This is a genomic window from Neobacillus sp. NRS-1170, from assembly GCF_050468025.1.
In genome coordinates, this window is record NZ_JBITPF010000083.1 from 1 (window position 1) to 42,902 (window position 42,902).

The following is a 42,902-nucleotide window of genomic DNA, read 5'->3' on the forward strand; positions in this document are numbered from 1 at the left end:
CAAAATCTAGGACTTGACTTTATGAACCGTTCTTATCGACCGTCATGGCACTTTTTCGGGTCTGAAGGGCTTTATAAAACGCCCTTATCGACCGTAGAGACACTTTTTCTGGCATAACGGGCTTTATAAAGTCTGATTTGACTTAAAACCTTTAATGAACAAGTAGATTTATAGGTTGGCTTCCCTTAGTATAAGAAAAACCGCCTTATCATAGATAGGCGGTTTATTGCAACAAACTTAATATTTAGGATTTTCACCAAATCGATTGTCGCCCTGGCTGTCTTGGCACAAGAATACAAGCATAATAATCCAGCCGACTAACGGAATGAGCCCAATCAACTGCATCCAGCCGCTTCTTCCGGTATCATGAAGCCGGCGGGCTGTAACAGCTAGCGATGGTAACAATAAAGCCAAACCAAAGAGTCCCGTTAAAACATTTTCAAGGCCTAGGACATTTTCTATCACCATAAGTATAATGTCAAAGATGACATAGAAAAGAATAAACATCCAATATTCCTTACGGCGTGCTCTTCCTTCGAAGCCAGCATAATTCTTTACTACTTTTAAAAACCATTCCATTCCAATTAACCCCCTTGGAAGTATTTCACAGAAATATTAATAATTACAATATTAAGTATATCAGCTTATTAGATTAATATGATAGAGGATTTTGTTATTTTATGAGAGTTATTGTCTAAAGATGGCGAAGGCAAGTTACCTGGGCCAGGCTCACCGCCTTGCTTTTTAAGACGTTACCGATAAATTTTTATCAAGCCGCAGGTTTGGTTAGAATTCCGCGATCTTGGACAGGAATTCCGCAAACTTGAGCCGGAATTCCGCGAAATTTTAATTTTATTCCGCCAATCTGAACCATAATTCCGCGGATTACTCTATAATTTCCGCAATGTGTATTTGTCTCCCCCCAAATTTGTGCGCCTAACTAAAAAAAGAACAAATCAAAATGAATTTGTTCTCTTAAGGATGTTAATTATTGATTAAAACGTCCGCGCTGACGAAGTAATTCGCGGTTCAGGTTAGGATCTACCTCAAAGGCTGCACGCCCATGTAACCAGAATATATTGTTAACAACTACTAAATCCCCGACTGGGAGTTCGAGTTCTGTAACACTCTCATCGGTTTCAAATGAATGTGAAAGGTCACGAAGATATTTAGCTTCTTCAATGGTTTCAGGACAAACAAATTGGTCGATGAAACATGCACCAGGCTTATTATTGTAATTGAAGAAGGTTAAGCGCTGGATTTCTTGATCTACATTTTTACTAGATGGTGCTTTGTAAGTAAACTTATGGTTAGCTAATGGATGATTTACAAACTTATCAAGGTCTTTCCAATCATCAAGGTGTAATAATCGGGATTCACCGCCCCGCGCATTTTCCTCTACTATTTTCATCATTAACAGCCAATCTGTTGGTTCATCTACGAATGTCCCATCTGTATGAAGAGTGAATAAGCGATATGCTTGACGAAGGTAGGAGTCACTGTTATCGGTATGTTTGACAGAAAAGCGTGCGTAATATTTACCTGACATCGAATCAAAATTCGATGAACCTAACAAATAAGAAATGGCAGTGGAGAAAATAACGTATTCATCTGTATCCTTCGTAACACCATCCAATCCAATAGTAAACCCGCCTGATTCACGGTCATGAACGATGCTTCGAAGTAACTCGCCGAATTCTTCACCAACCTGTTCTAATAGCATGGAAGAGACAATAAGACGAGCATATGGTGTATATTCTAAATGCTGGACAGAATAATTTTCTGCTTTGACAGCATTTAAAAACCCTTGAATTGCCTCTTTCGAAAGTTGAATGTGGTATAGACGGTCTGTTTGTGGATGAACGTTCACTTCATACATTTTTGTTTTTGTTTCAAATTTTCCTCTTTGTTTTTCTGCGATTGCCATTTTTCATTCCTCCAGTTTTGTGTAAGATAGGTAAAAATATGGAAGCCAGGAAATATAAAAAGCCAGCTGCACAAAGTTCCCTAAAATAGCAGAGACTCAATGTACAACTGGCTTATATTCACTTCACAGCTCTATTTGTAAATAGAGTCACAATGAATTAGCAGTTAATTGTTATTTATATTTCCTGTTTCCAAGTATTTATAATCTATCCACGGTTCTGAAAGGGTGTTATATCAGAAGGCGGAAGTATTAGAAATATTTACTATTATTAGTATAATTTGTATATGCTAGATTGTCAATTAGTTATTTTATAAGAATTATTATACCTTTTGTTTTTCTTCTGTTTTTATTTGATCGAAATGAAGGCCCAGATCCTTTAATGCCGCAACAATAGCATTTGTCGCCTTGCCTCGGTAATAGGTTTCAATTTCTTCGATTGCATCTTCTACTCCATCTTTTAAACTAATGCCCCTTAATATACGGCCAATAAAGTCGCGCCCCTGTTCGGTTGCTAGAGTACATGAGGCCTCTAATATCACACCATATTTAATATCTATTTCAGCCGTAATCGTTAACGTATCGAAGACACTTTTTGCTGCCATTCCTTGCGGCAGACGCGCGTGGCCTGCAATAAAAATTGTTTTTCCATTTAGCATATTGGGTCTTCCTCTCGAAAGAATTATTTAAACGAATATAGCTTCTTTTAAGTTTGTTTGTTCTGGTATTCTATTCACAACTTCTTTTCCGATTTCGATGGAAGCCGTTGCAGCAGGAGATGGCGCATTGCATACATGGATCGTTCGTTTCCCTTGAATAATATGGAAGTCATCCACCATATTCCCATCGCTCCTTAACGCTTGAGCACGGACTCCAGCAGGTGCAGGGATTAAATCATCTTCTTGGATTTCAGGAATGAGTTCTTGAAGGCTCTTCGTAAATTGTTTCTTGCTGAAGGAGCGAATATATTCATCCAGCCCCTCCTTCGCAAACTTCCCTGCCATTTTCCATAATCCAGGAAAGCTTAATGATTCTATTAAATCCTTTGCATTAAAATCTGTCTTTCTGTATCCTTCCCGTTTAAAGCTAAGCACAGCATTTGGTCCCGCATCGACTTCACCGCTGATCATTCGGGTAAAATGGACCCCCAGAAACGGGAACTTTGGATTTGGCACCGGATAAATTAAATTTTTTACTAAATAGCGCTTTTCAGGTTTTAATTTGTAATACTCGCCTCTAAAAGGCAAAATCTTCATATCTGTTTTATATCCTGCTGCTAAAGCTACACGATCACTGTGAAGCCCAGCACAGTTAATGACCATTCCTGCTTTTAATGTTCCACGATTCGTTTCAATGATTACTTGATCCGATTCCTCATGCATTTTCTCCACTTTTGTATTTAGACGAATTTCTCCGCCACTCTCTCGGATAAGTTCGGCAAACTTTTCACTAACTTGCCTGTAATTTACGATGCCGGCCATCGGAACACGGATTGCGCCTAATCCATTAACATGTGGTTCAATTTCCTTTAATTCATCTGAACCGATTCTATGAATAGCTAATTCATTTTCCAGCCCTCGTTTATATAAATTTTCAAGAAGCGGTAATTCCTCTTGTTTCGTTGCAACGATTACTTTTCCGCAAATATCATGGTCTATTCCATGTGTTTGGCAGAAGACGATCATCGATTTACTTCCTTGGCGGGCAAAACGAGCTTTGAAACTACCGGGCTTATAATAAATGCCTGAATGAATCACACCGCTATTATGGCCTGTTTGATGTTCCGCAACAACGGATTCCTTCTCAATGACGACTACCTTTGCATTAGGAAAACGCTCATAAATGGCCATCCCTGTTGATAAACCAACAATTCCTCCGCCCACTATTGCAAAATCATACATTTTCAATAGGACCCCTCTCCGATTTAATAGTAAGAATTACATTGGATCCATATAAACAGTCTTCACTTCTGTATAAAACTCAATAGCAGCTTTTCCCTGCTCACGACTGCCGGAACTAGAATTCTTACATCCGCCAAAAGGCATTTGTGGTTCTGCTCCCGAAGTTTCCGAGTTAACATGTACAAGTCCTACTTCCGCATCTTCAACAAAGCGGCGGGCCAATGTCAGGTTATTTGTGCAGATGGCTGCGCTAAGACCAAATTCCGTATCATTTGCCATCTCCACTGCTTCTTCGTAATCTTTGACTTTAAATAATGCAAGAACTGGACCAAAAATTTCTTCACGGGCAATTCGCGCGTCACGTGGCACATTTTCAAAGATTGTTGGTTTTACATAAAAACCATTTTTTAATCCTTCCTCTTCCGGAATCTCACCACCGCAAAGCAGTGTTGCTTCTGATTTCCCCGCTTCGATCATTTCGAGCACCCCATCAAGCTGTGCTTTTGATACGGCGGGTCCGATAACTGTTCCCTCGTGAAGCGGATTACCAATGGTTAATTCCTTCGTCCGCTTTACGAGCAGGTCACGAAATGACTCGTAGATCTCTTCTTGGACAATCACACGACTAGTTGCTGTACATTTTTGGCCGGTAGATTTAAATGCTCCGCCTACAGCTATTTCAACTGCTCTATCCAGATCTGCATCATTTAGAACAACAAGCGGATTCTTCCCTCCCATTTCCATCTGTACCTTTTTCCCGTTTTCTACAGCCTGTTTTTGAATCTGCCGCCCTACTTGGTTCGAACCGGTGAAGGAAATGGCTTTTATATCTGGATGTTTCACCAATTCATTCCCAATAACAGATCCTCTTCCGAATACACAATTAAGGACACCTGCTGGCAGACCTGCTTCATCAAAAGCTTTCATGACGTAATAGACAGATTTCGGCGTTAAATCAGCAGGCTTAATCACCACTGTATTTCCATAGATAAGTGCTGGTGCCATCTTCCATACTGGGATGGCAATAGGAAAATTCCACGGTGTAATTAAACCGACAGGACCTGAGGGTGTACGAGTCGTATACAAAAATGTTTTTTCATTAGCGGACGGTATTACGTCTCCAAGCGGCTGCCGTGCTTCAGCTGCAAAATACTCGAGGATGCTTACTGCGCGATTAGCCTCCCCCATCCCTTCCGAAAATGCTTTTCCCTCTTCCTTAATTAGATCCCGTCCTATTTCCTCTATGTTATCTTTCAAAAAAGCCGCTGCCCTTTGTAAATAAGCTGCCCTTTGTTGAATGGAGAGTTTTTTCCAAGCTGGAAAGGCATTTTTTGCAGCGGCTGCCGCGTCGTGTACATCAGCTGCGGCACTGGATGGGAATTCCCCTAAGCTTTCACTGTTATGCGGACTTAGGTTTTCTTTATATTCCTTTGTAGACGGCTCTTTCCATTGTCCGTTAATGTAATTTAAATAACGCATCCATAAATCCTCCTAAAATCATCTATTATTCTCTTTTTCACCTTTTCATTTATGCTGGATTACTAATATCAGCATCATCGTTCACACTAGCAACTGTTTTCCTTGTCACCACACTTACACCTAACGTTACAGCAATATCCATAAAACGATATGTTTTATGGATATTTTTGTTATTTGAACATTCTGATAATTTAAACTATAAAAATCTATTGCACTAGCTTTTCGGGCTGATCATTAGATAGGACCGTTGCATCGATTTTCTTTCTAGTAAATTTAAAATAGTAAAAAACATAACATGCGGCAACAAAGCCAAATCCTATATATAGTGATGTCCGCTGGGCTGGGTCGAATGCGGTAAACACAACGATTCCTGCACACATGATGAGGCACAGAATTGGAAGGAGAGGAAAGAAAGGTACTTTAAATTTTAAATCCTTCAAGCTTCCGCCATCCGCAATATACTGTTTGCGGAATTTATACTGTGCAAGAGCGATCGCCATCCATGTAACTACCCCTCCAACCCCGCTGATAGCCAGCAGCACCACAAATAATGTTTCCTCTGCTATGACACTAGTAAGCAAAGATAGTAAGGCAAAGACGAGTGTAACGAGCAAGGCATTCATGGGCACACCACGTTTATTTATCTTTCCGAACATACGGGGAGCTTGCCCGCTTTGGGAAAGAGAAAAAAGAATTCTCGTACATGCAAATAAACCTGTGTTCCCAACCGAAAGAATAGCCGTTAAAATAACGAAGTTCATAATATCCGCCGCATAAGGAATACCAATCATATCGAATACTGTTACAAACGGGCTTTCAAGTACACCTGCTTTTTTCCATGGAACAATGGCTGATAAGACAAAAGTTGCCAGCACATAGAAAAGTAAAATACGGACGATGATACTCCGGATTGCTTTTGGGATACTCTTTTCGGGCTCCTCTGTCTCACCTGCTGCAACCCCCATGATTTCCGAACCCATAAAAGAATAGACGACTGTCATGATTGATATAAATATACCGATGAATCCCTTTGGAAATAATCCATCACCAATAAAATTTGAAAGGAATGGAGCAGATTGCCCCTTGATCGAAACCAATCCGAATATCGCAGCCCCTCCAACCACGATAAAAAAGAGAACAGCCAATATTTTTATGGCAGAGAACCAATATTCCATCTCGGCAAAGCTTCTTGTTGTCAACGCGTTTATACCGAATAATATCAAGGTGAAAACGGCACACCACACCCATACTGGTACATCAGGAAACCATCTGGCCATCAGCAAACCGGCCGCTATAAATTCTAAACCTACATAAATAGCCCAGCTTAACCAGTAAGTCCAGCCGATCATAAACCCAGAAGCAGGGCCGATAAAGCGCTCTGCATGGGCCTGAAAAGAACCGGAGACTGGCATCACTACCGATAGCTCTCCAAGACAAACCATGACCATGTACATAAGTAAACCGCCGAATAAATAGGCTGTGATCGCCCCCATAGGTCCAGCCTGACCAATCGCATACCCGGACCCTAGGAAAAGACCTGTACCAATGACTCCACCTATCGAAAGCATAAATAAATGTCTGCTTTTCATCGAACGTTTTAATTCTTTTGGTTGATTTCCCTGTTCTGGTTTCATCTAATTCCCCCTTTATTTTCTCTATTCATATGAATTAACCGCTTATCTGACTGCTGCTTTTTCAGACGGATCAGCAAACTCTAATAAATCACTGACTTCCGGTTTAAAGATTTCATACGCAACATCTCGCTGATATCTGTTTTGTTTCTTCGCTTCTGAAAATAGTTGAATCGTATTTTTTCGGCATAGCTTTTCAATATCATCCATTACAGCCTGCGGGTCTGGTTTGACCAGTCCGAAAATCACTGCGTCATAAAATCTTATGGCCCCTAGGTTCGCAACAAAATCATTGACGATGTCAATTCCTCTTTGTTTGATGATTTCATCTCCTTCTGAAGAAATTGGGATATTAGCTGCTTCAACAATCAGGCTGGCTTTTACCGTATCTGCATTAGACTGGTTAATAACGTCCTCTAACGCACACGGGATGAGAACATCGCAATCTACATCAAGCCAGTCAGAGTTTGGCCTTACTGTATAGTTCGGGTCAAAATAATTGATATCCATTTCGCCATATACATTCTTATGGTCAATAAGGGTTTGAATATCCAATCCTTCTTCACATGTGACTAACAAGTTCGCATCTGAAATTCCGACGATTTTATAACCTAATTGAGATAGTTTTAATGCGCAGCTTGCTCCTACACAGCCAAAGCCTTGGATGACAACCTTCGCTCCGTCCTTGCCATTTTTAAACTTCCAAGCTTCATCGGCCGAAAAGGCAACACCATATCCTGTAACAGCATCATTTAAAAGCAATCCATCCATTCTTGTTTTCATCAGTCCATCAAAGTCCTTTATCCCTTGAAGAATCGCAGGATCTTGTTTCATGGATTTTGTCAGCGGGATATCAATGCCGAATTCGTTAAAGATTTGGAGGACATCTTCATACTTCGTACCTAGATCACTTCCTAAGGATACGCCGTTATCAATATAAGGCATCACGGCAATTAAAAATCTTCTTAAGACGGCATAAGCATCTGGAGCTTTGTAATCATACTTAATTCCCGCTTTACATCCACCGGTCGTTCCGCTGTCACTGGCTACATACTTATATGCCATTGCATGGGCTAATCTTTCAACCTCTTCTTTTGTTACTGACGGATGCATTCTCGTACCGCCGCCTGTATATCCCTTCACGAAATTATGAACAACAAGCCACCCCTGTGCATCCGTTTCCGTATCATTCCACTCGACAACTAAATATGGTTTAGTCAATCCAATCCCTCCCAAAGATTTCCTCTTTCATGCAGTTACTATTAAAAAATTTCTATAAACACTGTGGTTATGTTGTTGTTAAAAAATAAGCTGCTATTCAAACCAGCGAATAGGCTTCGGTTCCAAATTAATGTTAATCTGTTTCGTTTCCTGATATTCGTCCAATCCGTACGTACTAAGGCTTCTGCCGATGCCGCTTTGTTTATAGCCCCCCCACGGTGCTTGAATATTCGTGAGGTGGTAAGCGTTCACCCATGTAATACCGGCACGGACCTTTTTGATGACTCGCATTGCCTTGTTATGATCGGTAGAGAAAACGGCCCCTGCAAGTCCAAAGTCTGTGTCGTTCGCGATCTTGACAGCTTCTTCTTCATCTTTGAATTTCTGAATAGCAACAACGGGACCAAAGATTTCTTCTCTGACAATCCGCATATCGCTTGTCACATGAGTAAAGACGGTAGGTTCGATGAAAAATCCCTTTTCCAGACCATCTGTCTCTATTCGATTACCACCTAGAGTAAGTTTCGCTCCTTCTTCTTTCCCAATCCGAATGTAGTCTAGTATACTTTCAAAATGCTTTTCGCTGACAATGGCACCCATTTGGGAATGTTCATCATTTCCGGGGCCAACCCTAATCCCTTTTGCCTTTTCTACATATTTCTCCACAAATGTATCGTAGATCCCCTCTTGGACAAGAAGACGGCTCCCCGAAGAACAAACTTGCCCTGAGCCCATAAAAATGCCAAATAGGGCATAATCAACGGCTGTTTCCAAATCCGCATCATCAAAGATAATGTTCGGAGATTTCCCTCCTAACTCAAGGGACACTTTTTTTAAATTACCTGTTGCAGCCTGCATGATCCGGCGGCCGACCTCTGTACTTCCCGTAAAGGAAACAATATCTACATCATTACTTTCGGCAATCGTCTGACCCACAACTGATCCGATTCCCAAAATGAGATTAGCTGTTCCTTTTGGCAAATCGGTCTCATCCATCAGTTCAAACAATTTTACCGCTGTCATCGGAGTAATTTCCGCCGGCTTTAGAAGAATGCTATTACCTGCTGCTAGTGCCGGTGCAATCTTCCAAACACTCATCAATAAAGGAAAATTCCATGGAACAATCAATCCGGCAACACCCATTGGTTCTTTCACGATTAATGTCTGCATATCCCCGGAAGCTTCATATGATTGGCCATTAGGCATCGTAAGCAGACCTGCATAATAACGGAATGTATGAGCGGCTTCCTCTACATCTGACTGTGCTTCTCTTCTCGTTTTTCCATTATTCTGTACTTCTAAATCGGTTAACACATCCATGTTTTCCTGCAATTTATCAGCAATCTGGACTAAAACTGCCGCCCGCTCTTTTGGGGATTGGCCAGACCACTCAGCGCTTTCAAATGTTTTCTTTGCTATTTTAATAGCTTCGTTCGTTTCTTCTTTTGTTCCTTTCGGAGCCCTGGCAATGACTTCCTGTGTGGCAGGATTAATAATATCCATTTTTTCCGGATTACTAGATTCAATCCAATTCCCGTTCATATAATGTTTTAATTCTATTACCAAAACTTTGTCCCCCCTATCAGTAGGCTTATGGTCTAACAATGGCTGAAGTTAGGAAATTATCCGTGTTTTGGACGGAAAGATGCAATATATTCATCCGAATCTTTGTATTCCAATACTCCTACTGCATCTACATCTACTACAACCATATAAGGCTGTTTGCTTACGATTGCATTCGCTAATGCTTCTTTAAATTCATTGACCGAGCGTACTTTCTCAGATTCGAAGCCCATTGATTTAGCCATCATGACGAAATCCGGGTTTTTCAAGTCAACGGATGTGCGTCTGCCATAGGCTGCTTCTTGGTAGTATCTTAAGATCCCATAACCGCCATCATCGAATAATAGGACAATAATCGGCGTATCTTCCTGTGATGCGGTGATCATCTCATTAGCATTCACCATGAACCCACCGTCACCTGCAATTAGAACGACTTTCTTATCCGGCTGACCGATTTGAGCGCCAATTGCCATTGGCAAGCCTTGTCCGATTCCACCACCGGTCATGTAGAGGTAATTCCTTGGTTCGTAAATGTCGAACAATTTATTTCCCCAAGTGTATCCAGGGATGGTCACGTCCGTCACCAAGACCGTATTCTCAGGCAGCTGTTCACGCATGATATCCGCAACTTCACCATATGGCCCGATTTGGCTGCGGAGGTCATCACGAACACCTTGACGGGCAGACTTCACTTCATCCACATAAGCTGGATCAGGATTGATCTCCTTAGTTGCCAAAATACTGTTGATCTCTTGTAAAACTGCCTTAGCATCTCCGACCAGTGTATACAATGTATCAAAGTTACGGTTAAATGCATCTGGATTCAAATCGATATTGATATGATTTTCAGGTACCGGAAGTGTCCAGTTAAATGTTTCCCCGCCACGGAACCGGACCCCAATACTAATGAGAAGATCCGACTTTTCCAGTAGTTCCTTCACTTGTGATGTAGCAGCAAAGTTGCCGATGCAAAGCGGATGATTTTCAGGGATAGCCCCTTTACCGGACTCGCTTGTAATGACAGCAGGCTGGATGTTATCTACTAACGTTTGAAGTTCCTCTGATGCCCCTGAAGCGATTACTCCATGTCCTGCCCAGATGACCGGTCTTTTTGCAGCGGCGATTTTTTCCCCAACATCAGCCGGAATGTTGATTTTCACTTTTGGATCTTGAACCGTTTCCACTTCAATCAATTGATTATCAGGAATAATCTGAGCCTGGAAATTCGTTGGAATGGAAATCGTTACCGGACCTGTAGGAACAGTCAGCGCCTCTTTGATCGCTTTGCGAATAAATGGTGTGATTAGCTTTGGCCGCTTCAACAAATAGGCTGATTTGTTTGCACCGTCCATCATTTTCAGCTGATCCTTCGCTTCGTGAATATAACGTTGATCTGTTCCAATATAATTGGAATCAGCTTCCCCGGTAATGTGCAATAATGGCGTTCCTGAGTTCCATGTTTCCGTCAATGCACCTGTACCGTTCCCTGCTCCAGCACCAGTACTTGTTAATACAACGCCCAATTTCCCTGTAGCACGTGCATAGGCATCGGCCATGTTGACTGCTCCACTTTCACCGCGGGAAGTGACCATACGGATACTTCCTTCACGCAGCATCGCATCATAAATCGGCATATTGTGAATACTGACGATGCCGTAAACTACTTCCACCTCTGCTTGTACAAGCTCTCTTACAATTGCATCTGCAACCGTGAATTCTGTTTGATTGTTCATTGTAGTGTCCTCCCATATCTAATCATATTTCTTAGAAGCTTATCTTCTTTATTTAAAGGAGAACCATCCAGTCCAGTCTGGTTCCCTCTGCCTGAATTCCCTTTATCTTTCTTTCACTGACCATTGATGGCGCTTTCATAAAGATTGTGGAAATATTTGAGCGCATACTCAGTCGGAGAATAAACTCCGTACTTGAAGGCATTCGTGTGGAAACCCTTCTGCAATAACTCCACCAGGTCGAAATCCTCTTCTCTTACCTGATCCACGAAACGAATCAGTTCTTCCTGCTCTTCACTAATTTCATCTGATTTAAAGTAGTAGCTATAGATAGCCAGGGTTTTATCCGCGGACAGCGGTATAATTTGGCTTGTCGTCATATTCCCCTCTTTTCCAGGATAGATGCTCACCATCAAGTTTGGCCACACCCAATAAAAATTGGCGTGATCTCCTTGATCTTCTTTTGATTTGTTAGTTAATTCTGAATATTGACACGAGAAATTGTCATGTAAATCGATATGGTAATTTTTCATGTCAAAGGTTTTTGAAAACTCAGGGTGTGCAATCTTACAGTGGTCACACTCCAAATAGTTATCAACAACCGCTTTCCAGTTAGCATCTATGACTCTTTGTGTGACACGAATCTTTTTCAATGAATCTAGGAATGTGTATTTTTCCAAACTGGCCATGAAATCTCCATAGGTTTCTGCCATTGGTCCTGCATCCGGATTCAAATTGATAAAGATCATGGACTGTAGTACTTCAATCTTTACTTGCGTCATACAGCTATGGTTTCCTAATTCATTCGTAGTAAAGTTTGGCGCTTTATTCAATTTTCCGTTTAAATGGAAGGTCCAGCCGTGATACGTACACGTGAAAACCTTTTTATTTCCGCACTCACTTTTTTCCACTATCGTCCCTCTATGTGGACAAATGTTATAAAAGGCATTTAATTCATTGTTTTTATCCTTGCTAATGATTATCGGCTGATCGGCTATCTCAAAAGTGAAGAAATCACCTGCCTTCTCCACTTGGCTCGTATGTCCTGCAAAAATCCAGCTAGATTTGAAGATATTCTTCTTTTCCTCTTCAAATATTTGCGGACTCACATAATGATCGTACGGAATAGTATGCTCCAAGGCATAATTGGTTTGTAACTCTTTCATTTTGCCATTCCCCCATTCTAACATTTAAATCCCTTAAAATGTTTTCATAAAATATATATTGCAAATTTCATGCCAACTGTCTTTTTTCATAATTGCATGGTTTTACAGGATTTCAAAAGTTGAAATTGAGTTTATATGCGTTCAAGGCTTCTATCTAAGCGTCTTGCCCCCCTCATTTACAGTTCAAAATATTTAGACTATTATAAGGTGTAAAGTGACAAAAATCACACTTACAAGGGTTATAGCTCCTTAGTTTGTTAGAATCACCTGTTAGTTTGTTTTTCTGAACACAATTGTGCTCAGGTTGAGTTCACTCACACTCACATGATGTTTTCGGGAGGTCAATCATGACATTATCCAATATTTCAACCGATTTAGATTTAAATTTGGAAACGCTAATTAAAATTTTGGATTATTCTTCTGATGAAATTTTTGTACTGAATAAGGATAAGAAAATTATTTATGTAAATGATGCCTGTAAGAAGCATTATGGTTTAAATAAGGAAAACGTTTTAGGAAAAGTAAGCTTGGAATTAGTGAACGAAGGCTATTGGTATCCCTCCATTTTCCCCGATATATTGGAAAGAAAAGAGCCGATTTTAATGAAACAAACAACAATCCTCGGTGCGGAGCTTCTTACTTCCGCCGTCCCTATTTTAAATGATAATAAGGAAGTAGAATTGATTGTAACAACCGCAAGGGAACTACAGAGCTACAACATGCTGAAGGTAAGAGAAAAGGATTCAAATCACAGAAAAGAAATGGATGATCCATTCGGCACCATCATGACAAATAATGAAAAGATGAAAGATGTACTGAAATTTGCCAAGAAGGTGGCGGCTGCACACTCTACTGTATTGATTCTTGGAGAATCCGGAACAGGTAAAAGCATTTTGGCCCAATATATACACGAAAACGGCAGCAGAAAGAGCGGACCCTTTTTAACCGTCAATTGTGCTGCCATCCCTGCTGATTTAATAGAATCCGAGCTATTTGGCTATACTCCAGGATCTTTCACCAATGCAAGCCGTTCCGGAAAAAAAGGGATACTTGAAAGTGTCGATGGGGGTACACTGTTTCTTGATGAAATAGGAGACTTGCCTTTGCCTCTTCAGGCCAAAATACTGCAAGTCATTCAGGAGAAAAAATTCATTCCTATTGGCGGGAATAAAGAAAAGAAAGTGGATATCCGAATCATTGCCGCAACCAATAAAGATTTAAATAAAATGGTAGAAAATAAAATGTATAGAGAAGATTTATATTATAGGCTGAACGTAGTTGATATCAAAATGCCTCCGCTTCGCGAAAGGCAGGAAGATATAGTCCCGCTCATCTATAAATTCATTTACAAATTTAATCGAATCCATGAAATGAACAAATTCATTTCTAAAGATTGCCTCGAATGGCTTACCCATTATTCTTGGCCCGGAAACATAAGGCAATTAGAAAACCTGATTGAAAAGCTTGTTATTGTTAGCGATGAAGTCATCGGTATCGATGACCTGCCCGAAGGCATTTATAACCAAGGACTGCAGCAAATTGAAAACAGTACCCCCGCTTCCCTTCATGAAGCAATTGAATTGGCAAAAAAAGAGATGGTTCGTAAATCTTATAAGCTGAATAAAAGCTCTAGACGTGTAGCCAAGGATCTGCAAATCAGCCAAACGTATGCAGCCAAATTGATTAGAGAGTATTGTCAGGGCTTGCCTGTGGATTGAGCATCCAATTTAACCATGTGTCAGAAAGCCTACAGGCTTTTAGAGTGCCAGTCAGAACACTTTAAGCAAGAACTAGCAAAATATATTGACTACTATAATCACAAACGAATTAAGGCAAAATTAAAGGGCATGAGTTCAATACCGAACTCATGCCCCACAAGTTGCCTAATGTAATAAACGTGTCTAACTTTTTGGGGTCACTTCATAGTAATTGGCGAGTTTCTTTATTAGGAATACCAAAACCTTATTTAACTAAAGCCCCCTCTAGTTTAAGTGCATTTCTTCACAAGTTTTACTGTTTCATACTTTGTTTTGTCTTGAAGAAATCCCCACCCTTTTGTTTTTCATCGTCAGTTCCCCAATATATTTTTTTGTTCATTTGTTGTAGTCTTGGGATATGTTTTGAACAGTGAATATACGCTTCATCAACTTCCACCATAACCCAACGTTCAGGTTTGTTTCCTTCTTTTTCTTCAATATCATTTATTATCTCTTCAGGAATATTAAATGAGCTTAAATGGTTATTTTCTATAATAGCTGCCTTACCATTAACATGGTAACCCTATGTTATTCTCAAAAAAATCTATAAACATTAGTCCTATATGGGCATTTTCTATGATGTTACCTAAACTTGCCATAACACCATTCCCTTTATATTCGGGATAAATTATTGTTTTATCATCAATAACACGTACAAAACCTGTTGAGCCAGCCCTAATCATTTTTGAATATTGAACTATTTATTTATGCCGCCTCATGCGTAATCCATCCCTTTATCATATTTTGAAATTGTTCGTGATCAATTTCAATTTACTTTAACGCATCACCTTGTTAACATATTATTTTACTAATATAGTAAAATATGGAAAAATATTATTGACAAGCCTAATTTATCCCCGTAGAATCACATTTAAGTCGCTTTTTTATTTTGAATATTCCAAATATTATTGACAGAAATTAGGGTCAGAGGAAGGAGGATTTCTTGAGAATGTGAACAGCTGAAGAAACTTTTTTACGAAGGAATGAGCATTAACAAATCAACAACGGCTTTAGAATGATCGGAGATAATTAATTTGAAATAAAACAAGGGGTGTGATGAAAATATGTCAAAAGCATTAAGTCTATACCAATTTAGTAGAAAAGCACATAAATGGTCTGGATTAATTTTATCTGTTGTTTTTATGTTCGTAGCAGTCACTGGCCTATTGCTTGTTTATATGATACCACTCGGAGTTGCGGATGATTTAAAAACAGGGAAGGAGGCGAGTCCAAGTCAATCGATACCTATGGATAAGGTCGTGTCCATAGCCACATCTCAGGGGCTTCCAGGTGTAACATCGGTTAAAGATATCTTTAGAATAGAATATAGACCAAGTCTAAATGTTTACCAGGTTCGCTTTAATAACAGTCAAGATGTTCAGATCGATGCGAGTACGGGAAAAGTTTTATCTACAAACCCAGATTACTCAACTTTCATCATTACTTTGCATGATGGATCCTTTTTTGGCAATTGGTATCGATACAGTGCTCTTACATTCGCAGGTTTATCTCTTATTCTACTGTCATTTTCCGGGTATTATATGGTGGGCTATCCACTTTACAAGCGTTTAAAAGTGCGAAAAAAAGCGAAAGACTTGAAAAATATTGCTACATAGCAGTAAAAATACAAATGTTAGCCTCCCATTTTTTCATTCGTAACCTAAAACTAGTAATAATGATAAAGTTTTCTCTATTGATAGAAGCTTTTGCACTCGTTTAGCAAAGGTTGTTTTAAATGTTATCAAGACCTAATTCGTAAAAGGTCATATAAAATAGAGGTTGATTCATATTAGTCATGTTATATATGGATCAACCTCTTGCTTCTTTTTCAATAATCGCACCCGATCGCCGAAGATCATGGTCTTCGGAGCTATCTTCACTTATTGAACTTTAGCACCCATTTTCCTACACGTTCAAAGTATGGATAAAAGGTGTTAGGATTAATGCCCAGATGACTGTAAGGATGGCAGTCAGAATGTAGCATACACTGGAGGTTGTTCCCTCTTTTTCCCCGATTTGAAACGCTTTTGCCGTCCCAAGTGCCTGTGCACCCAAACCATACATCATGCCGATGGACAATGGATGCTTAATGGAAAAGTGCTTCATTATTAGCACAAAAAGAAAAAGGCTGCCGAAGCAACCAAATCCTAAAAGAAATCCTTGTTCAAATAGGTTTACCATTCTCTCCATTCTTCAGTTATGTCTTCTTCGGACTCAAAGCCAGCTATTCGTGCTGCTTCAGTAATAAACTCATATAGTTCTTCTCTCTCCATTGTCTCAATAAAGTAATCATAATTTTCATTTAGTTCATTTAAACTGATAACTACATTTTTAACACATTCTAATACTTCTTCCTCAGTGGGATTATCTCTAAGCTCTTTTAGGCTATTGATGTATGAATGAAGAACCTCATTAGTTGCATTTATATTTTCGTCAGTAAATAGGTCATCATCTTCCATTCTTTGTTTCCATTCTAGCGTTGGTTTGTTTTTAGTTAACTCTTCAAAAGTCATAATATCCTCCAAATTTTTTACTTCTTGTTTGGGAGCTTCTTCACCCTCAACTGTTTCCTTGTTTTCGTTACAAGCCCCTAAAAATAAAACTGATGATAAAATAGAAAAGAATAAAAGCCTTTTCATAGTTGTAAAACCCCTATTATGTCTTGTACAAAACAATTATAAGGGGTTTTTTAGAAAATACTACAAACTATTTTATTGAATTTTATTATAATTTTTCTTCAGCTAAACTGCCCCATTAGCACAAAAAAAGCCGCCTACGATGTCAGCTTGGATCTTCAACTCTTGCACCCGTTAGCCATCCATGAAGCGCAAAAAACATCGCTTCACCACAGAGAATGAAAATGGATCAGGCAGTCTATACTGTTTTAATGCTGGCGAAGAAGGTCTTTGAACTATTGTGCCTTTGAGCCCATCCGTTAGTCTGACTCCAACGACCACGGTGTACCACCGACTGTCGCACCCATTTAGGGGTAGCACTTATGGGAGATTAATCCTTTTTCTGGTTGTTGCGCTAGCTTTGCCTTATTTAATACTAATTAGAAAGAATCCATTTACCTGTTCAACCATTATATGATCTTTCAAGAGGCTCAGCCTTTTTTTTAAAACTGGTTTTTCTGGGTCTATTTTTGTATGCTCTTTTTCAGTTTTTATTTTCATGGGAGTTCAACAAGAAACTTCTCAACTATTATCATCTAAAGGTTTAAGTCCAAAGAAACGCATATCTATTTCTGTGTCAGTAAAAAATACGGAAGAGGTGAGAACAAATGGAAAATGATAATTTTAAACTTACATCTTCCGAAATAGGAACACTATGGGGGGAATATGTTAACGGAACTATGACCGAGATAGTAAATAGGTATATGATTTCTATTTTGGAAGACGAATCAATAAAAAAAGTTTTTGAAATTGCCATTAAGACATGGGAAAAGCAAAAGAAGCATCTTGTTTCCTTCATTGAGAAAGAGGGATTTCCAGTTCCTATTGGATTTACTGAGTCCGACCTTAATAAAGGTGCAAAGAGATTGTTTACTGACACATTCTGCTTAAATTATTTACATATTATGACTTTACATGGTTTGTTGGGTCATACAACTGCTTTAAGTGTTTCTGTAAGAAAGGACCTTCGGGAATTTTACAATTCATGTGATAATGATGCAAAAAGTATGTACGATTTAACCATTGAGTTATTGCTTAAAAAAGGAAAATTCCAACGAGACCCCTATTTTTATCCTAACGAAAGCCCTGAATTTATATCTAACAAAGATTTTATTGATGGATTCTTCGGAAAAGGGAGACTTTTATCTGCTACAGAAATAATCAGTATTTCTCTTAACATTAAAAAGAGCATTATGGCAAAAACTCTTTCAATCGGATTCAGTCAAGTCACTAAATCTGAAGAAATAAGAAAGTTTTTTGAGGAATTAGAAAAAAAGGCAGATGAAAACATACAAGCCCTTTCTAAAATTATGCACAAGGATAATTTACCAGTACCAATGTCGTGGGAATCAGAGGTTACAACGTCAAAAGACTCTCCTTTTTCAGATAAATTAATGTTGTATCATATGGGTTTCTTGGCTCAAACTGCACAAGTATATTACGGGACAGGTCTAGCAGGAGCCATGCGAACAGACCTAGCTGTAGTTTATGAAAAAACAATTCTAAAAACATTAGCAATGACAAAAAACTGGTTCGATATTATGGTGAAAAACAAGTGGTTAGAACAGCCACCACTTGCTCCCAATAGAAAAGAACTTGCACAAGATAAATAAGATATACCCCTCATTAGTGAGGGGTATATTTTTAATTAACTTTTTAATTTAAGGGATAATTTCTACATAAAGTAGTTATTTCCTTCTTAAACTAACCTGCATCCTATAGTTGAATAAAGAAAAAAAGCCGCCAATATAGCAGCTTGATCTTCAACTCTTGCACCCATCACTTTAAGTGTAATTCTTCACAATGACTTTTTACTTAAGTTCTCTTATTTTGTTTAGCTCTAAAAATACTAATACCAGATACTACACACAGCAATAACAGTAATAATAATCTTAACCAATCCATTGCAAGCCAAACGTCTCCGCCATTGACAATATCAGGGCTTAAACCATACTCATCAACAAAAATACCTAAATTCCAAAATAAGTTAAGCGAAATAAGTAATGAAAAAAGACTTAATAAAAATACTATAATTGATAATTTCCTTTTTCCCATTGTAAAACCACCTTTTTGAACAAAATTTTTTACTGAATCTCCATCTGATTTTACCATAAAAACCCATAATCCTTATTGAATTATTCTGCTTACGTTAGTGGAACAAGAATGAGTCAGTATTTTTGTTAAGCAAGGTGGTATATTCCTGTAAAACCAAAATCATTTAATACAATTTCCTCGTCTTCCTCGATTAGCTTATATGTTCCGTCTTTAAGGCGTTTTATAATTTCGCTGAACCAGGCTTCCAAGCTGTTTGATATGACCTTACGTTCTTCCCAATCGTGCCAAAAGGTGATAATTTGACCAACTGTTCCTCCTTTGTCTGGGTCTAAATCAATACAAATATCTTCTCCAGCACCATTAGTTGCTATGGGAATCCAACAAGGGTTCCACCAGAACTCCTTTTTTACTGCTCCGACTGCTTCCACTTCTTCAAAATCCTTAAACACATTATTATCCACGAGTTTCTTCATTGTTTGCCACGAATCAACAATTTCATCTAGGGACAATAAAACATAGTTGCCAAGAGCTCTTTTATATTCATCTCGTTGTCCATTATGTATAAGCAATAATTCTTTAAAACTTTTAGGAAAGTGGAGCCCCATTTTTTGTTCAGCCTCAGCAATTTCTGCTTCAGTAGCTGCCTCATTGAAAGTCTCTAATATCTCTGGACAATTTAATTCTAACCATTGTGCAAATTTTCCCCAAAGCTGCTTCACACCAATACTAGAATTCCGCGAATTTTTCTATTATTTCCGCAAAACTTCATACACAGTGTCATTTTTTAGCAATTTTTTCCCAAAATACTAGAAAACTATGGTAAAATATTAAGAAAAATAGGGAAATAGAGGTGATTTTTACAAGATGAAGAAAACCATTGTTCGTACGCTGTCGACAGCCGCGCTTTTTTCGACGCTTTTTGCTGGTTCCGCCCTCGCCGATACATACAAAGTTCAAAAAGGTGACACCTTATCAAAAATTGCCTCAAAGTATAATACGAGTGTTCAAGATATCAAGACTCGGAACAGCCTGAAATCCGATATTATCTATGAAAATCAAAATCTCATTATTTCCGCTGAGCCCCAGGCACCGCAGACGACCACTTATACCGTAAACAAAGGCGACGCACTCATTAAAATTGCCAACCGTTATAACGTAACGGTCGGCGAGCTGATGCAATGGAACAATCTGGATAGCAATATTATTTATGTCGGACAAGTCCTGAAGGTTTCAGCTCCGAAACAAACAACGACTGCACCAAAGCCAGTCACACCGACACCGGCACCTGCGCCGTCGACGTCCACAACAACAACTAGCGAATATACCGTTAAGAGCGGCGACAGCTTGAGTAAAATCGGCGTGCAATTTGGCATGACGGTTGAACAGTTAAAAACATTGAATAACTTGAAATCTGACATGATTTATGTCGGGCAAAAACTGAAGGTCACAGCGGCACAGACGACGACACCAGCACCGACACCAACACCAACGGCACCTGCTCCATCAACGGTCTCCGACTATACTGTTAAAAGCGGTGATACGCTTGGAAAAATTGCCGGGCAGTTTAACATGACGGTTCAGAATTTGAAGTCGTTAAACGGGTTAACCTCCGACATGATTTATGTCGGGCAGAAGCTGAAGGTATCGGGCCAGCAGCCTAGTACCCCTTCACAGCCATCCGATTTTGCGTCGAAGATGATTTCGACTGCTAAAAGTTTGATGGGCACGCCTTACGTGTGGGGCGGCAGCTCTCTTTCCGGCTTTGACTGCAGCGGGTTCATCTATTATGTGGCGAACCAGGCAGGCATGAAGATCGGCCGTTATTCCGCGGATGGATATTACAGCCGCGCTTACTATGTGGCGCAGCCGAAGGCAGGCGATCTCGTCTTTTTCGAAAATACATATAAGCCAGGAATCTCCCACATGGGAATCTACCTTGGCGACAACCAATTTATCCATGCAAGCGAATCTGGCGTTGCCATTAGTAATTTAAGCAATTCTTATTGGAAACAACATTTTGATGGATTTAAGAGGTTTTACTAAAATGAAAAACGCTTGGAAGAGATAAACATCCAGGCGTTTTCTTTACAAAAAAGCGCTAAAAATAAAAAGTTGCCCATTAATAGGCAGCTTTATTTTTCAGATATAAGAGAAACAACTTTCTCAAAAACATCTAGTTGGTCTGAAACAAGGAAAGCAGGGAGAAGCATCATAGCAAGAAGAACCACAAGATTCGAACCAATCCCTATTTTTAAAAACTTCATAATAGTCCCTTCTTAGTTTTAGTCATAGTACATACTATGCCGATATATCGAATGGGATTGGATGAGTTACTCATAAATTATCGTAAATTCCACTTACTAATGAATAGGATTCGAATTTATACTGGAGTTTGACCCAAGGTACCGATGATAAAATGCAATCCAGCAGCTTTGAACTAACAGATAAATTGGAAATAAGTAAAACAGCTTGTATCCGTGCCTGTAATGAAAAACACCAAAATAAACAGCAAGCCCTTCCATTCCAAGGCTAAATAAAGACCAACTAAGAATGTATATAGGAGTAGATCCTGGTCTTAGGCGATCATACAAGTAAAAAAATAAGTAACTTATTGGACCATAAGAAAGGTAAGAGAGAAAATCAATTAATTGATAAGAAGAATTGTCATTTACATCATAAAAACTAACAGGCTGAACACTTAGGGAATGATCGAAAAAGAAGCCGCTATAAATACCACAAGTAAAAAATACAATAGCCGTTTTTTTAGGAAACCTTTTTGGAAGGCACAACACCGTGATGATTCCTACGCATAATCCAACCAGAATAAACCATTCATTTGAATTGAAATGGTTGTCATAAACAATCATACTTTCTTCACTTCTTTCCGACCCGCATTGATTATAACCCAAGCCATCAATCTCGAAAAAACAGTATAACTGCTAAACAGTAATAAGGTATATATAACATTCCAATGATGGGCTGTGATAATGTCCAACTTTCCTAATAACTTCTGCATCAAAAGAAAACTAAAAATTAGTAGAAGAAACAATTGAAAAAAAGCTGCCAATGGCAGCTTTATCTTTACCCCAGAAGCGGACAACCGCTGCTTTTCTACACTATTGCACCCCGGTAGTTCAAGAAGAAGGTACACTTAGTTTCTACAAGCTGACTGTTTTTAGTTCTCTCGAATTTTTATCAAAAAGTTCCAGAGCTGCGGAAGATATCTTTTTATAATCTTTTTCTAACCATACATTTATATTAGGCTCATAATCTTTTTTTAAAATGATAGAAGACAAATTCTTAATTATGTTAAAAGAAGCATACGGATGGGGAAAATCAGGGTCATTTTTTGCATCGTTCAGGAATTTCTCTAGAATTAAGTGGTTTTTGGAATAGATAAGTTCTACTAGTTTAGCCCGATATTCTAATTCATAGGACTTTAAACCAGGAAAGTATTTGTAATCATATAAATGCTGAGCTTCGTGTTTTAAATAGGATACCTGAAAATGGTCGTCTTCTAAATCTTTGTAACGGTTTAAATTACAATACAAACCATCTTCGTTTGCCCATCCACCAACAGATCTATTGTTAAACGTTGCGTAACCCATCCAGCCTTCAAGAATAAAATCTGACATCATATGTACAGATACTGGAATTGATTGGTGAGGTATTTCAACATTAAAATTAACTGTTTCCGTACGTTTCCAAATATATGCTCCTCTAAATGGAGGAGTAACTCCACCTAAGAAATAATAACCTTTTTCAGTAAAAATATTAGCCAACTCATTTTCAGTTTCATCGATGTTTAAAGGTGACTCAATTTTTAAATGCATTCTTAAACTTTTATTCAGATTTAACTCAGCATCATTCATCAAGTCTGCATTAGTTAATACTGTTCGAAAATAATTATGATAAGCTGATACTACATCTCTAATCCAACTATCTTCCGTTAAAATATTTTCATCTGGTTTTTGAGAAAAAAATCTTTCTATATACCTCTGCTGTAATTTTTCAATTTCTTTTGTTTTTGGCTGAATGGAACTTAGGTATTCCATTGCTGAATTTATATCTCCTTGAAGACACAGTGAAAAAAATCTATCCATTTATTCCTCCCCTTTTAATTTATTTTATTTTATAGAATTTCAAGATACCTCAGGCATTTCCCTGCTTAATTAAGCTATGCTGCCCGGCAGCAGAATAAGAACAAGGCTGCATTTTTGGCAGCCTGTTTTTTAATTGATTCCGGTCATAAATAAATGGTTCTTAATTCTATAAATTTTTAGATGTTAAATCAGCGGGTTTGCTGATTGGAGTGCGTTATCCGCTGATTGGAGCTCACTATCCGCCGATTAAAGTGTGTTATCCGCTAATTGGAGCTCGCCATCCGCCAATTGTTTTGCTTTTCGCTGATTGGAGTGCGCCATCCGCCGATTAAAGTGTGTTATCCGCTAATTGGAGCTCGCCATCCGCCAATTGTTTTGCTTTTCGCTGATTGAAGTGCGTTATCCGCTAATTGGAGATCGCTTTCCGCCAATTGATTTGCTATCCGCTGATTGGGGCTCGCCATCCGCCGATTAAAGTGTGTTATCCGCTAATTGGAGCTCACCATCCAACGTCGGAGGACCGTATTTTATGTATACAATTGCATTCATTTTTCGTCCTCCAATTCGTTATATTCCTTATATCATACGAAAAATACGAATAAATAGAACGATTGTACATTCTTCAATAGTATACTTCATAGTTAATACCATAAAATAATCTCAGTTAGCTGAGAGCCATATAAATTATTTCAAAGGAGCCATATTAATGGAATCTGAACACATTACTAAATTGACCGCTGCTGAAGTTGCACAAATTTGGTCCGCTTATATGAACGTCAGCATGAGTAAATGTTTGTTTACATACTTCTTAGAAATAGTTGAAGACAGTGAAATACGCTTGGTTATTAACCATGGATTAGAATTAGCGGAAACTCATTTAGCCAAATTGTCAGCGTTTTTTCAAAAAGAGGGGTATCCAATACCCTGTAGTTTTACAGTAGAAGAAGATGTAAATGTAGCCGCTCCAAGATTATTTTCAGATAGTTTCATGTTGCATTTAATTCATAATATGGGTGTTATGGCTCTTAGTTTTTATGCTATAGCCAAAACATTCGCTGTTCGTTCAGATTTAGATGAGTATTTTGCTCAATGTGTTAGGGAACTGACCGAATTTGATACGAATTCGAAAAATCTTTTGTTATCAAAAGGCTTATACATTCGGTCGCCTTATTTAATTCCATCAAATGAAGTACACTTTGTTAAAAGTCCAAATTTTATGTCAGGTTTATTAGGGAATAAAAGACCGTTAACAGCTATTGAAATTACAAATTTGTTTGCAAATTTACATAAAAATGCTTTAGGTCATTCAATAATGATGGCATGGAGTCAGGTGGCACAATCAAAAGAAATAAAGCATTTTATGGTAAGGGGAAAGGAAATTGCTTTCAAACATACTAAGGTATTTGATTCCGTGTTAGAAGAAGATCATTTACCTGTTCCAATTTCTTTTGATACTGAAGTAACTGACTCAAAAGCAGCTCCCTTTTCAGAAAAAATGATGATGTTTATGGCTACTTCTTTAACTGCATTAAGTATTGGATTTTATGGAACAAGTATGGCAACTTGTACAAGAAAAGACTTGGCTCTCGATTACGTTCGCTTATCCGCAGAAATCGCTTCATTTGCTGAAGACGGAGCCAAAATAATGATTGATAATGGCTGGCTGGAGGAACCTCCCCTAGCTGTGGACCGTGATAAATTAGTGAATTAATAAACAAAAGCTATGACATTAATTAGAAAAGCTGCTCCGAAGCAATGAGGATAATCTTCATTGTTTCTGAGTTCTTTTATGAGTATCCCCATAACTAAAGCTACGGGTTTTACGCTGCATCTTGATAAATAGAACGAAGGCGCCTCTTCAACATTTTGTTGGATAAAACTAGTTCCAATGAAAAACCTTTAATTTACTCCAAGTCGATTTCCAATTCTTTTTTCTAACGCGCTCTTCATAAATTTCCATTCTTTCTTTTGTCTCTGTAAAAAAAGGAGTCGGTCTTACTTCTAGATTGACAACATCACTAATTCCCCAAGGGGCAGTTAAAATCACATTGTCCTTTTCATCTAATTTCACGCCTAGAGCTGTCGCTGTTTCTGGAAACTTAGATATAGCATCTACAGAAGAAGAATAGGGTGGCAAATTGCTTTTAACGTGCATTCTTGCTTCATTCTTTACTGACCAAGGAGGGGTGGGATTAAGGGATTTAAGCTTTTCTTCAAGTTTCTTTTCCTCAAATTCATCGATATTACTTGGTTCGAAATAAATTACATCTATATCTGGGATCGGTGTCCTTCCGCCGAAATCGTGTAACGTGTCCCATATTTTTGAACGAACAAATCCAGCACAAACCCACCAATCAGGCAAATTCAATGATTTTGCTGATTTTAATATTTCCATCATCCATTTATCTTTCTTAATAAGCGAAAGAAGTTGTTCTTCATTAATCACTGATCTATTACTCCTTAAAATTTGTATTACAAACTAGATATTCATTAACACTTATTACTAATTTCTTTTTTGCAACGATTTAACTGCTAAATGTTCCTCATCCTTTTTTACATATATATTATATTGGGTATTATCCTTAAATCGGTTAGTTCGATTATCAAAGCTGTAAGGAGTTTCCGTTTTATATTTGATCCCTTCCGTTTTCAATTTTGCTATGATTCTAAAGTATTCCTCATTACCGAATGCAGTGTAAACTAATTTCCAGTTCCTGTTTAAGAAGGTTCGAATTATTGAAGCAAGTATGATTACTAAAGCGATCAAACCAAGCGCAATATACAGTTCCATTTCTTGCCTCCCCGTACTTTTCTTTTTAAACATTATATTTCTGTAGATATTATGTAATTCCTCCCTCCTCTAACCTCCCAATTTTTTTAGATAAATAAAAAAGCTGCCATCGGCAGCTTTTTCTTCAATATCTTTCAGTATGATCTTTATACTCGCTTTACTCCAATATATCTAGCATGCCAATATGGGTTGTTTGTGTAGGTGATAATGACCCCTTTTGAGGATGATGCCATAATCATTTTCCCGTATCCGATATAGATGGCAACATGGGTTGGGGCACTTGCTTTGGTCGGTCCATAGAACAATAAATCACCTATTTGCAAATTAGATGGTCGATATCCGTTTCCATAGTACATTTGGGCTGCAGTGCGATTTAGTGTTCTTCCCGCTTTTCCGTATGAATACTTCACAAGACCTGAACAGTCAAAACCGCTTGGCGACATGCCGCCCCATCGGTATGGAACTCCAATATTAGATTTCGCAATCGAAATGGCTGCTGTATGATAATTATAAGCTGCTTCTGCTTTTTCACCCTTGGCGGCGAACAAAGAGCCACAAGAAGCTAAAATGGTAAAGGCTACGATGAATTTCTTTAGCATGATTGTTACCTCCTAGTGTGATTTGATAATTACACTATACTAGAAAGGTATAACAGACTCATCACAGCAAGATGATAATTGTGTTACAAAGTTATTCTAATATATTTTTTGCTTGATTAGATCCGCTTTCCGCTTTTTTGCTAACTACTGCTTTCATCCTGATCACAATCACAATCCTCATTCCGAAAAAATGAATTCCCCATGCCATTATTTTCGATATCCTGATTCCCATTATTGCAAGCAATATTCTCAACCACTTCATTATCATTGGAGTCTAAATCAATTCCATCATCATCGTTTTCATTCGCTTTATTTCTACTGATAAAATTGTTGTTTTGATTAACCTGAATTCCATCTTTCCCATTATTAGATGTACGATTTTCTTCAATATAATTAAATCCTTGAGTTGGAACATTGGCTGGAGAAATAATCGAAATGCCACTTTCCGCGTTCCAAAAACTTAAATTCATCCGATAAAGCGAGTTAAAAGGATTATTTATTCTTATTCCATTACCTTTTGATTTTGAAACATTATTTTCGATGATGGACATTGTTCCATTATTCAATGAAATTCCATCACTGCCAGTATGTTGAATTTCATTTTGTAATATTAACCCTGAAAAAGCCTGCTGGGCTGAAACGATTCCATTTTGACCAGCCTTTTGTATCTTATTTTGAATGATTGAATTGAAAGGATTAGATGGAATAGTAGATTGATTAATATTTATATTGATGCCATTCTTTCCAACTTCCTTTATCTCATTTTGAATCATTACATTGATGTTAGGATCGGTAACATTTATTCCGTTTTGACCAATATTCGTTATTTTATTTTTTTGAAATAAGTGAGTAGCACCATTAGTAAAGAAAACGCTTTGGTTAATAACGATACCATCATTTTTGATATTTTTAATTACATTTTCTAGACAATATGCGAAATCGCAAAATTCAATTGATATTCCACTCTGAATGTAATTTTGGATTGTAAAACCTTTTATTTCAATACCAGAGGCTAGGTTTTCGGAGGTATGACCCACTCTAAATCCAAAAGGCAATGAATGATTCCCTTCAAGAGTCGCTCCTTTCTCACCGATAATCGCTATACTTCTATTAAATACATTTACACTTTCATGATACGTTCCCTTTTTTACAAAGACTAAATCACCTTGCTGTGCAGCCGTTACCGCTGCTTGAATCGTAGGAAAATCTCTAGGAACCACGATGATACTCATGTTCTGTCCCTCCCAAATTAGTTAATGCTATTGGTATGCATGTCCAATGCAATTTGAAAGGTACAAGGGTTTAAATTAAATAAATAAAACGATCGTTTTTCCACACCAATCGATTATTTTCGGGGAAATTCTTTATGTGCTATACTAACTAAACGTTTGATTATAACCATTAATAACCGTGCTATAGAGGGTTTTATGTGATGAAAACCTATCGAAAAATGTTTATGTATTACCAGAAAAATCAGCATCATCCTTGTAAAAAAGACTAATTTTTATAAGACTGACAGAATTCAATAGGATTCCCTATTCTTCACCTTTAATCAGACGTTTAATTAAATTGGACTTCTACCCGCATCAATACTCACTTCTTCTATCAAAATACGTTGGAAAAATGTCGAAGGAAAATATCGCTAACTCGATAAGAAAGGCTGCCAAAATGGCAGCCCTGTACTTTAATTATAATATTGTGATATACCCTTCTGTTCCATGCACGCGAATTCGTTGCCCATCCTTTATCAGTTTGGTGGCATTTTCTACCCCTACAACTGCTGGTAAGCCATATTCACGTGCGATAACTGCTCCATGGGTCATCAGCCCGCCAACTTCGGTGACTAGGCCTTTTATGGAAACAAACAATGGCGTCCAGCTAGGGTCAGTAAAGGAGGTGACTAATATATCTCCATCTTCTAAATCAGCATCTTCGATGTTTAAGATGACACGTGCTCTTCCCTCTATAATTCCAGAGGAAACAGCAAGACCTACAATAGCATCGGCTGGGAGGTTTTCTCGTTTGTACTCACCTGCTATGATTTCACCATCAGACGTGATTACACGTGGCGGAGTTAGTTTATCAAAAAATTTATACTCATCTTTTCGTTTGCTGATGATCTGGTAATCCAGTTTATTTGTGCGTACGACTTCGTGAAGTTCTTCAAAAGTGAGATAGTATATATCTTCTTTTTCATGTATAACGCCCGCCTGTGCGAGTTGTTCGGCTTCTTTCAATAAAGCCAGCTTATAAACGAAGTAGCGACTAACCATGCCGTATTTTGGATATTCACGGTACCCAATGAAATTCCGGATTAGGTCGATCATGCGTTTTGTTTCTTTGGCTTTTTGTTCACCATCCGGTAATTGCTTCAATCGATCTAATATCTCTTGTTCTTTTTTTAAAGCTTCCTGTAGTCCCTGCTCAAATTTCCGACTGCTGGCATTAGGCTCAAAGTTTTTGATGTTACCCAGAATCACGGGGACAAGTGTAATTGGTTTTTCACTCCAACGAGTTTTAGTAAGATCGATTTCTCCACTACATCGCATTCCGTATTTGTTGAGATAAGCATTGATTGCTTCTCGGGTTATTTGTCCCCCTTCAAACTTAACCAGTTCATCCAAAAAGTTATCGTCTTTTACATGTTGTAAATAATCAATTACTTCCGGATAAGGACGAATCACATCTGCGACATCCAATAGCGCCAGACCCATTTCTGAAGTAATATTGTTTGGTACAGATTGAGAAAGAATGTCTGCTGCGTTTTTTTCACCTAACCACTTATTTATGTTTTCATTGATCCATGATGAAGCATCCATAGCCGCCATAAATACAGCCGAACTCTGTGGGTTAAATAAGATTTTCCTTAATTGCTGGATATCATCCAAGATAAAATTAAATAAATCTGATCCTGATTTCGTTTGGATGTTTTGTTTTAACTCTTCTATCGATGTTTGATTACTCTTGATCAAATCAGCAACGATTGACGGATTGTTTTCGATTCCTGCCAGCATATCTGTATTGTTTTTGCGTGGACTCGGTGCTTTCTCATCATTTTGTAACGATTTTATAAAATCTCCTCGCTCTACTACGGTCATAAGTGCGTCTTTCATAAGCGGATCATGTTGTTCCATGGTTTTTAATAACATTTCTCTGCTAACTGGTGAAGCCAGATGAGGTGTGATATCAACAAACAGCCTGCCGCCAGCTTTACGCATCGGTGCAGGAGTCGTTAAAAGGAAAAAAGACAATCCCAGTGGTTTCATGGGATCTGTCATCATTTGTTGGTGACCGACAGATACATAGACGTGATTTTCTTGATCATTCACTTCAGGGATGGGGAAAAGAGTAGTAATTGGCCGGCTCTGAACAAGATAAAATGTATCATCAACCAAACACCATTCGATATCTTGTGGGCAGCCAAAATAAGCTTCGATCTGTCTTCCAATGCGTGCTAGTTGTAATATTTGTTGGTCAGTGAGTGTTTGAGTCTTTTGTTGATCCGGATCGATCGGCACGGTCTCTGTTCCGCCTTCTTTTCTTGCATAGATAGCCAATTTTTTGGTTGCGATCATCTTATCAGCGATTTTATCTTCCTGTACTTTATAACAATCGGCAGATACCAAGCCAGAGACCAGTGCTTCTCCAAGCCCAAAACTGGCATCGATTGATAATAACTTTCGGTTAGAGGAAATCGGATCAGCGGTAAATAAAATCCCTGAAGCCTGCGGGAAAACCATCCTTTGAACGATAACGGATAAATAAACTTGCCTGTGGTCAAATCTATTTTGTATTCGGTATATTACCGCTCGATCCGTAAATAGAGAAGCCCAGCATTTTCTGATATGCTGCAAGATGGCTTCTTTTCCGATGATATTTAAATAGGTGTCTTGTTGACCAGCAAAAGAGGCATGTGGCAAATCTTCAGCGGTTGCACTAGAACGCACTGCATAAGCATGTTCATCGCCAAACTGGGAGAGATAGTCAGCAACTGCGCACGCAACGTCGGAAGGAATTTCTACTTCCATAATGATTTGTCGAATCTTCCTGCTGATTTCAACAATTTGATTTCGATCCTCTACTTTTAACAGTGTTAGTTGATCCAACAAAGCATGATAGGTTTCGTTTTGTTCGATGGCTTTTTGATATCCCACTGTTGTAACACAAAATCCTTCTGGAACTTGTATTCCTTCAATTTTTGATAATTCCCCTAAATTGACCCCTTTTCCGCCAACAAGCAAAAGCTGCGTTTTTTCCATTTCCTGAAACCCAAGAACCAAAGAACTCATTCTACATCTCTCCTAACCATTAAGGTTCTTTTGATTTTAGCAGTAGTAAACGAGAATAAAAAGTCTATATTTGCCATTTTTTAAATGGTATAATTAAAGTAGGAAGAGTTCCATTTTTAAAGTAAAAATTAAAAAACCAACTCCTAAGGTTTGAGTTGGTTATTGTTATCGTGGTGCACCTGGAGGATAGTAATATGGCGGCATTTTAAGCCATCCTCGTTTACGCATAAGTGTTTTTAAAGCTGTTCCAAACGTTACCCATTCTAGATAGTTTTGTAACCACAACAAGCCGACATCATTTCGAACAGAATCAGCTTGTCCCTTAGAACATGCTTGTAAACATGTAACTAATTTGAATGCTATACCATTAGCGAGTTCATTATCCGTTAACTTTACACCTAAAGGAATATCATTTGGGTCAGAGTTTGTTTTTGATGATGATACATCTGGTAAAGGAATTCCTTCTTTTTTCATAAAATTACTTAATTTTCTAACTTGCGATTCACATATCCGAACTACATCTGTTAACATTTCTCTGACTTCATCATCGGTGGTCGTATTTAATCCCATTTCCTCATACCGAATAAACTCTTCCATTAAAGTTAAATAGGTCCAACAGTCCCCAGCTTCAATGATATGTAAAGGTGATTTGGGTTCGTTTGTTGTATCAATAGAAATCTTCAGCGTGTTCCAAATCGCTTCAAAAGGATTAGACATCAACACACCTCCTGTACTGCATTATTCCCAATTTATTAAAAAAACATGTAATTTTTGAAAAATTATTAATGTTATTGAACTCATATTTATACGATGTCCCTTTGGCATCAAATTCCTAATTTTTTTGTATCTTTATGATTGCATTTGAAGGGGTAAAACCATCTTTATTTCCGTCCATCAACTGCCCATATTTAGTTGGTATTTTAACAAACTGAACAACTTTATTCTTATCAAGAAATACAAGCAAATATATATCATCGCGATAAGCCATATTAGCTGGATCTTTAAATTTAACGCCCAATTGCTCACTTATGGTTTCTTGATCAGTGTAAGGGGTTATTAAATAGGCTTTATCCCAATCGAAATCCGTTAGAGAATTAAAATTGATTTCCGTTACGCTTTTTTTCTCCAAAGCAGAACTTATAGATTTCTCTAATCCTTTATTATGCATACCAACGACTTGCGAACAACTTGCTAGTAAAATTAGAGAGAAACAAATCATACTTACAAATTTCTTCAATATACCACACCCCTATTTGGTTTAGTTAATTCGTTTATTTTTTTAGACATTATTTTTATCAGTACTGGACCAAACTCTCGATCATATAATAATAAGAGGTGATCGAAATGGATGAACATCTTCAACAAACATTTGATATCCGTTATTTGAACATTGGTGCGATGGTCAATGGTGGCACTCTGCAAATTGGTACTGGGGCTGGTAAAGCTAAGAGAGCCGCTCCTATTGGATATACAACAGTTGGGACTACATTAGTTCCTCTAGGAGGTCCTGAGTTTGCTGTCCCATTACAAGCACCAGTACGTCCGAAATTATAAGATTTGACCATGTTTAATTACATCTTTAAATAAAAGACCTCTCCTAATGTATGACTTCCTGTTAGAAGTCATTTTTTATTATTAAGCTTCCTTTAAAGGGAATACATCCACTTCAAATAAAATGCAATTTTTATGGTTCTAAAAGCAGAATATTTCTTTTTGTTGAGTCCTGCCTTACTCAACTCAAGCTACCAGTTTGTTAAACAAGGAATTTTACTTAATTTGTTTATGGAATACATTAATAGGGTGGTAACTTTTATTAACAAGACAATTGGTTATTTGTTTTATTACGCTTGGATTGCGAAGTTCATCATCGTTAGACTTTACTAAATCACTCACCTTCACCCAGGCACTGTCTATAATTCCATCTTCTTCAATATTTATTGAACCCCCAGTAACCTGCCCTATAAAATGAAACATAATAACTTGGTCTTGAGAGCTACTAATAAAGTTATAAATACCAGTTGTATATGTAAGTTTCACATCTAGTCCCGTCTCTTCTTTCACTTCCCTTATAGCGGCATCAAGGATGTCTTCTCCCATTTCAATTCGTCCACTTGGAAAATTCCATTTATTTATTACATTTGGTTTATTTTCTTTAATCATTAAAACTTTTTCATCTTTAATTATTGAAACACTAACAACTAAAACAATCGGTTTTTCAGTCATTTTTTCTCCTCTGTAATGATCTATATTGTTTATTCCCAACTACCTTTTCGCTTCCGATTATCCATTTTCCTTCTTCAACAAACTTGCCACGTTAGTACAATAAAAAAGGAACGCCGTAGCAATTACCAATTTTTATCTACCACCCAAGTTAGTTAACAAGCAACTTCTTCTCCATTGCATATAAAAATCCAACTGTGAATAAATATTAGATGGGATTATTTGTTTTTATTCGTCTTGTATCTAAAGGGCATCCATAAATAAGCCTGATTGGAGGTATGCTAATGGGCGGAGGACCAATATTTGTATTACCGATATTCTTTATACTTATTTATTTAATTGTACTCGGATTTATAATTTGGTGTGCTGTGAGCCTTATAAAAGCCCAAAAAGAGCGAAATGTTGTACTTAAAGAGATTTCAAGCAAGCTCGATGTTTTAGATAATAACAAAAAAGAAGAGTGATATACATTTAGGCTAACGAGAAGCTCTCAACAACCAGGGACCGTCTGTGACGGTCTTTCTTCTTGAACTAAACTGCATCCGTTAGTCGAATAAGAAAAAGCCACCATTATGGCAGCTCCAATCTTTAACTATTGCACCCATTAGTTGAAGAACTTTATCCAGGCATTCATTGAAATATGGATTGGTTTGTCTAGATAAAGCATTTAGTAATAATGTTTCCTCCATTCAAGTACACCTAAGATACAAATAATTAAAAATACAAAATATGTAAAACTAATCGTATAAAGACCTTTGTATACATACAAACCAACTGATAAAATATCCACTAAAATCCATAAATACCAATTTTCAAATTTTTTAGTAGAAAATAGAACTTGGGCAACCAAGCTGGTAGTTGCAATAAATGAATCTAGAAAAGGTGCACTAGCATCGGTATATTTATTTAATAGGTAACCCCAACCGTAAGATAAAAAGGGTACTATAAAAATTATTAAAATCCAACCGTCTAATGTGAGTTTCGTCGTTTGACAAACTGACTTCTCTCCGCGATTACGTAACCAAAAAAACCATCCATATAAACTTAACACTAGAAACATTCCTTGAAGCAACATATCTGCATAGAGTTTTGCATTGTAGAAAATCAGTAATAATAAAACAATGTTTACAATCCCAATTGGATAGTTCCATATGTTTTCTTTTGCTGCTAGGTAAACACAGACTAGTCCGAAAAAACTTGCTAATACTTCAATAAAAGTTGAATCTTTATAATAGGCGACTGCTACAAATATGACTAATATGACATAATTTATTAAATTGTTTTTCAATCCCTTCCCTCATTCCTAATCATAAATGGAGAAATAGATTCCTTTAAATATACAGTATTGAATTAATATTTAAATAATGTCTTATTTAACTAAACTGCCACGATAGTTCAATAAGAAAAGCCACCAAAAGGCAGCTCGCTCTTAACTCTTACACCCGTAAGGGGAATATATTAGTATAACGAAGAAAATTATTAGTCCCATATATAGAAATGCACATAAAACAAAGATCCAAAAACAAATCCCTTAATTTCTTTAAAATAGCTCCTTATTAACCACACTAAAGATGCCCCAAAAATAGAAACAATTGGTCTGCTTAACCTATCTATAGTTTTTGCATCGACAAAACCAATCAAAAAGTTGGATAAAAGGCAGCATGTAAAACAGTTACTAATTTTGATTATTCATTAGTTTCATAACTTCTTCCACGTACGGCATGCTTAATATTGCACCTTTCCTTGTTGTGACAATTGCTCCAACTGCATTTCCGAAAATAGTAATTTCTTTCATATCATCGATATTTAAATCAGCAATAGGTTTATTTTTTTCTAAATATTTATATAAAACGCCACTAAAGAAGCCATCTCCCGCACCTGTTGTATCAACTGGATTCACTTTGAAGGATTTAAATTTCCCTATGTTCTCCCCTTTTCGATAAAAACAGCCTTCAGCTCCTAACGTGACAAATATAAGTTCTGTGTTATACTGTTCAACCAATTGTCTTGTTCCTTTTTCTAAATCTGCCTTTCCAGTAATGAATTCCAACTCTTCCTCCGAAAGCTTTACAATGTTAGCATATTTCAATCCCTCTTTAATCATTTTCTTTGCATGCTCTATATTCTTCCAAAGCAAAGCCCTTAAATTAGGATCATAGGAAACAACTTTCCCTTGTTCTTTTGCTACTTGGACTGTCTTTAGAGTGGTAGAAGCAGCTGGTTCATTAGTGAGGGAAAGAGATCCAAAATGAAAAATTTTGGTTTGAGCTACGATATTCTCATTAATGTCATCCTCTGTTAACATGGTATCCGCACCGGGATTTCGATAAAAGCTGAATGAGCGGTCACCATTTTCATCTAAATGAACAAATGCAAGCGTAGTATTTGCTTTTTGGGTAAAGGATAATCCTTCGCAGCATATGTTTGCATCTAATAAAACTTGCTTTAAATAATGTCCAAATTGATCATCTCCTACCTTACCAATGAAACAAGTCTTCTTGCCTAATTTGGTTAAGCCCGCTAATACATTGGCCGGGGCACCACCAGGATTTCTTTCAAAGACAACTTTGCCAGGCTGAGAAGAGTTAGAAGGAGTTAAATCAATTAATAACTCTCCAAGAGCTGTTACATCATACATTTGAACCTCTCCTAAATTCTAGAGAATTTATTAAGCCAGAAGACTACTCTTCTGGCTTTTTATTTGAAATGGAACTAATTTAAGTTCTGCTTCGTAATCTATCAAGAAGCACGGCAATAACAATAACTATCCCTTTTACAACTTGTTGCCAGTAATAATCCACGTTAAGCAATGTCATTCCATTCGTTAACACAGCAACAATCAAAACCCCAATGATAGTTCCTTGTATACGGCCACGTCCCCCTACAAAACTAGTACCACCTAGTACGACAGCTGCTATCGCATCTAGCTCAAATGCTATTCCTACCATGGGCTGCCCTGAGAACAAACGTCCGGCCATCACAACACCACTAACACCGGCGAATAAGCCACTGATGGAATATACATTAATCAGGGTGCGTTTAACTTTAATCCCTGTAAGATGTGCAGCTTCTTCATTACCGCCAATAGCATAAACATGTCGCCCGAACATCGTATACTTTAAAACGATTAACATGATGGTATAAACAATTGCCATCACATAAATAGGAGTAGGAATCCCCAGAATTTCCCCTGCTCCAATGAACTTGAACTGCTTTGATGCCAAAACTACAGGATATCCGCCGGTTATAACATAAGCCAACCCCCTCAGGTAGGTCATACTTCCAAGCGTTACAATAAATGCAGGCAACTTAGTTACAGCGGTTAAAAATCCATTAATAGCCCCAGCAACATATCCTACAGCAACTCCTACTAACATAGCGATAACTGGAGGAGTTCCGGCATTTGATAGTAATACAGATATAACACCGCTCAATGCAAGGGTTGAGCCTACCGATAAATCAATTCCTCCTGTTAATATAACTACAGTCATCCCAGCTGCCAGAATAGCAGTAATTGAACTCTGCTTTAGTACGTTTAAGATATTACTTGAGTCCGTGAAATTCGGTGCAACAATAATCATAACGATGATTAATAAGGCAAGAATTATTACCATGCCCAGCTGATTAAAAATCTGTTTTGACCGTTCCTTGAATGAAACTACGGATGGACCTGACATTTGTAAGTTTGTATTCATTGTTTAACCTCTCCTGTAGCATAGTACATAATTTTTTCTTGTGTAGCTTCATTACGAGATAGTTCAGCTCTTAGTTTCCCCTCATGAATCACTAAAATCCGATCACTAACTCCTAATACTTCTGGTAATTCAGAAGAAATCATCAATACAGCAAGCCCTTGTTCTGCTAATTTACTGATGATTTTATGAATCTCAGTCTTTGCACCTATGTCTACACCACGGGTCGGTTCGTCAAGCAGCAGTATTTTAGGACCAATAGATAACCATTTAGCAATAACAACCTTTTGTTGATTTCCTCCGCTAAGGCCCATAACATTTTGATCCTTTGATGCCGTTCTTACTCCAAGTTCTTTAATGTATCGATCAGCATCACGATTCATTTGCTTAAACTGCAATAGTTTAAATTTACGATAGGTTGGCAATTGTGCCATCAGTATATTTTCTTTTACAGATAAATTTGGTAATAACCCCTGTTCCTTCCTGCTTTCAGGAACATGAGCAATGCCAAGTTTTATTGCGTCAATAGGACTTTTTATATGAACCTGCTGGCCATCCAAAATTATTTGACCCTCTGACAGTTCGGATAGTCCAAAGATTGTTCTTACCAGCTCAGTCCGTCCCGCACCGACAAGGCCTGCTAAGCCCACAATTTCACCAGGGTAGATTTTCAGCGATATCCCCTTTACAAACTTCTTGTCAGAGACATTTTTTAACTCAAGGACTGGTTTTTGGTCAGACCTAACAATACTTTCGATTCTTTCTCTTACAAAAAGCTCATTTAACTCTCTTCCTACCATAAGTTTTACTAGATTCTCGGGATTTGTATCCGAAATTGGTCCACTTGTAACCCAATGACCGTCTCTAAGAACTGTAAAGCGATTTGAAATTTTAAAAATCTCATCCATTCGATGAGAGATATAAACAATAGCTACGCCTTTTCTTCTTAATTCTTCAATGATGCCAAAAAGCTTTTCTATTTCTTTATCTGTCAGAGATGCCGTCGGTTCATCCATAATTAAAATCTCAGAATTAAGTGATAACGCTCGAGCAATTTCTACCATTTGTTGTTGGGCCACACTTAAGGTGGAAACATCCGCTCGAGGATCCAAGGAAGATCCTATGGATTTTAAAACTTGGGCAGCATTTTCATAAATATCATTCCAATTTATTAGGCCCAGCCTATTTTTCTTAAATTTTGTCCCCATCATAATATTCTCACCAATGGACAAATTAGGTGAAAGGCTTATTTCTTGGTGAATAACACTGATCCCATTATTTCTTGCCTCCATTGGATTATTCCAATGTACTTCTTGACTTTTATATTCAATCGTTCCTCCATCAGGCTGATACACTCCAGCCATGATCTTCATTAAAGTAGATTTTCCTGCACCATTCTCCCCCATCAAGGCATGAACTTCCCCTTTATAGAGTTCGATATTAACGTTTTGCAACACCTTGACACCGGAAAATTTCTTCGTAACCGCCTTCATCCTAAGGATGGGTAACTGACTCTCTGGTAGACGACGATTTATTTGTTCTTGAATCTGAAATACTGCCATTAGTGCCACTCCCTAAGTCTCTTTTTAGGCCCTATTTTACTAGGATATAAATATAGTGCTCCTGATAGAGCACCATATTTTACCTCCACTAGAGGGAAATCAATTACCAGCCGCTATAGGAATCAACATTATCTTTAGTGATAAATTTAGTTGGAATAAGAACTTTTGAGTCAACTTTCTTTCCATCAATGATTTTTAATGCTAAGGCAACACCGTCAATAACCATTTGATTCGGGAATTGTGCTGAAGTACCAGCAAAGCTTCCGCCTTTTTTCAGCGCATCAACCGCAGAAGGCGCACCGTCAACACTTACGACAAAGAATTCATTCTGTCTACTAGCTTGTTCTTGAGCAATTTGTACTCCAACAGCCTCTTCATCATTTATTGTAAATACTGCATCGATTTTTTTGTTTGCTGTTAGTGTACCTTCCATTACGGTAAGAGCCTTTTCACGATTACCCTCACCATTTTGTTTAGCAACAACCTTGATATCTGGATATTTATTAATCACTTCGTTAAAACCTTTAATTCGGTCTGTCACTGCTGAAACAGGAGGTCCATCAATAATAACAATATTACCTTTTCCATTAAGTTGTTTTACAAGGTACTCCGCAGCTAATTTACCTGCTTGAACGTTATCAGACATAACCACTGTGTCAATGCCGCCTTCTGCAAATCCATCAAGAGCAACAACAGGAATACCTGCTGCTTTTGCCTCACTAACTGCACCAGCAATTCCAGCAGAATCAAACGGGCTTAATAATATTAAATCAACTTTTTTTGTGATAAAGTCTTCAATTTGTGCAGTTTGTTTAGCAAGATCTTGATCCGCACTTACAGTAGTTACTTCAGCATTATACTTAGAAGCAACTTCTTTAGCGCCTTTAGACATCGCTACAAAGAATGGATTACTTAAATTTGGAACTGTTAAACCAATCTTTAGCTTTTTTTCAGTATTAGACTTGTCATCTGTTTTACCTGTATTAGAAGCGCTTTCATTATTGCTGCATGCACCTAAAAAGCATAAAGTTAAAATTAATAATACTATGTTAAAAATTTTAAAGGTTTTCATGATTTGTAATTCCTCCTAAATAGAGTTTTGTAAAGTAATAGATACTTCTAGCAAAACACAATTCTTGTAAAAAGATCTGTAATATCGTAGTATAAAAATGAGTGCTAAAATTAGTATTAATTTTAGGTATACTCAGGCAGGGTTATGATTTTGGGCGTTTTTCCATTTGGTCGTGGTTGCCCTGAATCGTAACCTTTTTTGTGATTCTTTCATTTTTCTCCCTCAAAGAAGAAGTTAATTAAAATGATTAAAATCTCCTTCTATTATTTTCACAACTCTATAAGCATCACCTCCTAAAAATGATGTGGATATTTTTTAAACGCTTTCATTTAAATGCCTTCATTTTTTGCTTTTATCTGATATTAGATCCTTACCTATGGGGGAAAAGTCAGACTACGCGAACAGAAATCCCTGATTCCTCAATGCGGTTAAGTACCGTCTTTTGTGCAGCACTATCGGTTATTAAATAATTTATCTCATGAATATCCGCAAACTTCGCAAAACTTACTTGACCTATTTTAGTATGATCAGTAATGAGAATAACCTTTTCCGCACAATCAATCATTTTCTTTTTCGTTGATGCCTCAATTAAATTTGGAGTTGTTAAGCCATTTTCTACATCAACGCCATTCGTAGCAATAAACGATTTGTCTACACAAATTTGATTAAAGCTGTTTTCAGCCAATGGACCTACCAACGCTAGTGTTTCTGAACGCAGAGAACCACCACATAATAAGACTTCAATTCCAGATACATCCTTTAATTCATTAGCACATAAAATTGAATTGGTAACCACCTGTAAGCTCGAAAAGTTTCTTAGCTCTTGGGCAAGATAATAAGTTGTCGTACCCGAATCGAGCAAGATACTTTCACCGTTCTCAATGAGCTTAGCCGCTTCCTTTGCAATAGCCCTTTTCTCTTTTTGAAACTGCACTTCTTTCTCAATGTAAGTCGGTTCGAAGGTCACACTTTTGAACAAGACAGCCCCACCATGTGTTCTTTTTAACAATTGTGCTTCCTCTAGTTCCTTTAAGTCCCTACGAATTGTTGATTCAGACAAGTCGAAGTGTTGACTTAATTCTTGTACATCCACTCTAGCATTCTTGTTTAGTAACTCTAATATGGCCGACTTTCTTTCTATACCGTACACAGAATCGTTTCCCTCCAAATCATTTAAAATGCGAAATTTGACCGTTTTTAGCTCGTTTTTGAATGAATTTGATTTTTTATGCTTATTTTTGATTATATGTGCTATTTTACCAATTTACAATATCAATTTTAGAATAATTATGAAAATTTTAAAATTAGGAGGGGGGACACTCTGAGTAAGTAAAACTTAGAAGTAAACACAAGTTCGGGCTTCGAATGGTATTAATTTGAGAGAAATGAAAGTAGTTTTGAAAAAGAAAAATTGAAGTATAAATTCTAAAATAAAACTAAACGGAAAAAGGAGTTTCTCCATTTAGAGAGTAACACCTAGTTTGTGGTCCCAAAATTGAATAGAAGCAGCTTACTTGATTCCTGCTTCTTCTTTTAAAATCATTGCCGAGACGCATTCGACGTGTATCGAGTGTATGTGGCAACACAAGAAATGCTGGTGAGTAAATATTTTTGAATAAAGTGTTGTATATAATCTTCATTTTCAGGATTGATATTCTTTCATTAAAGCACTCGTTAATTGAAGAGTTAATGATAGATAATTAAAAGAATCCCTAAAAAAATAAATCCAAAAAGAATGATTAAACCACTTGTGTCTAGTAGGACGCCTATTACCGCCCATAAGAAATAGAAAATTTTAATTTTTGTACTTTCATTTTTATAATTTTTATAAGATTCTTTAATTAGCCACCCTAAAATGCTACATCCCACAACAACCAATATAATACCAATAGTCATTATTTTCATAAACGTCCCTCGTTTATAAAATAATTTTCTTCATATACCTGTTAGTTTGTCACTTTTCTTTTTCAACTAAACTGCCACGTTACTTCAATAAAAAAAAAAGCCACCAAAAATGGCAGCTTGTTCTTTAACTCTAGCACCCAGTTAGTTGTAGAGTGGGGAATAGATTATTAAAAGAACTCCTAATAAAATAAGACCAAGAATAATAATTAATCCATTACTAAAATCTAATACGACACCTAATATCACCCATAAGAAAAAGAAAATTTTAGATTTTGTACTTTCATTTTTATAATTTTTATATGCCTCTTTAATAAACCACCCTAAAATGATACTTCCGCCAACAACCAATATCATCCCAATAGCCACTATTTTCATAATCGTACGGTTTTCTTACTCCTTTTAAGGAATTTATATACCTGTTAGTTTGTCATTTTTCTACTTCACCTAACCTCCCCGTTAATCGAATAAAAAAGATCGCCGCAGCGATCATAATACTTGTGCTCAACACCCAGTTAGCTTAAGTACAACTTAAAGGTAAGACTTATTAAAGTTCTTTCAATACAATACCTTTTGTTCTTTTGTCAGGATAATAACATTTTCAGGTCGGACAACATCTGGCAAAAGAAGCGTATCCATAAAGTTATTTTTAAATGGTAAATGGTTCCACGGTTTAATTGCAAAATATGCTTCAATAAAACTGCTAAGGATATATTCCTGATAAATCTTCATACCGACTCCAGACTTGCCGCTATGTTCCAAAGGTACAGGTGATTTTCCTATCACCAATGATTCGTTACCTAGCACTTTCCATTTACCACTATTTAAATTGAATAAATCTTTTATTGTCATTACTGATATAACAGTAGATAGAACTATATCCACTTTTGGTTTTATTTCATTACTTCGACAATCAAATATTGCACAAGTAACAGATGATTTTTTATTTTGATGCCATAATATCTGTCCATATCCATATGACCTGTCAGATAATTGAATGGCAAATATATCACCTTCTTGCCATTTTTGAGGTTTTGGGCATTTCCACATTGTAACTACTTTTCTTACTTCCTCGATATATTCTGAAGTTAGTTCTTGACGAAATGGCTGTATGACTAATTCATTTATTATAATTGCAACTTCAAGAATACTATTACCTTGTTTCGAATTTGCATTTATAAAAACACAGCCGCCTTCAGCATCGATTTTGATTTTTCTATAAATGTCTTTATCTTTACTTTTTATAGTATTACGTAATTTTTCTTCGGCTTCATAATTTGTCTCTAGATCAAATTCTTCGCCTAGACTTTGTACAATCATAAAGCAGGGATTAATTGCGTCAGGAAGATGAATTTTAACTATGCCAATATCTAGTGCAAAATTTTCAATGTTAACCATACAAAACCTCACAACACATATATATAATTTTAAAACATTAATAAAGAAGTTAAACAACAGGGCATAGGCTGTTTAACAGATCTGTTTCGTTAGTTGATCACCTAAAAAAAGAGCTGCCGCCGCAACTCATTTTAAACTTAAGCACCCGTTACTTTAAGTTATCATGAACGAA

General features: G+C 37.3%; 39 protein-coding genes and 1 pseudogene. 8 read left to right on the top strand and 32 right to left on the bottom strand.

The features are described 5' to 3' along the window. Positions 1–237: 237 nt before the first annotated feature. The 10 genes from ACIFOT_RS28645 to ACIFOT_RS28690 all read right to left on the bottom strand — a co-directional run bounded on the left by ACIFOT_RS28645 (position 238) and on the right by ACIFOT_RS28690 (position 12,615). Positions 238–579, bottom strand: coding sequence for a DUF805 domain-containing protein (locus ACIFOT_RS28645; RefSeq protein ID WP_430071271.1), 342 nt, complete (start codon positions 577–579; stop codon positions 238–240). Positions 580–988: 409 nt separating this feature from the next. Continuing rightward, positions 989–1,927 carry a glutarate dioxygenase GlaH gene (glaH, locus tag ACIFOT_RS28650; RefSeq protein WP_430071273.1) on the bottom strand — a complete coding sequence of 313 codons (939 nt, stop codon included), beginning with the start codon at positions 1,925–1,927 and terminating at the stop codon, positions 989–991. A gap of 320 nt (positions 1,928–2,247) precedes the next feature. Next, positions 2,248–2,583 carry a DUF3870 domain-containing protein gene (locus ACIFOT_RS28655; protein ID WP_430071275.1) on the bottom strand — a complete coding sequence of 112 codons (336 nt, stop codon included), beginning with the start codon at positions 2,581–2,583 and terminating at the stop codon, positions 2,248–2,250. Positions 2,584–2,610: 27 nt separating this feature from the next. Continuing rightward, complete coding sequence (lhgO, locus tag ACIFOT_RS28660; protein WP_430071277.1) at positions 2,611–3,825, bottom strand: L-2-hydroxyglutarate oxidase; 1,215 nt, start codon at positions 3,823–3,825, stop codon at positions 2,611–2,613. A 36-nt stretch (positions 3,826–3,861) separates the two neighbouring features. Next, a complete protein-coding gene (locus tag ACIFOT_RS28665) occupies positions 3,862–5,304 on the bottom strand; it encodes an aldehyde dehydrogenase family protein (RefSeq protein ID WP_430071279.1) in 1,443 nt (480 codons plus the stop codon). A 206-nt stretch (positions 5,305–5,510) separates the two neighbouring features. Then, complete coding sequence (locus tag ACIFOT_RS28670) at positions 5,511–6,938, bottom strand: amino acid permease (protein WP_430071282.1); 1,428 nt, start codon at positions 6,936–6,938, stop codon at positions 5,511–5,513. Positions 6,939–6,980: 42 nt separating this feature from the next. Further along, complete coding sequence (locus ACIFOT_RS28675; protein ID WP_430071284.1) at positions 6,981–8,156, bottom strand: Glu/Leu/Phe/Val family dehydrogenase; 1,176 nt, start codon at positions 8,154–8,156, stop codon at positions 6,981–6,983. A 93-nt stretch (positions 8,157–8,249) separates the two neighbouring features. Further along, positions 8,250–9,698: an aldehyde dehydrogenase family protein gene (locus ACIFOT_RS28680; RefSeq protein WP_430071362.1), complete on the bottom strand. Its 1,449-nt coding sequence runs from the start codon at positions 9,696–9,698 to the stop codon at positions 8,250–8,252. A gap of 80 nt (positions 9,699–9,778) precedes the next feature. Beyond that, the gene (locus ACIFOT_RS28685; RefSeq protein WP_430071287.1) at positions 9,779–11,452 is read right to left on the bottom strand and encodes a thiamine pyrophosphate-binding protein; all 1,674 of its coding nucleotides are present in this window, start codon (positions 11,450–11,452) and stop codon (positions 9,779–9,781) included. A gap of 113 nt (positions 11,453–11,565) precedes the next feature. Then, complete coding sequence (locus ACIFOT_RS28690; RefSeq protein ID WP_430071289.1) at positions 11,566–12,615, bottom strand: aromatic ring-hydroxylating oxygenase subunit alpha; 1,050 nt, start codon at positions 12,613–12,615, stop codon at positions 11,566–11,568. A 347-nt stretch (positions 12,616–12,962) separates the two neighbouring features. Between ACIFOT_RS28690 and ACIFOT_RS28695 the strand changes: the two genes are divergently transcribed. The 3 genes and pseudogenes from ACIFOT_RS28695 to ACIFOT_RS28705 all read left to right on the top strand — a co-directional run bounded on the left by ACIFOT_RS28695 (position 12,963) and on the right by ACIFOT_RS28705 (position 15,988). Further along, positions 12,963–14,333, top strand: a complete 1,371-nt coding sequence (locus tag ACIFOT_RS28695) for a sigma-54 interaction domain-containing protein (protein WP_430071291.1) — start codon at positions 12,963–12,965, stop codon at positions 14,331–14,333. Between the two features lie 57 nt (positions 14,334–14,390). Further along, positions 14,391–14,507, top strand: a pseudogene (locus ACIFOT_RS28700) (IS3 family transposase); the annotation flags it as partial. 929 nt (positions 14,508–15,436) lie between these two features. Then, on the top strand, positions 15,437–15,988 hold the full coding sequence (locus ACIFOT_RS28705; RefSeq protein WP_430071294.1) for a PepSY domain-containing protein: 552 nt from the start codon (positions 15,437–15,439) through the stop codon (positions 15,986–15,988). Between the two features lie 289 nt (positions 15,989–16,277). Here ACIFOT_RS28705 and ACIFOT_RS28710 read toward each other — a convergent pair whose 3' ends face one another. Together ACIFOT_RS28710 and ACIFOT_RS28715 are read right to left on the bottom strand one after the other, a co-directional pair. Then, positions 16,278–16,553 carry an LrgB family protein gene (locus tag ACIFOT_RS28710; RefSeq protein ID WP_430071297.1) on the bottom strand — a complete coding sequence of 92 codons (276 nt, stop codon included), beginning with the start codon at positions 16,551–16,553 and terminating at the stop codon, positions 16,278–16,280. Beyond that, positions 16,547–16,885, bottom strand: coding sequence for a hypothetical protein (locus ACIFOT_RS28715; protein ID WP_430071365.1), 339 nt, complete (start codon positions 16,883–16,885; stop codon positions 16,547–16,549). The genes ACIFOT_RS28710 and ACIFOT_RS28715 overlap by 7 nt, the downstream gene beginning before the upstream one ends. Before the next feature lie 770 nt (positions 16,886–17,655). Here ACIFOT_RS28715 and ACIFOT_RS28720 point away from each other — a divergent pair. Then, the gene (locus tag ACIFOT_RS28720) at positions 17,656–18,660 is read left to right on the top strand and encodes a DUF3231 family protein (RefSeq protein ID WP_430071300.1); all 1,005 of its coding nucleotides are present in this window, start codon (positions 17,656–17,658) and stop codon (positions 18,658–18,660) included. A gap of 202 nt (positions 18,661–18,862) precedes the next feature. On the opposite strand, the gene ACIFOT_RS28725 is transcribed toward ACIFOT_RS28720, so the two are convergent. Together ACIFOT_RS28725 and ACIFOT_RS28730 are read right to left on the bottom strand one after the other, a co-directional pair. Further along, on the bottom strand, positions 18,863–19,159 hold the full coding sequence (locus tag ACIFOT_RS28725; protein ID WP_430071303.1) for a hypothetical protein: 297 nt from the start codon (positions 19,157–19,159) through the stop codon (positions 18,863–18,865). A gap of 68 nt (positions 19,160–19,227) precedes the next feature. Further along, positions 19,228–19,821 carry an SMI1/KNR4 family protein gene (locus tag ACIFOT_RS28730; protein ID WP_430071306.1) on the bottom strand — a complete coding sequence of 198 codons (594 nt, stop codon included), beginning with the start codon at positions 19,819–19,821 and terminating at the stop codon, positions 19,228–19,230. 145 nt (positions 19,822–19,966) lie between these two features. Here ACIFOT_RS28730 and ACIFOT_RS28735 point away from each other — a divergent pair, with 145 nt between their 5' ends. Beyond that, the gene (locus ACIFOT_RS28735) at positions 19,967–21,145 is read left to right on the top strand and encodes a LysM peptidoglycan-binding domain-containing protein (RefSeq protein ID WP_430071308.1); all 1,179 of its coding nucleotides are present in this window, start codon (positions 19,967–19,969) and stop codon (positions 21,143–21,145) included. An 89-nt stretch (positions 21,146–21,234) separates the two neighbouring features. Here ACIFOT_RS28735 and ACIFOT_RS28740 read toward each other — a convergent pair whose 3' ends face one another. Both ACIFOT_RS28740 and ACIFOT_RS28745 read right to left on the bottom strand, forming a co-directional pair. Beyond that, the gene (locus ACIFOT_RS28740) at positions 21,235–21,366 is read right to left on the bottom strand and encodes a hypothetical protein (protein WP_430071311.1); all 132 of its coding nucleotides are present in this window, start codon (positions 21,364–21,366) and stop codon (positions 21,235–21,237) included. An 894-nt stretch (positions 21,367–22,260) separates the two neighbouring features. Continuing rightward, positions 22,261–23,205 carry a hypothetical protein gene (locus ACIFOT_RS28745; protein ID WP_430071313.1) on the bottom strand — a complete coding sequence of 315 codons (945 nt, stop codon included), beginning with the start codon at positions 23,203–23,205 and terminating at the stop codon, positions 22,261–22,263. 706 nt (positions 23,206–23,911) lie between these two features. Between ACIFOT_RS28745 and ACIFOT_RS28750 the strand changes: the two genes are divergently transcribed. After that, positions 23,912–24,916, top strand: coding sequence for a DUF3231 family protein (locus ACIFOT_RS28750; protein WP_430071315.1), 1,005 nt, complete (start codon positions 23,912–23,914; stop codon positions 24,914–24,916). Positions 24,917–25,084: 168 nt separating this feature from the next. On the opposite strand, the gene ACIFOT_RS28755 is transcribed toward ACIFOT_RS28750, so the two are convergent. From ACIFOT_RS28755 to ACIFOT_RS28785, 7 genes are all read right to left on the bottom strand, one after another. Further along, complete coding sequence (locus ACIFOT_RS28755; RefSeq protein ID WP_430071368.1) at positions 25,085–25,603, bottom strand: nucleotidyltransferase family protein; 519 nt, start codon at positions 25,601–25,603, stop codon at positions 25,085–25,087. Between the two features lie 105 nt (positions 25,604–25,708). Then, complete coding sequence (locus ACIFOT_RS28760) at positions 25,709–25,996, bottom strand: hypothetical protein (RefSeq protein WP_430071318.1); 288 nt, start codon at positions 25,994–25,996, stop codon at positions 25,709–25,711. A 146-nt stretch (positions 25,997–26,142) separates the two neighbouring features. After that, the gene (locus ACIFOT_RS28765) at positions 26,143–26,595 is read right to left on the bottom strand and encodes a C40 family peptidase (RefSeq protein WP_430071321.1); all 453 of its coding nucleotides are present in this window, start codon (positions 26,593–26,595) and stop codon (positions 26,143–26,145) included. Positions 26,596–26,735: 140 nt separating this feature from the next. Further along, complete coding sequence (locus ACIFOT_RS28770) at positions 26,736–27,827, bottom strand: right-handed parallel beta-helix repeat-containing protein (RefSeq protein ID WP_430071324.1); 1,092 nt, start codon at positions 27,825–27,827, stop codon at positions 26,736–26,738. 456 nt (positions 27,828–28,283) lie between these two features. Next, on the bottom strand, positions 28,284–30,884 hold the full coding sequence (gene ppsA, locus ACIFOT_RS28775; RefSeq protein ID WP_430071327.1) for a phosphoenolpyruvate synthase: 2,601 nt from the start codon (positions 30,882–30,884) through the stop codon (positions 28,284–28,286). A 165-nt stretch (positions 30,885–31,049) separates the two neighbouring features. Then, entirely contained in the window at positions 31,050–31,601 is a 552-nt protein-coding gene (locus tag ACIFOT_RS28780) for a DUF3231 family protein (protein ID WP_430071330.1), read from the bottom strand. 115 nt (positions 31,602–31,716) lie between these two features. Then, positions 31,717–32,121, bottom strand: a complete 405-nt coding sequence (locus tag ACIFOT_RS28785) for a hypothetical protein (RefSeq protein ID WP_430071333.1) — start codon at positions 32,119–32,121, stop codon at positions 31,717–31,719. Positions 32,122–32,228: 107 nt separating this feature from the next. On the opposite strand from ACIFOT_RS28785, the gene ACIFOT_RS28790 reads away from it, so the two are divergent. Next, the gene (locus ACIFOT_RS28790; RefSeq protein ID WP_430071335.1) at positions 32,229–32,438 is read left to right on the top strand and encodes a hypothetical protein; all 210 of its coding nucleotides are present in this window, start codon (positions 32,229–32,231) and stop codon (positions 32,436–32,438) included. Positions 32,439–32,651: 213 nt separating this feature from the next. Here the strand turns inward: ACIFOT_RS28790 and ACIFOT_RS28795 are convergent, their stop codons facing one another. Then, positions 32,652–33,107, bottom strand: coding sequence for an NUDIX hydrolase (locus ACIFOT_RS28795; RefSeq protein WP_430071338.1), 456 nt, complete (start codon positions 33,105–33,107; stop codon positions 32,652–32,654). Positions 33,108–33,388: 281 nt separating this feature from the next. Between ACIFOT_RS28795 and ACIFOT_RS28800 the strand changes: the two genes are divergently transcribed. Next, positions 33,389–33,568 carry a hypothetical protein gene (locus tag ACIFOT_RS28800; protein WP_430071341.1) on the top strand — a complete coding sequence of 60 codons (180 nt, stop codon included), beginning with the start codon at positions 33,389–33,391 and terminating at the stop codon, positions 33,566–33,568. 203 nt (positions 33,569–33,771) lie between these two features. On the opposite strand, the gene pnuC is transcribed toward ACIFOT_RS28800, so the two are convergent. The 8 genes from pnuC to ACIFOT_RS28840 all read right to left on the bottom strand — a co-directional run bounded on the left by pnuC (position 33,772) and on the right by ACIFOT_RS28840 (position 42,730). Beyond that, positions 33,772–34,392, bottom strand: coding sequence for a nicotinamide riboside transporter PnuC (pnuC, locus tag ACIFOT_RS28805; RefSeq protein WP_430071344.1), 621 nt, complete (start codon positions 34,390–34,392; stop codon positions 33,772–33,774). A 387-nt stretch (positions 34,393–34,779) separates the two neighbouring features. After that, complete coding sequence (locus ACIFOT_RS28810) at positions 34,780–35,742, bottom strand: carbohydrate kinase family protein (protein ID WP_430071347.1); 963 nt, start codon at positions 35,740–35,742, stop codon at positions 34,780–34,782. 79 nt (positions 35,743–35,821) lie between these two features. Further along, positions 35,822–36,799 (bottom strand): ABC transporter permease, encoded by a 978-nt coding sequence (locus ACIFOT_RS28815; RefSeq protein WP_430071351.1) that lies wholly within the window; start codon positions 36,797–36,799, stop codon positions 35,822–35,824. Further along, a complete protein-coding gene (locus ACIFOT_RS28820) occupies positions 36,796–38,358 on the bottom strand; it encodes a sugar ABC transporter ATP-binding protein (RefSeq protein WP_430071354.1) in 1,563 nt (520 codons plus the stop codon). Before ACIFOT_RS28820 ends, ACIFOT_RS28815 begins: the two co-directional genes overlap by 4 nt. Positions 38,359–38,461: 103 nt before the next feature. Then, complete coding sequence (locus ACIFOT_RS28825) at positions 38,462–39,430, bottom strand: ABC transporter substrate-binding protein (RefSeq protein ID WP_430071356.1); 969 nt, start codon at positions 39,428–39,430, stop codon at positions 38,462–38,464. 388 nt (positions 39,431–39,818) lie between these two features. Then, the gene (locus tag ACIFOT_RS28830) at positions 39,819–40,580 is read right to left on the bottom strand and encodes a DeoR/GlpR family DNA-binding transcription regulator (protein ID WP_289983698.1); all 762 of its coding nucleotides are present in this window, start codon (positions 40,578–40,580) and stop codon (positions 39,819–39,821) included. Between the two features lie 536 nt (positions 40,581–41,116). Beyond that, the gene (locus ACIFOT_RS28835) at positions 41,117–41,335 is read right to left on the bottom strand and encodes a hypothetical protein (protein ID WP_088087109.1); all 219 of its coding nucleotides are present in this window, start codon (positions 41,333–41,335) and stop codon (positions 41,117–41,119) included. A 555-nt stretch (positions 41,336–41,890) separates the two neighbouring features. Beyond that, on the bottom strand, positions 41,891–42,730 hold the full coding sequence (locus tag ACIFOT_RS28840; RefSeq protein WP_430071359.1) for an Imm26 family immunity protein: 840 nt from the start codon (positions 42,728–42,730) through the stop codon (positions 41,891–41,893). Positions 42,731–42,902 lie beyond the last annotated feature (172 nt).

Bases quoted from the DNA above. Each gene is read 5' to 3' on its own strand.
- ACIFOT_RS28685 (WP_430071287.1), bottom strand. From the start codon at position 11,452: ATGAACAATCAAACAGAATTCACGGTTGCAGATGCAATTGTAAGAGAG.
- ACIFOT_RS28705 (WP_430071294.1), top strand. From the start codon at position 15,437: ATGTCAAAAGCATTAAGTCTATACCAATTTAGTAGAAAAGCACATAAA.
- ACIFOT_RS28740 (WP_430071311.1), bottom strand. From the start codon at position 21,366: ATGAAGTTTTTAAAAATAGGGATTGGTTCGAATCTTGTGGTTCTTCTT.
- ACIFOT_RS28715 (WP_430071365.1), bottom strand. From the start codon at position 16,885: ATGACTTTTGAAGAGTTAACTAAAAACAAACCAACGCTAGAATGGAAA.
- ACIFOT_RS28800 (WP_430071341.1), top strand. From the start codon at position 33,389: ATGGGCGGAGGACCAATATTTGTATTACCGATATTCTTTATACTTATT.
- ACIFOT_RS28680 (WP_430071362.1), bottom strand. From the start codon at position 9,698: ATGAACGGGAATTGGATTGAATCTAGTAATCCGGAAAAAATGGATATT.
- lhgO (WP_430071277.1), bottom strand. From the start codon at position 3,825: ATGTATGATTTTGCAATAGTGGGCGGAGGAATTGTTGGTTTATCAACA.
- ACIFOT_RS28745 (WP_430071313.1), bottom strand. From the start codon at position 23,205: ATGGATAGATTTTTTTCACTGTGTCTTCAAGGAGATATAAATTCAGCA.
- ACIFOT_RS28770 (WP_430071324.1), bottom strand. From the start codon at position 27,827: ATGAGTATCATCGTGGTTCCTAGAGATTTTCCTACGATTCAAGCAGCG.
- ACIFOT_RS28790 (WP_430071335.1), top strand. From the start codon at position 32,229: ATGGATGAACATCTTCAACAAACATTTGATATCCGTTATTTGAACATT.
- ACIFOT_RS28670 (WP_430071282.1), bottom strand. From the start codon at position 6,938: ATGAAACCAGAACAGGGAAATCAACCAAAAGAATTAAAACGTTCGATG.
- ACIFOT_RS28665 (WP_430071279.1), bottom strand. From the start codon at position 5,304: ATGCGTTATTTAAATTACATTAACGGACAATGGAAAGAGCCGTCTACA.
- ACIFOT_RS28765 (WP_430071321.1), bottom strand. From the start codon at position 26,595: ATGCTAAAGAAATTCATCGTAGCCTTTACCATTTTAGCTTCTTGTGGC.
- ACIFOT_RS28840 (WP_430071359.1), bottom strand. From the start codon at position 42,730: ATGGTTAACATTGAAAATTTTGCACTAGATATTGGCATAGTTAAAATT.
- ACIFOT_RS28725 (WP_430071303.1), bottom strand. From the start codon at position 19,159: ATGGTAAAATCAGATGGAGATTCAGTAAAAAATTTTGTTCAAAAAGGT.
- ACIFOT_RS28825 (WP_430071356.1), bottom strand. From the start codon at position 39,430: ATGAAAACCTTTAAAATTTTTAACATAGTATTATTAATTTTAACTTTA.
- glaH (WP_430071273.1), bottom strand. From the start codon at position 1,927: ATGGCAATCGCAGAAAAACAAAGAGGAAAATTTGAAACAAAAACAAAA.
- ACIFOT_RS28810 (WP_430071347.1), bottom strand. From the start codon at position 35,742: ATGTATGATGTAACAGCTCTTGGAGAGTTATTAATTGATTTAACTCCT.
- ACIFOT_RS28755 (WP_430071368.1), bottom strand. From the start codon at position 25,603: ATGATGGAAATATTAAAATCAGCAAAATCATTGAATTTGCCTGATTGG.
- ppsA (WP_430071327.1), bottom strand. From the start codon at position 30,884: ATGAGTTCTTTGGTTCTTGGGTTTCAGGAAATGGAAAAAACGCAGCTT.
- ACIFOT_RS28720 (WP_430071300.1), top strand. From the start codon at position 17,656: ATGGAAAATGATAATTTTAAACTTACATCTTCCGAAATAGGAACACTA.
- ACIFOT_RS28710 (WP_430071297.1), bottom strand. From the start codon at position 16,553: ATGGTAAACCTATTTGAACAAGGATTTCTTTTAGGATTTGGTTGCTTC.
- ACIFOT_RS28695 (WP_430071291.1), top strand. From the start codon at position 12,963: ATGACATTATCCAATATTTCAACCGATTTAGATTTAAATTTGGAAACG.
- ACIFOT_RS28780 (WP_430071330.1), bottom strand. From the start codon at position 31,601: ATGTCTAATCCTTTTGAAGCGATTTGGAACACGCTGAAGATTTCTATT.
- ACIFOT_RS28645 (WP_430071271.1), bottom strand. From the start codon at position 579: ATGGAATGGTTTTTAAAAGTAGTAAAGAATTATGCTGGCTTCGAAGGA.
- ACIFOT_RS28750 (WP_430071315.1), top strand. From the start codon at position 23,912: ATGGAATCTGAACACATTACTAAATTGACCGCTGCTGAAGTTGCACAA.
- ACIFOT_RS28735 (WP_430071308.1), top strand. From the start codon at position 19,967: ATGAAGAAAACCATTGTTCGTACGCTGTCGACAGCCGCGCTTTTTTCG.
- ACIFOT_RS28835 (WP_088087109.1), bottom strand. From the start codon at position 41,335: ATGAAAATAATGACTATTGGTATTATATTGGTTGTTGTGGGATGTAGC.
- ACIFOT_RS28760 (WP_430071318.1), bottom strand. From the start codon at position 25,996: ATGGAACTGTATATTGCGCTTGGTTTGATCGCTTTAGTAATCATACTT.
- ACIFOT_RS28815 (WP_430071351.1), bottom strand. From the start codon at position 36,799: ATGAATACAAACTTACAAATGTCAGGTCCATCCGTAGTTTCATTCAAG.
- ACIFOT_RS28655 (WP_430071275.1), bottom strand. From the start codon at position 2,583: ATGCTAAATGGAAAAACAATTTTTATTGCAGGCCACGCGCGTCTGCCG.
- ACIFOT_RS28795 (WP_430071338.1), bottom strand. From the start codon at position 33,107: ATGACTGAAAAACCGATTGTTTTAGTTGTTAGTGTTTCAATAATTAAA.
- ACIFOT_RS28820 (WP_430071354.1), bottom strand. From the start codon at position 38,358: ATGGCAGTATTTCAGATTCAAGAACAAATAAATCGTCGTCTACCAGAG.
- ACIFOT_RS28690 (WP_430071289.1), bottom strand. From the start codon at position 12,615: ATGAAAGAGTTACAAACCAATTATGCCTTGGAGCATACTATTCCGTAC.